The organism is Cyclobacterium sp. SOCE241 (assembly GCF_056867545.1).
This window is the reverse complement of the sequence record NZ_CP149779.1, coordinates 3,402,610-3,460,280: the sequence shown is the minus strand read 5'-3', so window position 1 is coordinate 3,460,280 and position 57,671 is coordinate 3,402,610. Positions and strand designations below refer to the sequence as shown.

Annotated in this window: 47 protein-coding genes and 6 pseudogenes (2 of these 53 only partly in view); 23 read left to right on the top strand and 30 right to left on the bottom strand. The window is 38.0% G+C overall.

Going from position 1 to position 57,671, the window contains the following annotated elements; all coding sequences use genetic code 11:
• The 22 genes and pseudogenes from WG932_RS17210 to WG932_RS17105 all read right to left on the bottom strand — a co-directional run.
• Positions 1 to 747, bottom strand: partial view of a sensor histidine kinase gene (locus WG932_RS17210; protein ID WP_483084793.1) — the 5' portion only. 726 nt of this gene lie to the left of the window's left edge; the window shows 747 of its 1,473 coding nt (coding positions 1-747); it begins with the start codon at positions 745 to 747; the stop codon falls past the left edge of the window.
• Positions 734 to 1,429: a response regulator transcription factor gene (locus tag WG932_RS17205; RefSeq protein ID WP_483084792.1), complete on the bottom strand. Its 696-nt coding sequence runs from the start codon at positions 1,427 to 1,429 to the stop codon at positions 734 to 736. The genes WG932_RS17210 and WG932_RS17205 overlap by 14 nt, the downstream gene beginning before the upstream one ends.
• 181 nt (positions 1,430 to 1,610) lie before the next feature.
• Positions 1,611 to 3,188 carry an SGNH/GDSL hydrolase family protein gene (locus tag WG932_RS17200; protein WP_483084791.1) on the bottom strand — a complete coding sequence of 526 codons (1,578 nt, stop codon included), beginning with the start codon at positions 3,186 to 3,188 and terminating at the stop codon, positions 1,611 to 1,613.
• A gap of 274 nt (positions 3,189 to 3,462) precedes the next feature.
• The gene (locus WG932_RS17195) at positions 3,463 to 4,218 is read right to left on the bottom strand and encodes a carbohydrate-binding family 9-like protein (RefSeq protein ID WP_483084790.1); all 756 of its coding nucleotides are present in this window, start codon (positions 4,216 to 4,218) and stop codon (positions 3,463 to 3,465) included.
• Between the two features lie 156 nt (positions 4,219 to 4,374).
• Positions 4,375 to 5,004: a helix-turn-helix domain-containing protein gene (locus tag WG932_RS17190; protein ID WP_483084789.1), complete on the bottom strand. Its 630-nt coding sequence runs from the start codon at positions 5,002 to 5,004 to the stop codon at positions 4,375 to 4,377.
• 224 nt (positions 5,005 to 5,228) lie between these two features.
• Positions 5,229 to 5,486, bottom strand: a complete 258-nt coding sequence (locus tag WG932_RS17185) for a hypothetical protein (protein ID WP_483084788.1) — start codon at positions 5,484 to 5,486, stop codon at positions 5,229 to 5,231.
• A gap of 442 nt (positions 5,487 to 5,928) precedes the next feature.
• Entirely contained in the window at positions 5,929 to 6,927 is a 999-nt protein-coding gene (locus tag WG932_RS17180) for a bestrophin family protein (RefSeq protein WP_483084787.1), read from the bottom strand.
• 586 nt (positions 6,928 to 7,513) lie between these two features.
• Positions 7,514 to 8,037, bottom strand: a pseudogene (locus tag WG932_RS17175) (DJ-1/PfpI family protein).
• Between the two features lie 353 nt (positions 8,038 to 8,390).
• Positions 8,391 to 10,756, bottom strand: a pseudogene (gene ligD, locus WG932_RS17170) (DNA ligase D).
• Positions 10,684 to 11,530, bottom strand: a pseudogene (gene ku, locus WG932_RS17165) (non-homologous end joining protein Ku). The pseudogenes ligD and ku overlap by 73 nt, the downstream one beginning before the upstream one ends.
• A gap of 519 nt (positions 11,531 to 12,049) precedes the next feature.
• Positions 12,050 to 13,066, bottom strand: a complete 1,017-nt coding sequence (locus WG932_RS17160; RefSeq protein ID WP_483084786.1) for a sulfatase-like hydrolase/transferase — start codon at positions 13,064 to 13,066, stop codon at positions 12,050 to 12,052.
• Positions 13,067 to 13,122: 56 nt separating this feature from the next.
• Positions 13,123 to 13,590: a sulfatase-like hydrolase/transferase gene (locus WG932_RS17155; protein ID WP_483084785.1), complete on the bottom strand. Its 468-nt coding sequence runs from the start codon at positions 13,588 to 13,590 to the stop codon at positions 13,123 to 13,125.
• Positions 13,591 to 13,794: 204 nt separating this feature from the next.
• Complete coding sequence (locus WG932_RS17150) at positions 13,795 to 14,304, bottom strand: cupin domain-containing protein (RefSeq protein ID WP_483084784.1); 510 nt, start codon at positions 14,302 to 14,304, stop codon at positions 13,795 to 13,797.
• A 256-nt stretch (positions 14,305 to 14,560) separates the two neighbouring features.
• Entirely contained in the window at positions 14,561 to 16,138 is a 1,578-nt protein-coding gene (locus WG932_RS17145) for a calcineurin-like phosphoesterase C-terminal domain-containing protein (RefSeq protein WP_483084783.1), read from the bottom strand.
• A 170-nt stretch (positions 16,139 to 16,308) separates the two neighbouring features.
• Positions 16,309 to 17,439: an FG-GAP repeat domain-containing protein gene (locus tag WG932_RS17140; RefSeq protein WP_149392093.1), complete on the bottom strand. Its 1,131-nt coding sequence runs from the start codon at positions 17,437 to 17,439 to the stop codon at positions 16,309 to 16,311.
• 130 nt (positions 17,440 to 17,569) lie between these two features.
• Positions 17,570 to 17,962: a hypothetical protein gene (locus tag WG932_RS17135; RefSeq protein WP_483084782.1), complete on the bottom strand. Its 393-nt coding sequence runs from the start codon at positions 17,960 to 17,962 to the stop codon at positions 17,570 to 17,572.
• 630 nt (positions 17,963 to 18,592) lie between these two features.
• A complete protein-coding gene (locus WG932_RS17130) occupies positions 18,593 to 19,396 on the bottom strand; it encodes an alpha/beta fold hydrolase (protein WP_483084781.1) in 804 nt (267 codons plus the stop codon).
• Positions 19,397 to 19,399: 3 nt separating this feature from the next.
• Positions 19,400 to 20,224, bottom strand: a complete 825-nt coding sequence (locus tag WG932_RS17125; RefSeq protein WP_483084780.1) for a sugar phosphate isomerase/epimerase family protein — start codon at positions 20,222 to 20,224, stop codon at positions 19,400 to 19,402.
• 59 nt (positions 20,225 to 20,283) lie between these two features.
• Complete coding sequence (locus WG932_RS17120) at positions 20,284 to 21,135, bottom strand: sugar phosphate isomerase/epimerase family protein (protein ID WP_483084779.1); 852 nt, start codon at positions 21,133 to 21,135, stop codon at positions 20,284 to 20,286.
• A gap of 28 nt (positions 21,136 to 21,163) precedes the next feature.
• A complete protein-coding gene (locus WG932_RS17115; RefSeq protein ID WP_014019242.1) occupies positions 21,164 to 22,204 on the bottom strand; it encodes a ThuA domain-containing protein in 1,041 nt (346 codons plus the stop codon).
• A gap of 331 nt (positions 22,205 to 22,535) precedes the next feature.
• A complete protein-coding gene (locus WG932_RS17110) occupies positions 22,536 to 24,041 on the bottom strand; it encodes a RagB/SusD family nutrient uptake outer membrane protein (protein ID WP_149392088.1) in 1,506 nt (501 codons plus the stop codon).
• 27 nt (positions 24,042 to 24,068) lie between these two features.
• Positions 24,069 to 27,166: pseudogene (locus WG932_RS17105) on the bottom strand (SusC/RagA family TonB-linked outer membrane protein).
• 608 nt (positions 27,167 to 27,774) lie between these two features.
• On the opposite strand from WG932_RS17105, the gene WG932_RS17100 reads away from it, so the two are divergent.
• A complete protein-coding gene (locus WG932_RS17100) occupies positions 27,775 to 28,599 on the top strand; it encodes a glycoside hydrolase family 43 protein (protein ID WP_483084778.1) in 825 nt (274 codons plus the stop codon).
• A gap of 136 nt (positions 28,600 to 28,735) precedes the next feature.
• On the opposite strand, the gene WG932_RS17095 is transcribed toward WG932_RS17100, so the two are convergent.
• Both WG932_RS17095 and WG932_RS17090 read right to left on the bottom strand, forming a co-directional pair.
• Positions 28,736 to 29,413: a substrate-binding domain-containing protein gene (locus WG932_RS17095; protein WP_483088670.1), complete on the bottom strand. Its 678-nt coding sequence runs from the start codon at positions 29,411 to 29,413 to the stop codon at positions 28,736 to 28,738.
• Entirely contained in the window at positions 29,341 to 29,781 is a 441-nt protein-coding gene (locus tag WG932_RS17090; RefSeq protein ID WP_483084777.1) for a LacI family DNA-binding transcriptional regulator, read from the bottom strand. Before WG932_RS17090 ends, WG932_RS17095 begins: the two co-directional genes overlap by 73 nt.
• 284 nt (positions 29,782 to 30,065) lie before the next feature.
• Here WG932_RS17090 and WG932_RS17085 point away from each other — a divergent pair, with 284 nt between their 5' ends.
• The 8 genes from WG932_RS17085 (at position 30,066) to WG932_RS17050 (ending at position 35,923) form a co-directional block, all read left to right on the top strand.
• The gene (locus tag WG932_RS17085) at positions 30,066 to 32,717 is read left to right on the top strand and encodes a TonB-dependent receptor domain-containing protein (RefSeq protein WP_483088669.1); all 2,652 of its coding nucleotides are present in this window, start codon (positions 30,066 to 30,068) and stop codon (positions 32,715 to 32,717) included.
• A gap of 58 nt (positions 32,718 to 32,775) precedes the next feature.
• The gene (locus tag WG932_RS17080) at positions 32,776 to 33,150 is read left to right on the top strand and encodes an alpha-amylase family glycosyl hydrolase (RefSeq protein WP_483084776.1); all 375 of its coding nucleotides are present in this window, start codon (positions 32,776 to 32,778) and stop codon (positions 33,148 to 33,150) included.
• Positions 33,151 to 33,257: 107 nt separating this feature from the next.
• Positions 33,258 to 33,566 carry a hypothetical protein gene (locus tag WG932_RS17075; protein WP_483084775.1) on the top strand — a complete coding sequence of 103 codons (309 nt, stop codon included), beginning with the start codon at positions 33,258 to 33,260 and terminating at the stop codon, positions 33,564 to 33,566.
• Positions 33,567 to 33,622: 56 nt separating this feature from the next.
• Positions 33,623 to 34,123: a hypothetical protein gene (locus WG932_RS17070; protein ID WP_483084774.1), complete on the top strand. Its 501-nt coding sequence runs from the start codon at positions 33,623 to 33,625 to the stop codon at positions 34,121 to 34,123.
• A gap of 118 nt (positions 34,124 to 34,241) precedes the next feature.
• Positions 34,242 to 34,496, top strand: coding sequence for a hypothetical protein (locus tag WG932_RS17065; protein WP_483084773.1), 255 nt, complete (start codon positions 34,242 to 34,244; stop codon positions 34,494 to 34,496).
• Positions 34,493 to 34,969 carry a hypothetical protein gene (locus WG932_RS17060; protein ID WP_483084772.1) on the top strand — a complete coding sequence of 159 codons (477 nt, stop codon included), beginning with the start codon at positions 34,493 to 34,495 and terminating at the stop codon, positions 34,967 to 34,969. Before WG932_RS17065 ends, WG932_RS17060 begins: the two co-directional genes overlap by 4 nt.
• 23 nt (positions 34,970 to 34,992) lie before the next feature.
• Positions 34,993 to 35,676: an MFS transporter gene (locus WG932_RS17055; RefSeq protein ID WP_483084771.1), complete on the top strand. Its 684-nt coding sequence runs from the start codon at positions 34,993 to 34,995 to the stop codon at positions 35,674 to 35,676.
• Complete coding sequence (locus WG932_RS17050; protein WP_483088668.1) at positions 35,654 to 35,923, top strand: glutaredoxin family protein; 270 nt, start codon at positions 35,654 to 35,656, stop codon at positions 35,921 to 35,923. The genes WG932_RS17055 and WG932_RS17050 overlap by 23 nt, the downstream gene beginning before the upstream one ends.
• A 609-nt stretch (positions 35,924 to 36,532) precedes the next feature.
• Here WG932_RS17050 and WG932_RS17045 read toward each other — a convergent pair.
• Positions 36,533 to 37,551: pseudogene (locus WG932_RS17045) on the bottom strand (AI-2E family transporter).
• A gap of 350 nt (positions 37,552 to 37,901) precedes the next feature.
• On the opposite strand from WG932_RS17045, the pseudogene WG932_RS17040 reads away from it, so the two are divergent.
• The 8 genes and pseudogenes from WG932_RS17040 to WG932_RS17005 form a co-directional block, all read left to right on the top strand.
• A pseudogene (locus WG932_RS17040) lies at positions 37,902 to 38,085 on the top strand (Rho termination factor N-terminal domain-containing protein); the annotation flags it as partial.
• Complete coding sequence (rho, locus tag WG932_RS17035; RefSeq protein WP_483088667.1) at positions 38,080 to 39,711, top strand: transcription termination factor Rho; 1,632 nt, start codon at positions 38,080 to 38,082, stop codon at positions 39,709 to 39,711. The pseudogene WG932_RS17040 and the gene rho, both read left to right, overlap by 6 nt.
• Before the next feature lie 315 nt (positions 39,712 to 40,026).
• Complete coding sequence (locus tag WG932_RS17030; RefSeq protein ID WP_483084770.1) at positions 40,027 to 41,679, top strand: hypothetical protein; 1,653 nt, start codon at positions 40,027 to 40,029, stop codon at positions 41,677 to 41,679.
• 321 nt (positions 41,680 to 42,000) lie between these two features.
• Positions 42,001 to 43,209 (top strand): RecQ family ATP-dependent DNA helicase, encoded by a 1,209-nt coding sequence (locus tag WG932_RS17025; protein WP_483084769.1) that lies wholly within the window; start codon positions 42,001 to 42,003, stop codon positions 43,207 to 43,209.
• Complete coding sequence (locus WG932_RS17020; protein WP_483084768.1) at positions 43,206 to 44,126, top strand: RQC domain-containing protein; 921 nt, start codon at positions 43,206 to 43,208, stop codon at positions 44,124 to 44,126. Before WG932_RS17025 ends, WG932_RS17020 begins: the two co-directional genes overlap by 4 nt.
• Positions 44,127 to 44,607: 481 nt before the next feature.
• The gene (locus WG932_RS17015; RefSeq protein ID WP_483084767.1) at positions 44,608 to 45,351 is read left to right on the top strand and encodes a hypothetical protein; all 744 of its coding nucleotides are present in this window, start codon (positions 44,608 to 44,610) and stop codon (positions 45,349 to 45,351) included.
• A 136-nt stretch (positions 45,352 to 45,487) separates the two neighbouring features.
• Positions 45,488 to 46,054, top strand: a complete 567-nt coding sequence (locus tag WG932_RS17010; protein ID WP_483084766.1) for a hypothetical protein — start codon at positions 45,488 to 45,490, stop codon at positions 46,052 to 46,054.
• Positions 46,023 to 47,078, top strand: coding sequence for a hypothetical protein (locus WG932_RS17005; protein WP_483084765.1), 1,056 nt, complete (start codon positions 46,023 to 46,025; stop codon positions 47,076 to 47,078). The genes WG932_RS17010 and WG932_RS17005 overlap by 32 nt, the downstream gene beginning before the upstream one ends.
• Before the next feature lie 225 nt (positions 47,079 to 47,303).
• On the opposite strand, the gene WG932_RS17000 is transcribed toward WG932_RS17005, so the two are convergent.
• The 3 genes from WG932_RS17000 to WG932_RS16990 all read right to left on the bottom strand — a co-directional run bounded on the left by WG932_RS17000 (position 47,304) and on the right by WG932_RS16990 (position 49,396).
• Positions 47,304 to 48,308 carry an acyl-ACP desaturase gene (locus WG932_RS17000; RefSeq protein WP_014019229.1) on the bottom strand — a complete coding sequence of 335 codons (1,005 nt, stop codon included), beginning with the start codon at positions 48,306 to 48,308 and terminating at the stop codon, positions 47,304 to 47,306.
• A 193-nt stretch (positions 48,309 to 48,501) separates the two neighbouring features.
• On the bottom strand, positions 48,502 to 48,693 hold the full coding sequence (locus WG932_RS16995) for a hypothetical protein (RefSeq protein ID WP_483084764.1): 192 nt from the start codon (positions 48,691 to 48,693) through the stop codon (positions 48,502 to 48,504).
• Complete coding sequence (locus WG932_RS16990; RefSeq protein WP_483084763.1) at positions 48,659 to 49,396, bottom strand: YncE family protein; 738 nt, start codon at positions 49,394 to 49,396, stop codon at positions 48,659 to 48,661. The genes WG932_RS16995 and WG932_RS16990 overlap by 35 nt, the downstream gene beginning before the upstream one ends.
• Before the next feature lie 162 nt (positions 49,397 to 49,558).
• On the opposite strand from WG932_RS16990, the gene WG932_RS16985 reads away from it, so the two are divergent.
• The 3 genes from WG932_RS16985 (at position 49,559) to WG932_RS16975 (ending at position 52,408) form a co-directional block, all read left to right on the top strand.
• Positions 49,559 to 49,939 carry a membrane dipeptidase gene (locus WG932_RS16985; RefSeq protein WP_483084762.1) on the top strand — a complete coding sequence of 127 codons (381 nt, stop codon included), beginning with the start codon at positions 49,559 to 49,561 and terminating at the stop codon, positions 49,937 to 49,939.
• Between the two features lie 26 nt (positions 49,940 to 49,965).
• Entirely contained in the window at positions 49,966 to 50,811 is an 846-nt protein-coding gene (locus WG932_RS16980) for a dipeptidase (RefSeq protein ID WP_483084761.1), read from the top strand.
• A 256-nt stretch (positions 50,812 to 51,067) separates the two neighbouring features.
• A complete protein-coding gene (locus WG932_RS16975) occupies positions 51,068 to 52,408 on the top strand; it encodes an aldehyde dehydrogenase (NADP(+)) (RefSeq protein ID WP_483088666.1) in 1,341 nt (446 codons plus the stop codon).
• 231 nt (positions 52,409 to 52,639) lie between these two features.
• Here the strand turns inward: WG932_RS16975 and WG932_RS16970 are convergent, their stop codons facing one another.
• The gene (locus WG932_RS16970; RefSeq protein ID WP_483084760.1) at positions 52,640 to 52,873 is read right to left on the bottom strand and encodes a DciA family protein; all 234 of its coding nucleotides are present in this window, start codon (positions 52,871 to 52,873) and stop codon (positions 52,640 to 52,642) included.
• 23 nt (positions 52,874 to 52,896) lie between these two features.
• Positions 52,897 to 54,021, bottom strand: a complete 1,125-nt coding sequence (gene hemW, locus WG932_RS16965) for a radical SAM family heme chaperone HemW (RefSeq protein ID WP_483084759.1) — start codon at positions 54,019 to 54,021, stop codon at positions 52,897 to 52,899.
• Positions 54,022 to 54,428: 407 nt separating this feature from the next.
• On the opposite strand from hemW, the gene WG932_RS16960 reads away from it, so the two are divergent.
• The 3 genes in view from WG932_RS16960 to WG932_RS16950 are tightly spaced (each overlapping or abutting the next) and all read left to right on the top strand, a layout consistent with a single transcriptional unit that may run on beyond the window.
• Entirely contained in the window at positions 54,429 to 55,229 is an 801-nt protein-coding gene (locus tag WG932_RS16960) for an SMP-30/gluconolactonase/LRE family protein (protein ID WP_483084758.1), read from the top strand.
• Positions 55,223 to 56,959 (top strand): POTRA domain-containing protein, encoded by a 1,737-nt coding sequence (locus WG932_RS16955; RefSeq protein ID WP_483084757.1) that lies wholly within the window; start codon positions 55,223 to 55,225, stop codon positions 56,957 to 56,959. The genes WG932_RS16960 and WG932_RS16955 overlap by 7 nt, the downstream gene beginning before the upstream one ends.
• Positions 56,959 to 57,671, top strand: partial view of a DUF4271 domain-containing protein gene (locus tag WG932_RS16950; protein ID WP_483084756.1) — the 5' portion only. 181 nt of this gene lie beyond the right edge of the window; 713 of the gene's 894 nt are visible here — the first part of the coding sequence; the start codon lies at positions 56,959 to 56,961; the stop codon falls past the right edge of the window. Before WG932_RS16955 ends, WG932_RS16950 begins: the two co-directional genes overlap by 1 nt.

Here is a 57,671-nt window from a genome sequence, read left to right as displayed (position 1 = left end):
TGCGTCTATGTTATTTGCCAAAACAGATAACTCACCTTTTGATTGTAAACGAATGCGGGCTTTGAGGTCACCTTGTTTGAATCGATTTACTGCAACACTTATTTTATTCACATTTTTGGTAAGGAACCATATCACGATCAAACCGATGATTATTGCAGTTAAGAATGTGATGATTACTGCCTTGGTTGCCAATTTGATCTGATAATTATGGGCAAGCATATCTGTTACACTAGTGTACTCTTCACTTGCTAAAATGATATAAATATATCCAACAATTTGTTCATTGTTTTCAATACTAGCAGCTGAAAATATTTTTTGAATTCCGGGATTCCTTGGGTCTTCCCCTTTAATAAATGCCTCTTTATCATTAATAAATCGATGAATAGGGCTAAGGTCAATCCGGTCAAGTTTTACTTGACCAAAAGGGGCATAATAGCTAAGTATTTCCCCTGCCTTATCAAGCAAATAAACTTCAACAGAAGGATTTAAAACCATCACATTGTGGAACAAGTCTTCTACCTCCTTTTCATTGATTGATCCATTGATAAATGGTTGGGTGAACTTGGCTACCCTTTCAGCAAGCGGTCTGTTTAGTTTTTGTGAAGTTTCTTGGGAATAAATCAATGATGAATTATGGGTCGTGTAAATATATACTCCAGAAATAATGAGTAGGATAATTAGAAAAAATAGGGACAAGCGCCAAAATAGGCTGTTGGAAATTTTTTCATAGAACTTATAATTCATCATTGAACTTATAACCTACACCCCAAGAGGTTAAAATGAATTTGGGTTTATTTGGAGTTTGCTCGATTTTCGCACGCAAGCGGTTAATATGGGAATTTACAGTATGGTCATAGCCACTGTACTCATAACCCCAAATGATGTTTAGCAGCTTTTCCCTCGAATAGGTAACGCCTTTGTTTTTGGCTAAAAAATAAAGCAATTCAAATTCTTTTTTTGTTAATTCTATAGGGTTGTCATGAATAGTTACCTTGCGCTTAAAGATGTTAATTACCAATTCATCAAACTGAAAAATATCCTCCTCATTTTCAATAATGGATATAGCACTACGGCGAATTATTGCTTTTATTCTAGCAATAAACTCTCTGATGCTAAATGGTTTGCTAATGTAATCGTCTGCGCCTGATTCCAGGCCCAAGACCTTATCGATTTCTTCAGTCTTGGCAGTGAGCATTACTATTGGTGTTTGTATTTTCTCTCTTCTTAATTTGTGGCAAATATCTAATCCGTCTCCATCAGGGAGCATCAAGTCCAATAAAATGAGCAGGTAGTGGTTTTCAAGAGAACGTTTCATTCCTTCAGTAAAGTTATTGACACACTCCACCTCATACCCTAAGTTGCTAAGATGCAAGGCTACCAATTCAGCAATGTCCTTATCGTCCTCAATTAGCAGTATCTTTTTTCGCACATACTACAATATTGAAAAAAATTATCACAAAACTTTCACAAAATAGATTTATTGAAAGGTAACTGTGTTAAAATCAGGCTTAAAAAGCAACCTGGTGTTTAGATTTGGAACGATTTTCTCTATTAAAAGAAGGAAATTAAGGGTTTCAATAATAAGTAAAAGTAGTGTTTCAGTTAATTTTTTAATTGGTATAATTGAAGATGATTTTGGAGAGTATTACTTGCCCTTCTTCCTCAGGATGAATACCATCTTTAGCTAAAGAGGCCCACTGAGGTGCCAATGGTGTATGAATATCTATAAAAGTGCAGTCATTTTTCTCTGCCACCATTTTGAATTGAGGGATAAGCCACTTGACCCTTTCAGAAGAACCATGGTATTTTTCTTTCATTATATCGTCTTCTCCGCAAGGAGGGGGAGAAACAACATAAATCTGAGGTTTGTATTGATGGTATACAGTATGTGACTTTATGGCTTTTAACAAGCGATCCATGTTTTCGGGAATTTCATGTTTCCTAGGTTCAAAAACTGCCTTGCAATCGTTTGTACCTAGCATAATGACCACCTTGTCCAGTCCACGTAAAGCTTTTTCTGCCCCTTCCATATACCTGTCTAAATTGGTTAGGGTGTTTAACTTTTCTTGACCATTGTTATCAAAACCGATGGTGTTTCCGGAGATGCTGGCATTGAAGATAAAATCCTCAAATTGTGCTTTTCTCAATTGATCTACCCAGCCATTTTCTTTAGCCCCATTTGAATCTCCGATGGCCAATATTTTGCCTGTTTCTATGTGGTCCAAAGCCACGCTTGTAAGGCATTCATGGGAGCCTTCAAATATGGTTATTTTCAATAAATCTTTGTAAGTCTTCCGGTAATGAATTAACCGGTCCGCAATGCTATCTTTATTGGTTGCCACAAAGTTTCTGGATGCCAGCAGTTCTTTAATGTCTGCTTGAGGAATCAAGGCATCCTTTTCTAAAGTGTCATAGTCTGCAACTACCTTGTTGTAAAAATCCAATGATTGTGAAATGGGCACAGAACCCGTGTACCCATCATGGATTCCTGCATAGATATAAAGTTTGCTGTTTTTACGTTTCTCTATAGGCGTTGGCATATGGATTGGAGACCTCTTAATGGCTTCATCTTCATCGAGATGGTAATTATCTTTATCAAATGCAGCATCTTTTACAGTGGATAAGGCAATATCCCTTGAATATTTATTTCCCCTTCCTTCCGATTCATAATACCATTTTTCTATATCTGAAATTGGAACCCAGGCTGAAAATGTTTTTACGGGAAAATCCGTATTCATATAGGTTAATAGTGTAGCATGGCCACCACCACTCGTGCCAATTACATGAATATCATTCATGGATGCATTACCTTTTTCGATCGCAAAAGCTATCGCATCCTCAATGTCCTGAATAACAAACTCACTTCCGCAAGCCTCATAAGTTTTGTTTGGCCCCCTGAAATCAGGGTGTATATAATTGAAATCCCTCTTAATAATCTCTTGTATTAGTAAATCCTCTTGCTCATAATTGCCACTCCAAGTGTGGAGGCTGACAATCAATGGGCGATTGGGTTCTTTTGCAGCATAAAAAATGGCTGGCTGTTTTTTCCCATCCATACTGGAGGTGATCGTTGTTTTGGTGCATTCTTCCGGCCAATTCTCAATTTGGGTATTGTCCCAGACAGGATCATTTTGAGCAAATCCGTTAGAAATAAAAAGGACAAGAATTGATAGAATTGCTAATTTCATAGGGCTTTTAATTTTTTTAGATTCATAAGTGGTTTGTACAAACTTATTTCGCGTTGCATGATTATAGTTAATTGTATAATATTTCTTCTAATCAATAGTTTTATAGCCGGCAATTAATTTATAGCATTAAAATTTTAAACTAAAAATTCTTCCTGTTTTGTGCACTTTTGTTTTGATTAATTATGGAGGTGATTTTCTTAAGTTAAATCAACGCCAAATAGTAAAAACTTATTCTTAGAGAAAGGGGTTGACCAAATATGTTCTCCGAGAACATTTATTTAAATACTATTTTTCCGAATACTGAAGGTTTATGAAAACTTTTGCCAGTAGGAGACCAGGCATAAGCGGCAAATTCCTTGCCTTTGTTTTTATCCAATCGATAGAAATTAAGTTTAATTTCTGTATCAGGGCCTACTTTGGCAGTTTTTGAATTGGCTAGATCTTCAAAAGGGATGGCCATTTCTACGGTCCAACTGCTGTCTTCATCATCACGCTTGTTAAGTGTTCCCTGTACAGTTACACCTGTTCGAATACCTGGCAAGTTGAATTTAGCTGTGGCCGGAACATCAATATTTTCAGGATCCACAATATAACTGTCGAATAAGGTATTGGCAGGAGAGACTTCTATTTCAACATAGGTTTTAGGCTCATCATCTACATCAATGAAAACCTCAACGACTTCTTCTTTCCATAAGTATTCGTCTCGCTGGGTAAATTCTGCCCAAATATCCGGGTCTTTACATTCAAACAAGAAATACAAGCTTTTGTCATCGTAGGATGCCTTGACATGTGTCTGTAGTGCTGATTCTTGAACTTCCTTTCCCGTACGATTATTTTTCAGGCGTATTGGTTTGGCTTGTTGCCAAATTGGCTCATTGACTTTGCCGTCAATTATTGGAGCTGTAGAGGCATAGCTTGCCTCAAGTGTAAATTCAGATGCAGATTTTTCAGCACAGTGTGTGAATAGGCCAAATGTGGCAAGTATTAGTAAATATTTTAGTTGCATTTGTTGATTAATGATGTTTGACAATTTTTACTATTTTTTTATAAGTAACCCTGATGGAGGAGCAACGCTAATATCCAAGTAATCAGAAACGTTCTATCAAGGACCCCCTGAAAATTTGGTGATCTTAAACATGAGCCATAAGTTTATTCTTAAATCTACATACTGGATTGGAGATTTGTCTTATTTAATAAATGGTATTTTTGGGGAAAAATTGATCTTTCTCTTTTCATCAAGGAACCAGGTATTTCTAATAATTACATATACATTAAATATATACAATATAGCCCACACAAAATAATGGCTGTCACCGCTATTCCTAAAGTAAAGAAGGGGGTTGTCACTTATAATGGTATAGATCACCGTCAAAATCACGTTTAACAGATAATAAATGATGGGGATTATAAAAAATGGAGTAAGGGAAAAAACAATAACCCAGGTTATTTGGAAATTAATCAGTGATTTTATTGAGTTCTCAAATTCTCTCAATTTATCTTTTTCCCAAACCCAAATAATTGATGGGACAATAGCACCTAATAAAGGGAAAATCAAAAACGATAATGCAGACAAAAACAATATTTTTATTTGTTGTTTATTGTCTTCCAAATCTTTTTCAACTAACCCGGTAATGTCTTGTTTAAGGGCCAAAGACAATTTTGAAATACTATCGGCTGTTGGGGAACCTTCATTTTTCTCAATTCTTTGTAAGGTTCTCAAGCTTATTCCTGAGAGTTCGGATAGCTTTTCTTGGGTTAGGTTCTTCTGAGTTCTTAATTCTTTGATTTTTGAGAAAGCATAGGAATGATCATTCATGTTTATTTTTGCTCGTAATCTAACTGAATTTCGCCAATTTAATTGCGTCAGCTCTGTGCCTACTTTAGGTCAACTTTAGCCAAGGCTTAAAAAATAATAGTATTTAGCATAAACCCATTAATTTCCTATTTCAGTTCTGCCCGTATTAAATTATTGGCAATTATTAAACTTAATTGAATTGATGTTTTTAATCGAGAGATAATTAGGTTTACCTTGTCTTTCTGTCAATGGTTACCATTATTTAATCCCCTATGCTTTTTGGAAAGTTTTTTAAGGTGATAGGTAATACTTACTGTTATTAAGATGGCGAATGGAACTGAAATAATAAAGGAATACCAAATCAATTGGGATTTGCTAAGTCCAAAGGCAAATTCCCTGACAAAGTATTCGGTAGCTCCTGCCGCCCATAATCCCAATGCCGCTCCATTCATTCCAATAATATGACTGCGGAGGCGATTTTTGCTTTTGAGTTTAACAAGCATAGGGTACATTCCATACATTAAAAAAGCAGAGAAACCGGGATTAAGTAATGAAAGACACTGAAGAATCCATCATTAAAATCATAGATAAATAAGGCAGAAATATTGACCAATAGCAAAGCTATTGCGAATACATAGCCAACCCTCTTGTGTAGTAAAGAGCCTTTTTTGTAAGTAATATGTAAGCGCCTGTTAACAAGCCTATAATGGAGGTTAAAAAATGAATGCCTCCAATAGGAGAATGTACCCAATTGCCTATTTCTATCACCTCATTAAATGTAATTTACACTATTCAATTTAAATATTATTTTTAACATTTTTACTGTGTTGGTGAATTTTAATGGCTTACAATCAATAGGATAGGAGGGTTAAGAAAGGTGAATAGTAAAAATAGCACACCTTCATTTTGTTTCAAATTTTGAGATGAATGCCTGTTGCCTAAGGGTTACATGAGTACCCCATTTTTTGATTGAATGGCTGGAGGAAGCTCAGTCTCTCCCAGCATTTCTCTTAAATCTATTTCTATCGTTCGGCATAGGGACAACATTGGGATATCATTGGACATGCCTTGAAAAGGGTTTTCTGAATAATCCCCGGTGATCTCCATCATTACGTATACCCAGCCAATCAAAGCACTGATCGGAATGGAAAGCCAAACACCCCAATTGCTTAAATTAAGTAGCTCCGGTATCATACTAAAAGGGAGTAGCATAATAAAAATCCCAACAAAATACCTACTTATATTGGCGTATTGTCTTGGTAAAGGAAATTTTTTGATGCGCTCATTTTTGCCCTGTAAGGTGTAAAAACTTCTCAGGATACCTTCCAATTGCATGTGCTGAAAATCATTAATAATTCCTTTCTCTCTTAGGGAAGTTAATTCTCGGGATTGTTCATTGATTATTTGGGTGGCTGTATTTGCTTTGTTTATTAATCGTTCGTATTCCTCGGAGGGTAAAAATTGTTTCAGTTCTGTACGGGTTATTTCATCGTCTACCAAACCTATTCCGAATTGTTTCCTCAAATAAATGGCTTGTCTTCCTACAGAGCCCGATTGGCTGATATGCTCCCATTCAGTAGGGATCAGCAATTGACTTCTATGGGCATACATCCAGGCAATATGGCGGTAAATGAGTCTCTTTTTGATTGTCTTAATGTCTTCCTCAAAAGGTTGTTTTGAAATGAAATTGGTAATTAGTCCATCTACCATCATTCCCCATGATCTACTTTCATTGACAATCCCTCCCCAGATTTTACGGGCTTCCCACATCCGGTCATAGGCTTGGTTGTTTTTAAACCCTACATAAAATGCAACTGCAGTGCCTATAACAGAAACCGGAAGCCAAGGAATATAAATTTTAATGAGATCAAAATGATAAAGAGATGCCACCAGGCCCATCAACATTGATAACCACAATATATGATGCCAAGATAATTTTAACATTCTACTAAAACTTATGCTCTTTGTTACCAACATATTGGGTTTCTATTAAAAGGAAGAGGTAATTGTTTTTGCTAAATTATTCACCATTATGTTTCAATTCCAAAAATAAATTGAACAATTATTAATTCAGTAACTGCCATATCTGTTGTTTAAATACTTTACTATATACAGTGAAAGTAAATATTTAAATTCAAATTATAATTTCGCGAAGTTGGAAGATGCACTGCTATTTAAAATTAATTTCCTTAAAATAGGTAATTAATGTCGGTGAATCATTCAATATACAGAGACTTGTTGAAGTGTGCAAATCGGTTTTTCAGATAGGGTTTACTGACATTCGTTTATTGAGTATGTTAAAAAAGTGAAGCTGGTTAAATGGCATCCTTAACTTAGGTCTCTCTTGAGGCAATGTCTCCCAATTGAAGAGGAGATTGACAAAAACACCGAGGGGAAATATGAAAAATTTTCTGATCCTGAAAATGAAAAAGTCCCAATCAAACCAATTATTGATGAAAAAGCGAGTAAGATAAAAAAACAAAAAAGGTAAGGGCCTAACCACAGCCTTTACCTTTTTTGGTAGAAGGGATTAAATTTCAATCTTAGTACCCATTATTTTTAAAAATTCCCTGATAAAACTTGGGTGACCCGGCCATGCTGGTGAGGTGACTAAATTGCCATCAACATAAGCTTGGTCGGCAGGAATATCCTGGAATTCTCCGCCTGCTAAAGTCACCTCAGGTCCTACAGCAGGATATGCCGTTAATTTTTTACCTTTTATTACACCTGCTGTAGTCAAAATTTGAATACCGTGACAGATGGCAGCTACAGGCTTATCTGATTCAAAAAATGTTTGACCATTTCGATCAATTTACCATTCAGTCTCAAATATTCCGGTGCCCTTCCACCTGCAATTACCAAACCATCGTAGTCACTTACATTTACCTCATCGAAGCTGTAATTTAGGACAAAATTATGCCCCGGCTTTTCCGTGTAAGTCTGATCTCCTTCAAAATCATGAATGGCCGTTTTAACAATATCTCCCTTTTTCTTGTCAGGGCACACCGTATGGACAGTGTAACCTACCATCTCAAGCATTTGGAAAGGGACCATGGTTTCATAATCCTCTGTAAAGTCTCCGGTTAAAAATAATACCTTCTTCATTTTTTTTAGCGTTTTGATTTGAAATTTTACCTATACTAATTGCTGCGAATAATTTTATTTTCTATTTAAAAACCAATTTAATCAATATTGACTGAATAGAAAATGGGAATGTTTTTCACTACAAGTTTAACAATTTTAAGTCATCAATTTGTCTATTTTAAGGTTTTGTTTATTGCTTTCTGAAACCCATAAAATCATGGGCATACGCTTCTTATTTAAGTGAAATTCTAAGTTGAATTTTGCCAATCCTCGAGAAGCAAAGCTTTGCCATGATATGCATAAAAGGCGATAATTTATGAGTCTTATAAATTGTTGAGGTGTGCTATGGCACTGCTCATATCGATAGCTTTACCTAGAACTGGTTTAAAACTGTCTTTTCTATCTTCCATTAACTTTGGAACGGTTTTGATGGTGAAATCGGTGATCTTTAATCCGGGTTTGAGTTCGGACCACAGCAGTGGCATGGATACCGGGGCATGCAACCTGGGCCTCAAACTGTAAGGAGCAACGATGGTTTGTCCTTTGCGGTTTTGTAAATAATCCAGGTAAATTTTGGGTCCCCTCTTTTTAAGTGAGCGTTCCAGAGTAGTTAGCTTAGGAAGTTTTTCTTGTATGAAATAGCAGAGTAGCTTGGTGAAGTTTCTTGCTTCCTCATAGGTGTATTTTCCTCCCATTGGAAGATAAATGTGCAAACCGGATGAACCTGATGTTTTACAATATCCTTTGATATTTGCTTGTTTAAGTACTTCTTTAGTTGCCAAAGCAGTTTCCATGACCTCTTCAAAGGTATTTTCTTCGGAAGGATCCAAGTCAAGGATAGCATAGTCAGGATAGTCTAATTGATAGATAGTAGAATGCCAGGGATGTAACTCAATGCATCCCAAATTATTTAAATATAATAAAGTGGCTTTTTGCTGACATAATAAATAATTGATTTCTTTATCTGAAGATGATGAATGGATGCCGTGAGTATCAATCCATTCAGGTAAATGTTCATGGTCTTTTTGATAAAAAGATTCACCGTGAATGCCACTGGGATGCCTGTGTAAACTTTCCGGACGATCCTTCAGGTAAGGTAAAATCAAGTCGGACATTTGAATGTAATAATCCAACAAGTCGTATTTGGTATAACCCGATTCCGGCCAATAGCTCTTTTCCGGATGAGTGATAGATACCATGATATCATCCACTTCTAATGAAAAGGCATCCTCGCCTGTCTTTTTAGAAGCTGTTTTTTTTAAGGGAATTTGATTTGGTTCAAAATTCAAATTTTTATCCTCCCTTAACCTTAAAAAAACAGGATGTCGCATTACTTTAGAAGAAGTCCACTCTGAAAATTTTACTTCACAAATCAGTTTAGGGATCAACCACACTGCTTCACGTCCTTTAAGGTGCTTGCGTATATTGAATACCGGATTTTTAGTTTTAAGGACTTCAAATTTAAAATACATTTCTGTCAGCTGCTCTTCTGAAAAACCCGTACCACAAGTTCCAACATAAGTCAGTTGACCCTCTTCAACCATTCCTAGAATTAATGAGCCAAACTTTCGTGATTTTTTATTCGAAAGCGTGTAGCCACATATAATCGTTTCTGTGTTTTCAATCTTTTTAAACTTTAACCAGTTGGCAGAGCGGGAGTTTAGGTCATATGTAGAATTGGCTTTTTTGGCGATTACACCTTCCATACCCATATCAATGGCTCGGTCGTAAACCGTAATTCCCATGGTTTCGACATGATCGCAATAGCGTAAATGAGTGTTTTCCGGAATCAAATCTTTTAACAATTGCTTACGGTCGATGAGGGAAGTCCCAAGGTATCGTGATCGTTTAAATGGAGTAGATCGAATACATAATAAACCAATCTTCCTTTGGTTGATTGTTTGTCATAATTTTGAAGGGAATTAAACTGAGGAAGACCATTTTTGTCCAGCACCACTATTTCACCATCTAGGATTGCGGTATGCTCAATTTTTTTAAGCTCCTTATAAATAGGTTGAAATTTTTCATTGAGAGAAATTCCATTGCGGGAATAGAGCTCCACCTTGTCGTTCCGGATATTAGCTATTGCACGATAACCATCATATTTTAATTCGTATATCCAGTCTTTGTCATTAAAAATTTTAGTGCCTGGCGAGGCTAACATGGGTTTTATTAGCGATTTTAAATCCAGCTTTTTCGAATTCTCACCTGGCCCCGAAGAAAAGGCTTCCTCATTAAAATCTTCTGCGTCGTAATCCAGGTCGGTAGCAAAGGCATCGTCATGTTTAATGAGCAACCATTGGTCTTTTTTATTCATTGAGGAAGACCGAACCAAAGTAAAAATCCCTTTTAGTTTACTGCCGTGAAAAATGATTTTCAGTTTTCCTTTTTTATGGTCTTTACAGAGATCGTTTGGTTGCTGTAGGCTTTGGAAATTTCCTTCATCCCATATGGTCATTTTTCCCGCACCATAGTTGCCCTTTGGAATAAGACCTTCAAAACTCAAATATGCAACCGGATGATCTTCCGTTTGTACAGCCAGTCGTTTGTCTCGGGGATTCATGGAAGGCCCTTTAGGTACTGCCCAGCTCTTGAGGACTCCATCGATTTCCAGTCTCAGGTCATAATGCAACTTTCGGGCACGGTGCCTTTGCACAACAAACCTGAATTGATGGGTGTTTTCAACCACACCTTTAGGTTCAGATGTGTCATTAAAGCTTCGCTTATCACGGTATGCTTTGAGTCCCATTTAGGAGGCCATTTTTTTCTTTTCTCAAGACTTGCTTTAAGTTTTGCCATTAAATCTTTGGCAGCAGTTGGTTCACTTTCCACTTTTTCAACCTTGACTTTTTTTCCTGAAGACTTGGATTCAATGGTTTTCAATAGTTGCTCATTATAAACATCTTTGTATTTCTCGAATTCAAATTTTGCTGTATAGTTTTCAATAAGGGATTCTGCCATGGAAATTTCCTTTTCGGAGGTTTTAGATTTTGGTATTTTAATTTCCTTGGTGTCTCGGATTTCCTCAGCAAAACGAATGACGTGCAAAACAATGACATTCTTGTAAACACCTATAAGAGAAAGATTCTCTTTTTGTCGCATAACGAAGGTTGCCACGCCTAGTTTTCCGGTTTTCTTTAGTGCATCTCTTAATAAATTATAAGCTTTACCTCCCTCTTTTTGCGGTTCGAGGTAATATGGGTTCTTAAAAAGCATATCCGCCACCTCAGTTTCCTCTACAAATTCCTCTATGTCGATGGTTTTGCTTTTTTAGGTTGGCATTTTCAAAGTCTTCTTTTTCTAAAATCACATAGGCATCGTCTTTTTTATAGCCTTTTACTATGTCTTTATAGGCTACTTCCTTTCCTGTATTTTCATTAACCCGCTTGTACCTTATACGTGCATGATCATGTTTGTCAAGCATATCTAAATCAAGAGTACGCCCTTCTGATGCGGAATACATTTTTATTGGGATTGAGACAAGACCAAAGCTAACAGTGCCATTCCATATAGATTTCATAATTTGCTGGGTTTAAAAACCGAAATAGGTCACTTCGTTTCTTAAATCTGCTGTTTGGATGAAAACCTTTCAATGGTTGTGATTACTGCGAATGCAGCCTTTTCTAAATTGATAAGGTAGGCTTATATCATTCCTAGCTTAATTCAAAAAGCTTGTTTCTAGCTATAGAAGGCTATATATTCCTATTATCTAAATCCATTGTTCATCCCCAAAGCCGGGAATATTATTTAAGACTCGACGTTGACGTAATTATTACAATTACGCAACAATACTGCCAAAATTATTAGTCGCTCTGGCATCCTTGAATTATTTAGCAATGGCTTAGATTAATAATAAAATTTGTGAAAGGTGTTTGGAAATAACACTAAGGGCAGTATTGGTGCAAGCAAGTGAAAACTGCCCTTAGTGTTTATAGTAACGTTTCCTTAAAAAGCATGGCAAAGATTACTTAATAAAATTTGCTTAAAACGATTCAAAGTCATCTTTTTTTACATTACCTTCCTCATCTATGGAATAACCTTCAGGTGCTCCTTCTTTCCAGGTCAATTCCGGGAGCATTTCCAGCAAGACTTTTCTGTGATCGGCAATGATGTTTTTGTTTCCACTTTTGTAGGCGATATTGTCCCATTCATTAGGATCGGTTTCATGGTCATAGAGTTCTTCCAAATTAATTTCAGGGTAATAAATATACCTGTACCTCATGCTCCTTACTGCATGACCTTCAATAGACTTGAATTTATAGCTTGAAATAACAGGATCGGAAGTTATACTTGGGTCTTTCAGTTGTGGTACCAAACTATTTCCATCCAGATGAGCAGGTTTTTCAAAACCGGCTAGGTCTACAAGGGTAGGGTACAAGTCCATTAAACTTACAGGGTGGTCATACCTTTCGCCTGCAAGAGACATTCCGGGTACCGCTATTAAAAATGGTACTCTGGTTGACCTTTCAAACAAGGTGAATTTTTCAATATTGTCTTTCTCTCCCATATGCATGCCATGGTCAGACCACAAAACAACGATGGTATTGTCCGCATATTCAGAGTTTTCAAAGGCATCGAGTAGCCTTCCAACCATAGCATCAGAAAAAGTGATGGAAGCGGCATAAGACTGAATGATTTTCTCCCACTGTTTATTTTCCAATACCCATTTCATGATCCATCTTCTTCCATGATCGAAGGAATCTTCTAAATCATCTTTTTTTCGTTCCGGTAATACAATGTCCTCTAGTGGATACATGTCGAAATACTTTTGAGGTACCTCCCATGGATCATGGGGTTTCCACATTCCTACGGCCAGGAAGAAAGGCTTGGCATGTTTTAAACTTAGTTGATAACTTCCCCAATCTGCTACATGGTAATCTGCCATTTTTTCATCTGAGGCAGGAATAGCTCCCCAGGTCCACCAACTATTAGCTCCTCCTCCCGGGCGGTTTTCATTGTCTACACCCTCAGGGTAGATAACATCTTCAGGTGCTCTCATTTGGTAAGGGTGAGAAATGTATGGGCTGGGGTAATAATAATCCCAGTTTTCGGGTTCTACCTGGCTTGTTGGCGACCAGGGGGAGCCTGACTGTGATATATTTTACCTGCCCCTAGGGTTTTATAGCCATTGTTTTTAAAGAATTTTTCTAAGGTTGTCACTTCCTTAAGGGCTTCAAATTTTCGCCATAATGGACCGTCTCCCCAGTACACGTTCTGAGCTCCAGATCGTGCATGGTGAACTCCTGTCAGGATTGCTGCTCGCGTTGGTGCACAAGCCGGTGCAGGAGTATGTGCATTGGTGAAGATCATGGAGGAAGCTGCAAGACGGTCAATATTTGGGGTATGGATTTTCATACCGGTATGGCCGGACAAAAAGCCTGCCCAGTCATTCATATCATCTACCGCAATAAAAAGGATGTTGGGTTTCTCTTCAGGTTGTTGCAGTGGTGGGCTACAATTACTGAGAAGCAACAAGCCAATTGAAAAAAGAGTTAAATGAATTTTTCGATTTAAACTTTTCATAGGTGCATTAGTGGTTTTCTTTTGTTTGTATTAATCTATAAATGATGAAAACTTTCATTAATTCTGTAGGTGAATTTGATATGAAATGATTTCTCCGGGTCTGAATTTTAATAGTGTAAGGAACTTTTAATGCCCGGTTGGAGTATTTTGGGGAAATCGTAAAGAGGGAGATTTCGATTCAACCATTAATTTAAATGCAGATTTTTAATAATGCGTCAACCTTTCGATTATTTTTTTACAATGTGGAAATAATAAGCTAAGTTCTACACTGCTTTTTAGCTCAAAATCATTAAAACTAAATCCGGGTGAAACAGTGCAGCCTACTAAGCTATAAGTATCTTTCTCGATAACTTCCGCGCCAAACCAATGACCCCCGGGAACAATGAGTTGGGGCCGTTCACCATTTTTGATATTTCTACCAATAATATGAGTTTCATGAAGGCCGGATGCAGAGATTGAATGTAATCTTAGAGGAGATCCATCGTAAAAATGCCAAATCTCATCTTGTTTAATCCTGTGGAATGCGGAAAAATCGTCTGAAGTCAGTAAAAAATAGATACAGGTTGAATAATTTCTATTGCCTTTGTAATCATCCGGTAAACAGTCTTGTAGGATTTCATCGGTACTTCTATAAGTTTCTTTATAATATCCTCCCTCAGGGTGAGGGGCCAAACCTAATACCTCAATTATTTTATGGATTGAATTTTCATGCATTCATAAATATACTGAAATTTTTAATTGCTTATTTAGCCGTGTTTTCTTAGAAAGATTCGTTGATTATAAATTTTATATGCGTTACAACTTTTTGAATTTAAAGGGTTTCCGGTCAGCGTTTTCAACCCATGAATAAATTATTTACGCTCAATTGGTGATTTGGAGCTGGTGTAAAACATAAAAGGTGGCTAAAGTATCAGAAGTTAAACGCTCAATACTTTAGCCACCTATTCAAAAGTTTCACCTATTTGGTGGATCAATAAGCCACCGGTTCAGCAACGGTATATTCGCTGGTCTCAGTAAAAGTCCGGCCAAACATATCTGTGGCTCTAACGGTGATGGTATGTTTGCCTACCGGCAGTTTAGTGTCTATGCTTCCTTTCCAAAGGTGGGTAACATTCACAGGGTTGGAAGGTCTTCTTCCGGGCTCTAATTTATCCATCAGGTCCCATTCCATTACGGAGGCTACATAGGAAGGATCAGGTGCCTCTACCCAATTCATTTTTTTCCAAGGGCCATTGTCTATTCGATACTCTACCTTATCATTTTTGTCTCCCATATAGAAGTTGGCAAAAATGCCTGAGCCGGAACCACGGTTATTGGCGACAACTTTGGGGTTGAAAATCTTTATTTGGTGTTCTTTTGGTGCTCCAATTACCTGATAATCTATTTTATATTGATTTCCTTCAATATGAAGTAGGGCGTATCCTTTGGGAGTACCATCTCTCATGGTTGAAATGGGAACGCCATCATCGTTTATTTTCCCGGAGTACCAATCACCTGAAGTGGTGCCTGCATTGTATTCGTGAAAAGGAGTACTGCCTTCCCAGCCATCTTCTTCCGTATAAAAATTATGGCGTTGCAAATGGGTATGTGCTGATAGGGCCAATACATTTTGGTAATCCTTCAGTAGATCAAAAATCTTTTGTCGGTCACTGTTCCTGAATCCATTTTCATTGATATGGAGGAAGGGAATGTGAAAAGACAGTACAATTAATTTGTCTTTGTCTACGTGCTTCAGGTTGTTTTCTATAAAGTCCAACTGGGTTTGTGTAAATCCACCCCAATAACCTTTATCATCCCTAGGGTCTGGATATAAAATATCATCTAAAATAATGAAGTGCGCATTTCCTTGGTTAAAAGAATAAGTGGCAGGGCCAAAGACCCTTTCAAAGGATTCGTCAGAATGCTCATCTATCTTAGCGTCATAATTCATGTCATGGTTACCCATTACATTGTACCAGTGCCATCTAGTTTGTTTTAAAATTTCCACATAAGGAGGGTGTAAATCCAAGTCATCTCCTGCCAAATCACCAAGGCTAATACCAAAACTAATATTGCTTTCTTCCTTGGCTTTGTCTACTACACCTTTAGCAAATTGATCCAATTCCGTTTTATTATATGGCTGTGGATCACCAAAGATCATTGCAGTAAAATTATCCGGCTCTTCGGTTTTATGCAGTGCAAAGTTCACTGATTTTGGCAGCTTTCCGGTTGGCTCAGAACCCTTGTATTGAAGTTCGGGAGAGCCTTCTGGTTTGTGGATATAATAAAATTCAGGTAATTGATTTTCACCAACAGGCACTTTATAGCCACTTGGTTTGATAACAAAAATGATATTATCGATTCCTATAGGTAAAGTATACTTTCCTTTTTTATCAGTCAGTACTACCTCTTTTCCGTTGCTGACAGCCACTTCAGGAATGCCCTTTTCTCTGCGTTCCTTTTTACCATTTTGATTGCTGTCTTCATAGATGTAGCCCGTGACGGTGTTTTGTGCCAGAAGGCTAAAACTGAGACTTAGTGCCCAACAAAAGCAGATTAGTTTTTTCATGAATGAGGATTAGTTTTATATGCCAAGGAGAAAAATAATCTAGTCATTGTCTCTCCGAAATGAAAACCAAAGATAAAGAAAGCTTCAAGCAAGGATCAGTGCTGCTTATTATTTATAAGTTAATTTAGAATCCGAAGTATTAACAGCTTGGTTAAATTGAATGTATGTATTTAGCGACTTCCTTTATTGTGGAACACCACCAAGCCATCTTTTCCAGCTACAACAATGTCCATCATTCCATTGCCATTTAAGTCCGCGACAGAAAAATAAAGGCCGGCTCCTTTGCCTTCTCCAAAAGGGCCATAGCTTATCACGTTTTTAGTAAAAGATTCCCCGTTCCACTTAAAATAATACAACCCCATAAAATCATTTCCTCCGGGATCATTGCCATTGTGTGCGCGGTAGCGTTTACCAGTTACCAGTTCCATTTCTCCATCATTGTCTATGTCTATCCATTCCATCGTATGGTATTGAGACTGAAAAGGGTCAATGGGGTGTTTAATAAAGGAAATTGTATCTCCTTCTTTAACCTGTTCATACCAATGCAATCCATAGTCGTGTCCTTGCCCCACAATTAGGTCGTTTAAGCCATTGCTGTTTACGTCAGTTACTATGATGGGGACGCTGGCAGTGCCCAATTGAAAAGTCTCGTGTAACGTCCACCTGCCATTTTCTAAGTCTTGAGGAGCCTCTAGCCAACCTTCTGGTATTATAAAGTCTCCTCTACCATCTCCATTGATATCTCCAAAACCTAGGCCATGACCGTGTTTTTCAGTTACCGAATGTTTTTCAAATTCACCGGTACCTTTCCCATTTGCATCCCGATTTAAAGTATAATAAGCAAGCGGTTGATTGGGAGTATTCGGAACAATGTCCAAGTGGCCATCGTTGTCTACATCCCAGGCTCTTGTGGTCTCTACGTTACCGGGATTGGTGATTTCGTGCACGGCCCATTCTTTATTGCTTCCGGGGTTTTCTACCCAGTACAGCGTCTTTCCGAACCATCCGCCTGTAACGTAGTCAGTCTTTCCATCACCATTTACATCCATGGGAATGGTAGAAAAATCATCAAAGTATTCACTGACGCGCTTTACTTGTCCGATCAACTGTCGCTTGGAAAACTCAGGACCTTTGTACCAATAGCTGCCGGAGACAATATCCGGATGACCATCTGCATCTACATCAAAGACACCTGCTGACTCAGCAGTTTCCATAGCAATGATTTGCTTTTCAAAGGTTATAGGCTTGGGATCATTGGTCAATCCTGCCACTATTAATGCGATATTAAGGCTTAGATTCATGTTTTAAAGATAGTAGTTTATCTGTCAGAACTATCCTGTACTGTCCAGTATTATTTGATTATTGTAGTTCTCAATTTATCCGACAAGCTAATGGGGTTATTTTCATTGATAGGGTAGTGACCACGGATTTTTAAACGGTTAGCACTATAGATATTTTTTGCATTTTTATACCGATGTACCAATTCAGGACATTGATAAAAATGGCCAAGCCAAGCATTTCTAGGGTCTCTTCTATTGTATATATCAATCGGTAACCAAAGCTTAATCCATAGGTGTCGAAAACATTTTTTCCGATACTTTCAAAAACAATGGCACCTAATAAGAATATGCCCATTGACAAAAGCATTCCCGTAAGTAATCGTTTGTTGAGATGATTGAAAAAAGGAATGTAAATCAAGGCCATACCTACCAATACCAGTCCGAATACAAGTAGGCTGATATAATAAAATAACGTTGAATTGTGGTACTTTTCTTGAAGATATGTAAATAAAAACTCATGAATGGATGCCGCCTCATCCAACATTAATAAAAAACAACAGTGAAATACCTAACCATCCCCAGTGTTTTTTGCCGTTTGATTTTTTAAAAAGTGCAATGATCAACAAAAGTAGTGAAGCTACCAAAAATTGTAGGGTAGAGAACAATGAAGGAATGTTTGCTTCCTGATTAAAATCAAATAGCAGAATAAGGAACGAACCCAAGGAGTTATTCTGGTCATGGTTAATAGCTAGAAAGATGCTAAGGATATTTAAAATTAGCAACAATAAGATTGCCACTAAAAAAGCTTTTGAAGCTTTTTCGTAGGAATGAAGAATTTCATTGGGTGAGGGTTTGGTTATTAGTATGGGTTCTGTAGGGGTGATGTTAAGATAATGAAAGATTCATTACTTTCAAAAATACCTTGCATAAGCCATACCAAAAAAACCTTGACCATTTGAAAATATTGGTCAAGGTTTTTAAATCCGAAGTACGCAATAGACAATCTATTACGTGCTGAAATTGGTTCAAAATCAGCCAATTCGTTGCCGTTTTCAATTTCAATATAAGGGTACTATATTAAAATCGCAATACATCTGATTTTCTTGCGATTGCAACACTTTCCGTAAGACACGGGACAGACCATTATAAATCCTATTACATAACCTTTGTTAAATCAATGTGTCAATAGCCATTGTTTTACCCTAGGGTTAAAATCTTCGATATTTTCCCAGTGGAAAGCATGTCCACTTTCAGGGTAGGTGTGTAATTCTGAGTTTGGCAGTAATTCAGCGACCTCTTTGGTCATCCAAAGTGGAGTGAATTTGTCTGCTTCTCCTCCTATGACAAGTGCGGGTTGCTTTATTTCATTTAATTGTTTCAGCGTATGATGTTCTATGCAAGCAGCAGCTTGTCCTTCAAGTCCAATTAATGGTTGAGGGTTGGTGTCCTTATTGGCATTTTCCCTGTCTTCAAGCATTCCTTGGTAGGACACTTCATTGTCAAAGGAAGCCTTTGAGAAGATTAATAATTGGATGTAGCGACTAAATTCATCTGGTTTTAATCTGGCTTTAATGTCCACCATATGACGAAAAATATCTTTCGCCGTATTGTCACATCTCGCCCAAGGACACATGAGAACCATTGATTTTACTAGGTTTGGGTGGCGATAAGCAAGTTGCTGGGCAATGATGCTCCCCATGGAAACGCCTGCAACTCTTACCTTTTCCAATCCGAGCTGTTGTAGTAAACCTGCACAATCATCCGCCATCATTGATGAAGTGTAGGGGCCTGAAGGTTTATCAGACCTGCCAACTCCTCGATTGTCTACAATGATGCATCGGAAATATTGTTTCCAATACTCAAGATGTTTTTCCCACACCGACCCTGGGGCAGTAATACCCATAATCAATAGTAAAGGATCTCCTTTTCCTTGCTTCTCATAATAAAGGTTAATCCCATTGGATTTTATGAACGGCATAGGTTATTTTAATTTTGGTATTAAAGATTCCTGTACCCATTTTCCATCGTGGAGGGTTACAAAATCAGGATCCTCCAAAGCTTCTTTGCCCTCGTCTTCGCAAATGATCCATCCATCAAAGTTCTCATCTTTAAGCCATTGAGTAATCTCTGTTAGTGCTACTTTTCCATTTCCCATAAGGGTGAATTCCGGATTCCCGTCCCAATCTTTATAATGTACATGGTTGATAAGAGAACGGTATTCCTTCATTTTGGTCAAAGGATCCATGTCCCCGTTAATAATGTGCCCTACATCGGGGCACCAACCTGTTACTTTTGGGTCCAAAGATTCTAGGATGACTTTGTAGTCCTCTTCAGTCCTAGTAATGGATGTGTGAGGCGAGTTAGGATGAAAACTGCTGACAACTCCTTTGTCCGCAGCCCTAGCCGATACGGTGTTGACGATATCTACAAGATTTTTTCTTCGCCGTGTAAGTTCATGCCTTCCGGTGGGAATTTGTACCGTGCAAAGTACTGAATCTGGGAATCGTGACAACAATTTTATGGCTTCATCTGCAATCTTTTTCTCTTCATCCGTTTCTTTATTCCCGTTCCAATCTAAAGCCAAAGCCACTGCGGCTAGTGAAATGTTTTGTTCTTTCAATTTGGCTTCAAGTGCATCAGCATCGGCCAAAGGTCCCATCCAAGTGAATATTGGTTGGATCCCTGTAAAACCTGCTTTAGAGATAACTTCTATCATATGACCCAGCTGACCTTTATAAGTCTCTCCATTGTTACTCATAAACCAGGTGTATACTTCTGCGCCGAAACGAAAGGGTAGTTTAGACATTTGATTTGGGTATTTTAGTTATTGTTATATTAGGTTAATAATGATGATTGATACAGTGTTTAAAGCCCATGTTTTTCTCCCATGGCCTTAATGAATTTATAGCCGTTTTCAGCCATTTCCCAAGGTTCAGAAAAATCTCTCCATACGCCAATAGAATTGGCAAAGTCAGGGTCATTTCTGGTAAATCCTTCTATAGTAAGCCATCCTTTATAATTTATTTCAGCTAATGTAGCAAAGGTGTCATCCCAAGGAACATGACCAGAGCCGGGTGTCCCTCTGTCATTCTCACTTATATGTACATGACCTAATACCGGAGCGATTTTTCTTATGGCATCTCCCAAGGTTTTTTCTTCGATATTCGCATGATGGGTGTCAAACATTGCGCGAACATTTGGGTGATTTATTTTCGTGATCAAATGCAACAATTGATCCATAGTATTGCATAGGTAACATTCGAAGCGATTTAGTGCTTCGGGGGTGAGAACGATTCCTGCTTGCTTGGCGTGTTCTCCAGCTTGATACAAAACTTCAGCGCTTCTATTGTATTCATCCTCGTTGGGGGATCTTTGAGCAAATGTGGAGAAAGCCGAGTGAAAAGGTCCACAGATAATTTTTGCTCCCAAATCATGAGAACGGTCTATGGTCCATTTCATTTTGTCCAGGGCTTTTGCCCTTATTTTAGCATCAGGATCTATTGGGTTTTCATCAGGCCCCATTACAAATACTGTACTGCTTTCTAGGCCTAGTCCCTTGGTAAAGCTGCCAATTTCTTTATAGGCTTTTTCATCCGGTGCTCCTACAAAAAACTCTACCCCATCATAGCCTATGGTTTTTAGTCTTTCGATAATAGGCTTTAATTCATCAGAAACTGCTGCTGACCAGGCCAAGACATTAAATCCAATCTTATTCATTATCTATTATTATTTTAGGCTTTAAAAATTATTCGAAATCAGTAACTTTCATTCCGCGACGGAAATTGTCAAAACCAAACATCGTAGGCGAATAATCTCCAACAATATTCACATTGGCTTTTTCAGGTATTTTTGCCTCCATACCTAGTCCCCAATAGCTGGCATTCACAATTAATCGACGCAAGTCTTCACTTAACAAGTCTATGGATGCTCCAAGTGTGCTGGCAAATACTTTACCTTTTTTACCACCTTCTATTTGGTAAGATTTGGTCCACACCACAGGCATTAATGATTTTTTCCAGTTGATTGGCGCTTCAGCATTCATGCCGGAGGTAGAAGCACCATGGATCAAAACTTCTGCATCTTCACCTATACCATTTACTGTGTACACATCAGAAGCAGCCCAAATGTCGGTAACACCATTCAATATTGGGTTTTTGGCTGAAACTTGGATTCCATCTAAAAGTGCTCGGGTACCTTCTACGGCATGGTGGCCGTGATGTGCTACCCATGTTTCACCCAATATCTTTTTACCAAAACCTTTCTCCCAACCGGGAACATTGCTTTGCCAATGGTATTTCGCATAAGGGCTTTTGCTGTCTTTTCCATAATTAAAAGCATGGGTAGAAGTACGCAATGCAATCAAAGGCTTTCCTGACTTCAGGTAATCATCAAAATGCTTCATTTGTTCATCGGGAAGTTCTCTGAATCGCAATAAGATGATAACAAGGTCGGCCTCCTGAAGATGCTCCATGCCCGGTATGTTTGTCTTGTAGTTGGGCACTACATTGTTGTTTTCAGGATCGATGGCAAATAAAACAGTGGTGTTAAAACCATGGTGCTTGGAAAGAATTTTTGCCAACATAGGCAAGCCCTCTTCAGACCTGTATTCGTCATCACCACTGATGAGTACTACATTTTTTCCTTTTCCGGCACCGTTTTCTCCTTTGAATTGTAATAGCAACTTGTCCTCTTGAGCCAAGGCCAAACCTGCTGTGATCAAGAAAGTGAAAATAAAGAGGCTGGCTACTTTGAGACTACTGTTTTTAAACTGATGCATTGTGTTCATTGATAATATTTGTTATTTCAAGTTTTATTTCTGTTGATGAGAGGACCTCTATAATTCACAGAGAAACCTCAAGAAAGTCAGTTCATTTGTAGAGAAGGGTACTGTAAAATGAGTTCCGTTCAAAAATTGTATTGTATTGACTGAGTTTTTATAGTTCCTACGCAAAATAAATGCCTATGGTATAATTCGGGTTTAAAGTAATAAAATTGTTTGTAACAATCCTCCATTTATTCAAATAGATCTGAGCAAAAAAGGATAAAAGGGGTAAAAGAAGGATTGAAATCCTTTTTACCCCTTTTCCTTCATTGGCTGTTAGACCAGATTGAATACATCAATAACCTTGGTTTTGGCTTAGTTTATCATTGTTTCTTATTTCAGCCGTAGGAATTGGGAAAAGCAATTCCCTTTCAGTTATTGTCGGACCATAAGTAAATTGGTGCCCTACATAATTCTCAAATTCTCCGGAAACCACATTCCATGCTTTACGCAACCTTACCATGTCAAACCATGTCTTGTTTTCAAAACACATTTCTACCCATTTTTCTCTCCATACAGCTTCCCTAAATTCTTCTTGACTTAGGTTTTCTAGTAGGGGCAATTCCGCCCTCTCTCGGATTTTGTTAATGGCTTCGTAAGTTGCGTCCGTTGGTCCACTGACTTCATTCATTGCTTCAGCATAAATGAGTAATACCTCAGCAAAACGGAAAACAGGCCAATTCAAGCCACTACTTGTAGTGTTAAGTTGGGCCTCTTCATCAAAATGCTTCCAGATATAATAGTCTCCCAGCTCTTTGGTGGAGCTTCTGTCGGACTCTAAGCTGTATTCTGTATAGAAGAATGTTTTTTCTTCGGCTCTTTTGTCTCCATTTTCAAAAGCATTGACAAACTCTTGGTTTGAAAAGATTCCACCTGTCTCTGCGCTATAAGCAGAAATACCTCGATTGTAAGGGATTATGGAAACCTGCCAAGATGAAGGGATAGTGAATGCGGCATATTGTATCATAAAAATATGCTCTCCCTGGTTTTTATCTTCAACAGAATGAAGTTTATCATAATCGGTAAATAAATCGTAAGTGCCGGATTGGATAATGTCATTGGCTTTTTCTGCTGCAAGTTGGAAGTACTGGTCGCCTGCTTGCAGTGGATAGCCGGCCATGGTGAGATACACACTTGCCATTAAAGTTTTAACAGCACCCAGAGAAACTCTTCCGCTTGTATCTCTCCAAGGTAATCCGGCATTTTCGGCAACTTCAAGATCTGCTACAATTTGGTCATAAATTGCGGCTGTTGAAGCAGCTTCTGGATACAATTCAGGGCTGGTTAAGTCTATTGGCGACGTTATCAGTGGGATGTCGCCAAAAATCCTTACCAAATTAAAATAATAAAATGCGCGTAGAAAACGAGCCTCTCCTAATAGTTTATTTTGGGTTTCACTGTCCATCTCTATCTCAGGAATTTTTTCTATAGCAAGGTTCGCATTGGCAATACCCCTGTAGTAACTAGTCCAGTAAGTTTGTCCATAACCATTGTCCGAATTGTTGATCAAATTTCTAACAAAAAGGCTGTTTTGTGCCTGTCCTAGTTCTGTATTGGCAAGTCCTGTGGAGAATTCAAGCATCATCCAAGGACCACCGCCAAAACCTGATTGCATCACAGGCCTGAGGCTTTCATATATGGAATTGACCACACTGGTAGCATGTTCCGGTAGAGTAAAATAATTTTCTAAAGTGAAATTGGATTTGTCTGTCTCATCGAGAAATTCATTACATCCCCAAGTTGTGATCATTAGCATGCTGATAAGTATCACACGACTAATTTTATTTATATACTTTTTCATATCATTCAAATATTCAAGTGAAACTTTTTAAAGGGCGATATTTAATCCTAGCATAAAAACCCTTGGCTTTGGGTAGGCATAAAGATCCACTCCCTGATCAAAGGGAGATCCGGAAGTGGAAACTTCAGGATCATAGCCTTGAAATTTGGTACTTAAGAAGAAATTTTGCACGGAGACATAAGCCCTTAACCTACTTAATTTTAGCCTTTGAATTAAGGTAGGCTCAAAAGTGTAGGCTAGAAGTAAATTCCTGCCTCGAAGAAAAGAACCATCCTGGGTTCTGTCTGAATCATTGAAGGTATTGTATCCGGCAGTCAATGGTCTCAGTTGGGCAATATTTGTATCTTGATTTTCCGGTGTCCAGGCATTCAAGACGGTCCTAAAACTATTGGCAATTCCCTGACGGTCTTCGGCAGAATGCTTGCTTCGCCACAGTACCTTATTGCCGTAATTAAACTGCAGATCAACCATTAATTCTAGGTTTTTGTATTGGAAAGTATTCATAAAAGTCCCAAAACCTTTAGGAATTCCCTGGCCAATAATTACCCTGTCATTGTCATTAATGGCCCCATCACCATTTACGTCTTCATACTTTATATCACCCGGTAGCTTGAGGTACTGTGCGGCAAGGTCAGTCTCATCTGTGTTCCATGTTCCCAAATGAACAAAGCCAAAGAAAGAGCTTACCGGCTCCCCTTCCCTTATGATAGTAGAACCGGAAAATATGTCTGCTCCACCCGTTAGTTCCAACACTTTGTTTTTGTTGATAGAGATGTTAAAATGAGTGTCCCACTTAAAATCATTGTTAACAATGTTCACAGAATTGAGGGCAAATTCTACTCCTTTGTTTTCCATGCTTCCAATGTTTCTAGTTACCAAGCTGTATCCACTGCTGGATGAACGGGGGATTGAGCAGCGTGCATTGTTCAGATTTCTATACAGATCCAGTTCAAATGTCAGTCGGTTATTGAGTAGTCCAAGCTCGAGTCCTACATCAGTTTGAAAAGTTTTTTCCCATTTTAGGTCAGGGTTTGAAAGCCGGTTGACACCAAGCCCTATGCTCCTTGAGTCATTGAAAATTACCGTGTAATTGCCCATTCCTGCCAAGGCTTGATAAGCCGCTATTTCGGAGTTGCCGGTAACTCCATAACTGGCCCTTAATTTTAAGTTGGAGATGGTTTTATGGTCCTTCAAAAGTCTTCTTCAGAAATTCTCCATGCCAAAGCAGCTGATGGGAACACCGCATATCTGTTGGCTTCCCCAAATTTTGAAGATCCATCAATTCTTCCGGTAAAAGTTACCAAATATTTTTCTTTCAGATTATAGTTAAACCGGCCGAAATAGGAATTCAAGCCATAGGCAGAGGTCCCGGAAAGGGTTTGAAAAACATTGGCCCCTGCCCCTAGATTATTAAATTTGAAATAGTCATCCTGAAAATCTTGAGATCTTGCAGTGCTATTGAACCGGTCAACATGTTGCCAGGAAATACCCAATAAAGCATTGATAGATTGGTTTTCGTCGATGTCTTTATTGTAGGTAAGGTAATTCTCAAATTGCCAGGAGTTTAAGCGGTCATTCATCACGGAAGCATCTCCTCTTTGATTTCTTGCAATATAGTTTAAGGTTCTTCCTCCATAATAGTCAACCCTCTGATTGATAATGTTACTGGCTAAAACAGAGCGAAGTTCAAGTCCTTCAGCAAGGCTGAAATTTGCATAAATATTACCTAACATGGTTTGGGTATTTACTATGTAAACCCGGTCATTCACTACATGAAGAGGGTTGTTTCCACCTTCCATGCCGGGATAGTCTTCATTACCGGCCCAACTACCATCACTGTATCGAACGGGGATAATGGGAAGGGCTTCCAATACCTGGCGCATGGCAATTATTCCTCCGGCCCCTAACGGGTCCACCTGGCTTTCTTTTTGGTCTGTATAGCTTAGGCTTCCTCCTACTTTTAACCAGGGCTTTATCTGGCTGTCAAACACAAATCTGCCCGCATATCGTTTCAGGTAGGATTCTCGCATCAATCCTTCCTCATTTCTGTGGTTGATATAAATCCCATAACTGTCTTTTTCATTTCCACCTGTAAGTCCCAGTTGATGGTTTTGAGTAATGGCTTTACGAAAAGATTCATCCTGCCAGTCTGTGTCATGAAGCGGATTTCCATTGGCATCAAACAATAAAGGGTTGGTTCTTTTTAATTTTGGATCGGTATAAATGCCATTAGCCCATCCTGTGGGATCGTATTTCTGCGCATTTTGATAGGCGATATCTTCCACCATAAGAAATTCTTCGGCATTGAGTAAAGGGATTTTCTTGGGTAATACACCCACACTTACATCGGTGTCAAAGGTGATCATTCCTCCTTTATTACTACCTCTTTTTGTTGTTACCAAGATCACTCCATTTGCTCCTCTTGCCCCATATATGGCGGTAGCAGAGGCGTCTTTAAGTACTTCTACTGAAGCGATATCGTTGGGGTTGATATAATCAATTGGGGTACTGCCATTGGCCAGTCCGGCGGCATGTATAATCACACCATCAATTACATACAAAGGGTCATTGGCTATACTTACAGAAGTATTTCCTCTGATTCTGATATTGGCCCTTCCTCCGGGTCTTCCTGAATTGACAGATACATTTACACCCTGAATTCTCCCTGATAGGGCTTGGGTCAAAGAGGCCGATGGCCGTTCCTGAAGAGCTTCGCTACTTACCGAGCCTACGGCACCTGTTAAGTCCGACTTCTTTTGGGTACCATATCCCACTACGACCACCTCTGATAGGTCTGCAAAAGAGTAATTGAGTAAAATCTCAATATTATTCATCCCTGCTTCAATGGTTACTTCCTTGTTTTCATAACCAATAAAACTTGCCACAAGGGTTTCGCCATTACTAACCTCTAGGCTAAACTTACCATCAATGTCAGTGACGGTGCCCCTGTTTGTTCCTTGAACCAAGATGGATACTCCAGGAATCAATTCCTGATCTTCTTGGGATTTTACCAGACCACTAATCGTCCTACTCTCTTGAGCCAATATTGGTCCGGATAATAAGAAAAGAGAGAGCACAAAAGCCAGCACCTGGAATTTGTTTGATTTAATAAAAATTCTTTTCATAATTTTTGGGTTTAATTGATAATGATAATAAACCAATAAATAATATTTGTTTATCCATAAAAATATCTATAAAAATAAAAAAATCTATCCTGTTCTGTCCTGTTATGTTATTTAATTAAAAATTATGATTAAATATTTAAAAAATATTGAAAAAATAGTAATTTAGTTTTGTGGAAAGCTGAGATGTAATATTCTATTTGGGTTTTCGTTTTTAGCAAAACTAAATTCTAAATTAGTTTAGGGTCAATTTTTGTTTAGGATTGTCGTTTGGTAATCAGTAGATTGCGTGAAAGTGAAGTTTCTGAATTATTAAAAGCGGCTTAATTGTATTATGGGTTAATAAAAGAATAGCTAGTGAAAAATTGTTTATTGGTTGCTTGGGATTCAATAAATCCAAGCAATCGGATAGGTTAATAAATTTTTTATCCGGTAAAGAAGTTATTATCTTAGATTAAATTTTATTCTACAGTTATGCTTAATAGAATTCTTCCAATTTGGCTGTTGATGCCACTTTTCTTTTTATTTTATTCTTGTCAATCAGTTGCTCAAATAACAAAAAAGGATGAGGTGTTTCTTTTTCTTATTTCACTGGAAACGGTGAAGACGGGTTGCATCTGTCCTATTCCACCGATGGTTTTACTTATTTTGCATTAAATGAAGGAAAATCTTTACTTACCCCTTCGGCCGGTGGAGATAAACTTATGCGTGATCCATGTATTATAAAAGGAGGGGATGGCTTGTTTCATATGGTTTGGACGGTTAGTTGGAAGGAGAAAGGTATAGGTTATGCCTATTCTAAAGACTTAATCAACTGGTCAGAGCAACAGTTTATACCTGTAATGGCCCATGAGCCGGATGCTCGCAATACCTGGGCGCCAGAGGTGTTTTATGATGATGTCGAAGAATTATACATTATCTATTGGTCCACCACAATAACTGGTCGTTATCCTGAGACACAATCTCAGCTAGACAATGCTCATAATCACAGACAATACTATGTAACCACAAAAGATTTCAAGACCTTTTCAGAAACAAAATTGTTTTATGAACCGGGTTTTAATGTGATTGATGGCACTATTAAAAAACATAAAGGTAAATATTATCTTTTTGTGAAGGATGAAACCCGTGAGCCAGCGAAGAAGAATATTCGAATAGCGGTAAGTGATTCTCTTACCGGGGGCTATAGTGAAGCAGGCCCACCAATCACAGGTGAATATTGGGCTGAAGGTCCTACGGTTACGCAAGTAGATGGTCAATGGATTGTTTATTTCGATAAATATACGGAACACAGTATGGGAGCAGTTGTGTCTTCGGATTTAGAGAACTGGACAGATGTTTCGGATCAAGTTAGTTTTCCGGAAGGTACCAGACATGGCACTGTGTTTACAGTAGATCGGGCTTTTTTCGATGACTTGTTGTTGAAGATGAAGTAATATTATGAATTTTAGATTAGTAAATTTTTAGAAATAAACTTAAAATAAAGCTTTACTTCAAAGATTTTATTGTGAGGTTCAATTGCATATGAATTAGTAATTACTGATGAGCAAAGAGGAATAGATGATACCATTTCTAACAAAATGTTTTCAAGATCCTGTTGCTTGACTCCCTTATCTTCAATGAGGACTTTAGAATGATTTGTTCTGCTTTTTGTTCTCCATCGTTTTCGATATGTTGGATTTCTTGTATTAACTTTAGTGTTGATTTTTCACCAATTTCAAATCCAGGTTGGTAGACTGAACTTAATTGAGGTCTTGTAATTTCACACATTTCAGAATCACTAAAACCAATAATGCAAACTTTTTCAGGGACTTTAATCCCATTATCTTGGCAGGCACCCAGTGCACCGATAGATAAAATGTCACTAACACCAAAGATTGCGTCAAAAAGCTGGCCTTCTTTAATCACTTTTTCTACTAGATGGTAGGCTTCAGGTCTTGTTATGTGAGGACAGCTCTTAATATTAGAAGAGTCTAGAGGAATGTTGTATTTTTCTAAGGCATCTTTATAACCATTAAAGCGCTCTATTGTATTAAGAGGATCCTTCGGTCCTTTGAGAAAAAGGATGTTTGAGCAGCCCTGATGAATCAGATGTTCGGTGGCTTGAAAAGCACCTTCCCTATCGTTAATAATGACATGGCTTATCGTATCTGTGTCGAGTACTTTGTCAAACAATACTAATGGTATATTGAACTCTTCAAAGATTTTAAAATGATCAAAAGATTTGGTTTCATCCGAAAGGCAAACCAATAACCCATCAACATGGGATGAAAATAGCAATTTTGCGTGTTTTTTTCGAGTTTTAGTTGTTCTTGGGATTGAGTGAGTAGTACTGAATATCCATGGTTTTCGGCAGTTTGCATTATTCCCTTAATAACACTGGAGAAGAAAAAGTGCACAACTTCAGGAATGATTACTCCTATAATATTTGATTTGTTTTTGCGCAGGTTGAGTGCCAGGTTGTTGGGGATATAATGAAGTTCATCTACAAGCTTTAGTACTGCCGTTTTTGTCTCCTTACTGATATCAGGATAATCTTTTAATGCTCGGGAAACAGTAGGTACAGAAACGCCTAATTTGGAGGCTATTGTCTTTAAAGTTACACGTATTTTAGGCATAATTTTGGAGTTATTTGTTGAAAGGATTTATGTCAGATTAGGTGTTTTTAATTTAGAATTATTATAAATTAAAAATAATTTTTAAACGAAATCGGTTACGTAATCGATTACGTAATATTACATATTTTATTGCTATTGACTATTAACCGAATGTTTTTCATGTTTGAGGCATAAATAATATTTGGCCAGAGTATTATTCACTTATCAGTTTGATAATTAATTCAAGTCAATTACTTAAATAATGACCCAATCATGACAATTATTCAAAATAATATTAAAAGAACATTTATCATCGCCATAGGAGCATTAATTTTTTTATAAATGATTTTAATGCCTTTGCTCAGATATCAACCAAGCTATCTGGAACCATTACAGATCAGCAAACCGGGGAAGCTATTATTGGCGCCCTTGTAAGTTTGGAAGGCACTTCTCTTGGAGCAATTTCAGACTTTGATGGGAAATATAATTTGGAAACAAATTTAGAAGGGGAGCATATCTTGAAGGTTTCTTTTTTAGGGTTTTCAACTATTGAGGAACCTGTAGTTTTAGGACAAGGTGATATTTCCAGAGATTTCCAGATGAGTGCGGACCTTGTTGGTTTGGATGTAGTCATAGTAACAGGAAATACAGATCCTAAAACCGCCATTGAATCAAGTATTTCTGTGAGTTCTATAAGGACAGACCAATTTAATCAGGCAGCACCAAGATCCACTGCAGAAATTTTCAGAAATCTACCTGGAGTGAAAACAGAGGCAACAGGTGGAGAAGGCAATGCAAATATTACTGTCCGAGGAATACCTATCGCCACAGGAGGTGCTAAATTCTTACAATTACATGAAGATGGACTTCCAGTGATGCAGTTTGGTGATATTTCATTTGGTAACGCCGATATATTCTTAAGAGCCGATAATACGATTGACAGAATAGAGGCGCTAAGGGGAGGATCGGCATCAGTACTTGCAAGTAATTCTCCTGCGGGTGTTATCAATTTTATAAGCAAATCAGGTAAAGTTGAAGGTGGTTCAGTTGCAACCACAGCTGGGCTGGATTACAATACATTCAGGACTGACTTCGAATATGGTGCTCCTATTGGAGAAGATATGAACTTTCACATAGGCGGGTTTTGGAGACAAGGAGAAGGCCCTAGGGATGCAGGCTACAATGCAAATTCTGGTGGGCAAATCAAAGCTAATTTTACTAAGAAATTTGATAAAGGTTTTGTTAGACTGTATTTTAAGCATCTCAACGACAGGTCTATTGGTTACCTTCCTATGCCAGTGCAAGTGACAGGGTCAAATAGTTCTCCTGTATTAGGGAATGTTAATAATTTCAACGCGCTTACCGGAACTCCTCATTCACCTTATTTAATGACTAATTTGAGTATGGGAGCAGATGGGGACTTGAGAAGGAGTAGTCTTCAGGAAGGGATGAATCCTATATCTACTGCAATTGGAGGTGAGTTTAACTTTTTCCTAGGCAATGATTGGTCTATCGTCAATAAATTCAGACAGCAATTTAATACAGGACGTTTTGTGTCCCCTTTTCCTTCAGAAGTGACTGATGCCCAGTCGATGGCTAACTCAATTGGAGGTGATAATTCGGTCTTAAGTTATGCTAATGGTCCAAATGCAGGAAATATAATAAGTAATCCATCCGCATTAAATGGCAATGGACTGGCTATGAGAATACACCTTTTTGATGTGGACTTCAATAATTTCAATAACTTTTCCAATGACTTACAACTGTCAAAGGAAATGGACAATGTCAATTTTACTTTTGGTTTTTATAAAGGTATCCAACATATCAATATGTCTTGGTTGTGGAATTCTTACCTGATGGAAGTTAACTCCACCAATGCAGCTTTACTAAACGTTTCGAGTGCAGATGGTAATACTACTTATACTGAAAATGGACTTACCGCTTATGGGGTTCCTTTCTGGGATAATTGCTGTACTAGAAATTATGATGCAGTTTATGACGTGAATGCACCTTACATAAATACCAGTTTTGAATTCGGGGAGCTATCTCTTGATGCGGGTTTGAGGTATGATTATGGTAGCGCTTTTGGTACTTATGCAGGCGCTGTACAATCTGCTATAGATATGAATCGAGATGGGATGATTTCAGTGCCTGAGCAAAGTGTATCCTCCGTGGATAATGCAAATGCAAACCCAATTAATTACGATTGGAGTTACCTTTCTTACTCTTTGGGTTTGAATTACAAAATCTCAGATAGTCAGGCAACTTTTGCAAGATATAGCCGTGGTGGTAGGGCTAATGCTGATAGGTTATTATTTGGCCCGGGAATAGCTGCTGACGGATCTGCTGTAGGTGGATTAAATTCTGATATGGTTACGCAAATGGAAGCTGGTTTTAAATATAAATCACCTAAAATAGGTGTTTTCGGAACAGCCTTTTATTCAAATCTCGAGGAACAAAATTTTGAAGCAACTACTCAACAGTTCTTTGACAGAGAGTATACAGCCTTAGGACTAGAACTTGAAACAGCAGCAAGATTTGGGAAATTTGATGTGAGAGGAAGTGTTACTTGGACAAAGGCTGAAATCTCAAAAGATAAATTAAATCCTGAAATAGAGGGGAATACTCCAAGGAGGCAGGCAGATTTTATTTATTACCTAACGCCATCTTACAATTTTAAAAAGGGTACTGTAGGGTTTAACCTAATAGGTACTACCGATATGTTTGCTCAGGATAATAACGATTTGGTAATGCCGGGATATACTCAAGTGAATGCTTTTGCTTACTATGATATAGTAGAGGGGCTTTCGATTGGTGTTAACTCCAATAACTTGTTTAATGCATTTGGATTGACAGAGTCAGAGGAAGGTTCCATTACAAACGGAGCTACAAATGTGATAAGGGCTAGATCTATCAATGGTCGTACAACCTCTATTACACTTAAGTTTAAATTTTAGGCATATGATTGGGGGGTGGTCAGAAATGACTGCCCTTTTCAATTTAATGAATTAGATCGTGAAAAACCAGATACAACTAATAACCTATGCCAATAGGCTTGGAGACAATGGATTAAAAGGAATCCATAAATTAATTAAGAACGAATTTAAAGATGCATTTGGAGGGATTCATTTATTGCCTTTTTATTTTCCTATTGACGGTGTAGATGCCGGGTATGACCCAATTGATCATACAAGGGTAGACGAGAGGATTGGTTCATGGACGGATGTTTCCAAAATGAGTACAGATTTTGGTATATTGGCAGACATTATAGTAAACCACGTTTCTGCTCAATCAAAGGAGTTTAAGGATGTGGAAGAAAAAGGTGTTGATTCCCCATTTTTTGATTTATTCCTGACCAAAGAAAAAGTATTCTCTGAGGGGCTTCGGTAGAGGATATTGAGGCTATTTACAGGCCCAGACCCAGTATACCATTTACGAAAAAAACAATTGCAAATGGGGAATCAATAAATTTATGGACTACTTTTACAAGTAACCAGTTGGATATAGATGTTTTGCATCCATTGGGTGAGGCCTACCTGAATTCCATACTTGAAAAATTTAGTCAGGCAGGCATTAAGATGATTAGATTGGATGCAGCTGGATATGCAATTAAGAAGGCAGGTACTTCTTGTTTCATGCTTCCAGAAACCTATAAGTTTCTCGATAAATTTGCAGGGAAGGCAAAGCGTTTAGGAATGGAAGTATTGGTTGAAATTCATTCTTATTATCGAGAACAGATTAAGATTGCACAGAAAGTTGACTTTGTCTATGATTTTGCCTTGCCCCTTTGGTGCTTCATAGTATAAGAAGTAGAAGATTTACGGAGTTAAAGAACTGGCTGGAAATAAGTCCGAGGAATTGTGTGACAGTATTGGATACACATGATGGTATAGGAGTGATAGATGTTACAGGGAGTAATGGTAACCCAGGTTTACTAACTGATGAAGATGTGGACCTTTTAGTTCAGAGTATTCATAAAAATGCCAATGGGCAGAGCCTTGAAGCAACTGGAGAAGCAGCATCTAACCTTGATCTTTATCAGGTCAATTGTTCCTTTTATGATGCCCTTGGAAAAAATGATCAGGATTATCTGATAGCTAGGGCTATTCAATTTTTCTGCCCAGGTATCCCTCAGGTGTATTATGTGGGATTTCTTGCCGGAGAAAATGACATGGAGCTGCTCAGAAAAACTAAGGTAGGGCGTGATATTAATAGGCACTATTATGAAAATGAGGAAATAAGGATGGCTTTGGAAAGGGATGTAGTTAAATCCCTGATAAAGCTAATGAAGTTCAGGAACAATCATCCTTCATTTGAAGGCGATTTTATTATTGAAAAAGTGATTCCGATGCACTTATTCTAACATGGGTCAAGGATGAGTTTAAATCAACACTTAATGTTGATTTTGAGGAGAATATTTTAAGAATAAGTTATTCAGATAGTACGGGAAATTCCATGCTTCAACTATTCTAGAAAAACCAATGACCAATAAATTCAAACTATCGTTTTGGCAGATTTGGAACATGAATCTGGGTTTTTTCGGAATCCAGTTTAGCTTCGGACTTCAACAAACTGCAGTTAACCCTATTTTTTCATTTTTAGGAGCAGACCATGCTCAACTTCCATTATTGAATTTGGCAGGTCCTGTAACGGGACTGATCATCCAACCTATAATAGGGGCCATTTCTGACAAAACCTGGGTGCCAGGTTGGGGGAGAAGAAAGCCTTTTTTATGATAGGTGCGATTATAGCAAGCCTTAGTTTGTTTGCTTTCCCCTACAGTTCAGAACTTTGGTTTGCCGTAGGCTTACTTTGGATACTTGATGTGGGAAACAATACTGCTATGGAACCTTACAGGGCGCTAGTGGCGGATAAGTTACCTGAGGAGCAACTGACTTATGGTTTTCAGATGCAAAGCCTTTTCGTAGGGGCGGGAATTACTATCGCCAACTTTTCCATATTTCTGTTTCAGGACTGGTTTTCTCACCATGATATAGCTTCAGAAATTTGTGACCCTACCTCCGCTATGGTTTCAGGAATTCCAACTTGGGTTTATTATTCTTTCTTTCTAGGGGCAGTTGCTTCAATGGGTACCATTATTTGGTCAGTAATCAAGACCCCTGAAATCCCGCCCTCTGAAAAAGAGCTGAATATATTGAAACGCAACAATGACATACCTTTTATAAAAAAGCAACTGCTCCTATTTTAGAGATTATTGGGGCAATAGCCGATATGCCCAAATTGTTAAAAACCTTATCTGTAGTCTATTTATTTCAATGGTATGCCTTATTTATTTACTGGCAATTCATTACACCGATGTTGAGAACCTCTATATATGGAATTAGCAATAATGATATGTTAAAATTTGAGACGATCAAAGCGCTGTGCATGAGTGGCTCGGTGGTAAGTCCGGCTGATTTAGAATTTGCTGAAGGCATACAACGTTTGTCTGAACAGGCATTATCCCAAACAGGCTTAATGAACGGGACTTATAATTTGGTTACCATGATTGTTGCATTGGCTCTAGTACCACTTGCTGCCAAGTTCGGTAATAAGTTGGTATATGTGTCTAGTCTTTTTTTAACAGGTATTGCAATGTTAGTACTTCCTTTTATTCAGGATGAAATTCTATTGCTTCTTCCCATGATTTTATTGGGGATCGGATGGGCAACCATAATGGGCGTCCCTTATTCCATTGTCTCCAAAGTTATTCCAAATGAAAGGCGAGGAGTATACATGGGGATTGTTAACATGATGATAGTGGTGCCTATGTTTATTCAAACCATAACCTTTGGTCCTATTATTCATAATTTGCTAAATGACAACCCTGTTAATGCGATCCTTTTTGCTGGAGGTTCATTTATGGTGGCAGGTGTATTGGCTATACGTTTAAATACTTCAGAAAGTAATATATGAAAAATCTTTTTTAATTATAGTAATTGTAATTAGCCTTGGATGCAAGCATCAGGCGGGGAATAAAATAATCATTTACGGAAGTGAAAAATGCAATCATTGTATTCAACTCAAGAATGACTTAGACAGTGCTGGAATGCAATATACTTTCTATGATCTAGATGTAAACCGGGAAAAAGAATTGGAGATGATTAATAAATTAAAAAACATAAAATTCGAGGCAATGTTTCCATCCCTGTCCTTGACCTAAATGGTAAACAATTAATTATAGGGGCAGATTTTAAGAAGTTGCAAGGGTTTTAAAATCAATAAAATAAGCCTGTCTCATGTTTACGGGAAGTGTGGTAATCGGAAGAAAATCAGAAATAAAAAGTAGAAATCCACTCAAAGATTAGAATAACCTATTCTTTATTAATAGGTTGGTGATAAGACTGAGTTGGGAGAAAATCTTCTGGCGTCTATTTTTAACTTCTAAATCATTAACATATGAGTGCAGTTTCATCTCGTCAACGGAGGCAATTTAGTATGCCGAAAAGTTATTTGAGGCGTAGAAGGTTTTTTGCATCAATGGTTGTTAGTTTGCCAGGTATGGTAAGGCCAAGGCTTAAAGGCTTGTTTTATTTATTGAAGTATGGGTTGATTTCTAAGCGGGATAAGGCAATTTAAATCCTCTCTAAAAAACTTCTATATTCTTCTTGTAAACTTATTCAAAAAATAGGCTTTATTTTGAGGTGTTGCTGGCAGCTATACCTTTGAAGGTTTTGCTGCAGTATCCCCCTTAATTTGGAGAAATGGTTTGGATGCGTATTTCTGCCTAGGCATTCTGACTTTAAAGGTTAAATCTGAATCTGTTGCCTAATTATTTTTTAGCCCATTTGTGTTTTAGGTATTGAAAGATAGATGGGCCTTTATCAACTTGCGGAAAATCATCCCCTAATAAGTAACCATAGGGTTGAAGGGAAGGAATACTATCAAAAGTTATTTTTAACACTCCCACCATAGGGATAAATAAAACCATTCCTGAGATACCCCAAACAGCCCCACCAATGAGAACGGCTAACAAAACAGCCAAAACGTTTACTTTCACTTTAGCCCCTACTACAAGTGGGGTAATTAAGTTGTTTTCAATAAGTTGTATGCCCCAAAGCACTGCCAATGTTAAGACAGGTGCAAATATGGTGTCAGAAGTCAGGAAAACATAGAAAATCACTAAAATGGAGCTGATGGCTACCCCAATATAAGGGATTAGGTTAAGTATGGCTATAAATAGAGCGAAGAGTAGGTAGTATTTTATTCCAAAAAATAAAAGTAAATGCCGGAAAGTAAGGCAACAAAAAAGGTTACTTTAACCATTCCGATTAAATAGGCATGAATCACTTTTCCTGCATCGGCAACCCATTTGAGAATGGCTTCATTTCTTTTGGAGGATACCTTTAACAGAAAGGCTACGAAAAAATCTCTATAGTACAATAAAAGAAATATGTATAAGGGAATGATGCCAATTAGGGTGATGGATTTGCCTGTATTAAAGAGGGTTTCATTCAAATTACCATCAGCAAACCATTCTATAGATTGTAATTTTTCTCTAATAAGGTTGTTGTCAATTCCGAAGGTAGTTTGCAACTCTGCCCAATAAATATCCATCTTCTCCTGCAATAAGGTATTCATTTCAGGTATGTCTGATAATAATAGAACCATTTGATTAACAAGGATGTAAACAATGGCGGCTCCGAAGGCTGTCACGCAAACAATGCTTATAGCGATTGCTATGGATCTTGGGAAAAGTTGCGATTCAAGCCATTTGCTAACAGGGTATAAGGCAAAAGCAAAAAACACACCCCAGACCAAAGGGACCAATATAAATGCACCAATATTCATTAAATATAAAAAGAGCGCGATAGAAATTAGAGCGTAAGCAAAAATTGTAAAGGATGAAGTTTACTTTCTGACATAGCCATGGAAATGGTTGGAACAATAAAAATAGGAATTAGTAAAACAGAATGCCAGTAAAATTTTTCTTAATGCAGAGGTGCTTGGTTTTCACTAATTTAATAACAATTACATAAAAATTTGCGTATTACTGGTGATTGATGTAATATTGTAGGATCGAAAAGCAGAAGATTGCCACCCTGGCAGTTTCAGAAATGTCTGTATTCCTTTTTATACTTATCAAGATACATACCATTTTATCATTTACACAGTCTTAGAATTACATTCACGCGTTTTTTATGTATAACATAGAAGAATTAAGAATCAGGCTACTGTCTGAATTAAAGGAGATCGCCGAGGAGTTGGGGGTAAAAAACTTTAAATCTTTGAAAAAGAAGATTTGATTTATGCCATTTTAGATCAACAAGCTATCACTCCGGAAAAATCCCTACCAAGAAAAAGCCTTCCAAAGTAGAAGTGGAAGTAAAAAATGATCCTACTGAAGCAGAAACCAATACAAAGGCTAGCGTACCGGTAAGTGAGGAGAAGCCTAAATTTAAAAGGCAAAATGTAACCAAGATTCAGAAAGAAAACACTGAAGATTCGGAAAAAAGCGCCAAACCTACCAAAGCTCCAAAACCTAAGGAAAGGCCAGCAAAATCGGAAGAGAGGTCTCCTAAAGTTGAAGAACGGGCTGCTAGGCCTGAAGCAAAAAAACAGGATAACAACGAAAAACCGGCAAAGGATAAATCCAATAACAAAAAATCCAACGAGCCGGTTAAGGGAGAAGACAATAAAGGAAGAAGTTTTAGGCCTAGGAGACGGGCTGTGGTGGATATAGAAGAAACCAAAACCAGTCAAGAGACTTCAACTCCTGCTTCCAACGATCAAGAGTTTACTAAAAGGAAGCCATCTAAAGAGGTTTCTGAAGACCAATCGCCGACAGAAAAACCTTACAACCCTAAGAGAAAGCCTTCTGTAACCATTAAAGATTTTGATGGAATTATAGAAAATTCAGGAGTACTTGAAATCATGTCTGATGGATATGGCTTTTTACGATCTTTGGATTACAATTACCTCGCCTCTCCGGATGATATTTATGTATCTCCTTCTCAAATAAAACTTTTTGGTCTTAAAACAGGGGATAATATTCAAGGTCAAATCAGACCTCCAAAAGAAGGAGAGAAATACTTTGCTTTATTGAAGGTTGGAACTGTCAATGGAAAAACTACTGATGAAATACGAGATAGGATTCCATTTGAATACCTCACTCCATTATTTCCAGAAGAACGTTTGAGTCTAACCACTACACACGATAATTTATCTACTAGGATCGTCGATCTTTTTGCACCAATTGGAAAAGGTCAAAGGGGAATGATTGTGGCTCAGCCTAAAACCGGTAAAACAGTACTCTTGCAAAGAATTGCTAATGCCATTGCTGAAAACCATCCGGAAGTTCACTTGATGATCCTTTTGATTGACGAAAGACCTGAAGAGGTGACCGATATGGCACGTTCTGTTAAAGCAGAAGTGATTTCCTCTACTTTCGATGAACAAGCAGAAAGGCATGTGAAAGTGGCCGCTCTTGTCTTAGAGAAAGCCAAAAGAATGGTAGAGTGTGGGCATGATGTGGTCATACTCCTGGATTCTATCACTAGGCTCGCTAGGGCACACAATACTGTTGTGCCTTCCTCCGGGAAGATTTTGTCCGGTGGGGTGGATGCCAATGCCTTGCATAAACCAAAACGTTTCTTTGGCGCTGCAAGAAATGTGGAAAATGGTGGATCCCTTACCATTATCGCTACAGCACTCGTTGAGACAGGGTCTAAAATGGACGAGGTGATTTTCGAGGAATTTAAAGGAACCGGTAATATGGAGTTATCTTTGGATAGAAAACTTTCCAACAGAAGAATTTATCCTGCCATTGATGTGCCTGGTTCAGGTACCAGAAGAGAAGATTTATTGATGGATAAAGAGGAAATGCAGCGCGTATGGATTTTACGTAAAATCATGTCTGATATGACTTCTCAGGAGGCCATGGAATTCTTACTTCAAAGAATGAAAGGTACCAGAGATAACGCTGAATTTTTAATTAGCATGAATAGTTAAGTAAGGCATTAAACCTATTATTCAATAAAAAAGAGGCTTATCAGTCTTAAATAAAAAACCCGTTTTATACGGGTTTTTGCTTTTCATGATCAATTATTTGTCTTTCAAACACACTATTTTAAATTTTCTATTTTTTTATCTTTGATTTAGCTTGATTTAACCCCTAAAATATAGCGTTTATCGACTAAGTCACTAAATGGTCATAGTCATAGGTACTTTTATACTGTTATAAAAACAAACAGCTATGAAAGTTCTTTTAATTCTACGCAGCTTTTTAGAATAGTTTCTTTATTAATCCTTATCACCGTCTTTGCTTTGGTGACAGGAAACACCTATTCACAGGATTTTGTTAGTGTGAAAGATGGGGCATGGAAAACAGACGGAACCTGGGAAAGTTCATCAAGCTGCTCAAATTGGAATAATATAAGTAATGGGCAACCACCTGTATCCAAGAACTGGGGTTGTGAAGTAACGGTTGTAATCAACCATGAAGTAACATATAGCGGAAATGCTTCAGGTTTTGGGAGTGGTGTTTTTACCAGCCTCGAAATTGGTCCAAACGGAAAATTAATTTTTGAAGATAATATTACCATCAATGGTGGTGGATCTGTTCCTACAATTACTTTGGCTGAAGGTGCAGAATTAGTCGTTAATGGAAAATTTGATATTGATAGAGGTGTTGAAATTGTGGTTCCTAAGAATGCAAAATTGACCATTAATAATTTTGAGATTGGAGACAATAAACCGGTAGTCACAATTGAAGAAGGCGCCATATTGGTAGTCAATGAAGAAACCCATGTAAGGAGTCAGAGCACTTTAAATGTATTTGGGCAACTTCTGACGGTTGAACTTAACTATTCATCAGGTGGAGAAATCAATATTGGGTCGAATGATTTTTCAGGAGAAGTTTCTGTTTCAGGAAATATGTTGATTGGAAATGGAGCTTTAAAAATGCTCAATAATAGTACCCTATTTGTGGGAGGTACCTCCTCAACAGGAAATAGTGGATCGATTTATTTGGAAGACAATGCTAATTTGAGGTTAGTTGGAGATGTGGAAATGAGTAAAGGGGGATCTATGACTTTGATGGATAATGCATCATTTTCTTTTGAGTCGGATTATTCGACAAGTGGAGGAGCTAAGATTGTATTGAATACCAATGCAAGAGGAATAGTTCATGGTAAAGTGGTTATGACCAATGGTACCATTACCTTAAAAAATGATAGTGAAATAATGGTAGGGAGTTCCCTCACAGCCACCAAAGGAGCTAAGATTACTGGGGAAGATAATGGTGCAATGTTTATTTGTGATTACCCTAACTCCACTAAGGAGAACACAAGTCATGTAAGCTTGAGCGGGAATTCTTTTTACGGAAATGGATGTTTTGCCCTACCTGTGGTTTGGAAGTCTTTTGATATTGTGGTAACCCATAACAATATTTCCAAATTGGTTTGGGAAACTGCTTCAGAAGATGGGAATAGCCATTTTGAGGTAGAGCGTTCAATCAATGGTATCGGGGGTTTTGAGAAAATAGCTGTTTTGAATGGGTCCGGATGGACGAACGCTATTAGCAAATATACTTTTGAAGACCCTGAATTGAATGAGCTAGTTGGTTTGGTTTACTATAGGATCAGGCAAGTTGATTTTGATGGAAATCAAATGGTTAGCGATGTTGTTTCAATCAAAGCCTCAGGAATAGAATCCGGAGATGAACCAATTTTATTAACCGCTTACCCTAATCCTACAGATGGATCGTCCCTGAATTTAAAATTGGCTTCCGGTAATATAACAGGGCCTGTAAATGTAAGGTTTTTACAAACCTCGTCAGTAGCTAGTTTTGAGGGTGAAGTAGGTATGGAGCTTGATCAATGGTTATTGACTGTAGTAAACAATGCCAGTAAAGGAATGGCTGTATTAGAAGTAATTTATGAAGGAGAAGCTTATCGAATGAAGATAATGAAGATATAGTTTGTCACCCGATTTTTACAAGGTTGTATTTATATTTTTTATCAGTCGAGAGGAACTTTCTAGGTCAGGAGGCTCCTCTCTATTTTTATGGACCTTTTTGTATTTGGAAATGAATTAAAAACCGGTAAAATGTTTGAGGTAATGAATGTTCATTAATACTTAGTTAATGAGGTCTATATGCCTGAGCCTTCAGCCATTATTTTTTCTACTTTGGATAATGCCCCTAGGCAGTTCATTTAATGCTTAAGCCGGAAGTTGAAAAGGATGCCTAATTGTATTAAATTTATCTTTCTCAATACAATTCGCGCAAATATCTCCATCATGCAACCAATAGACGTACTAAAAAATTTTATGGATATGATTCTTTCAGGGGCAGCAGGAGTCTGTTATTCGCCAAGTCATAGAAAAAAAGATTGTATTGCATTGATGCCTACCGGAGCGGGAAAATCGGTTTGCTATCAAGTTCCTGCCATGGTTTTGCCCGGGCTCACTTTGGTAATTTCCCCACTTATTGCCTTGATGAAAGACCAAGTAGATGCGCTGAATGAAATAGGTATTCCGGCTGCTTTTTTAAATTCTACTATGGATATCAGTGAGCAGAGGTATGTTTCTGACCAAGCCATGAAGGGAGGTATAAAATTACTTTATGTAGCTCCGGAACGGTTGTTTTCCGGTACCCACCCCTTGGTGAATGCACTAAAAGAGATGAACCTTTCTTTGGTAGCTGTAGATGAAGCTCACTGTGTATCCCAATGGGGACATGATTTTAGGCCTGAATATTTAAAATTAGGTGCCTTGAGAAAAGCATTTCCCGATACTCCTTTTTTGGCGCTGACAGCTACGGCAGATAAACAAACACGTAAAGATATTTCGGCTAGGTTACACCTTAACAAACCGGAGTGGTTTATCTCTTCTTTTGATAGACCCAATATAACATATAGGGTTACTTTAAGATCTGATGGTTTTGGTAAATTGGTAGATTTTCTTCAGCATAGGCCCAATGATGCGGGTATCGTCTATTGTCTGTCGAGAAAATCTGTAGAGAACACCGCTGCCAAGCTTAATGCCAACGGGTTTTCTGCATTGCCCTACCATGCCGGTCTTAGCAAAGAAAATAGACAAGAAAATCAAGAGAAATTTATTAAGGATGAGGTGAAAATTATTGTTGCTACAATCGCCTTTGGAATGGGGATCGACAAGTCCAATGTCCGTTTTGTGGTGCACACCAACATGCCTCAAAATATTGAAAGCTATTATCAAGAAACCGGGCGAGCGGGTAGAGATGGGTTACCTGGCGAGGCTTTGCTTTTTTATAGTTTGGGGGATAGTATCACCCTGAAGAGAATGATAGAAAGTGCCGATAATGAGGAGTATGTCCGGCACATGAAAGCAAAAATGGACACCATGGTTGCGTTTTGCCAAACGAAATCCTGCAGGAGAAAGTATTTGCTTGGATATTTTGGTGAAAAATATTCTCAGGATTGTGGCAATTGTGATGTTTGTTTTCAAAAAATAATAAGTCAGATATGACTATTTTTTCTCAGATGCTACTTTCTGCAGTGGTCCGTTTGGGGCAACAGTTTGGGTTGGGTCATGTTATTTTGGTATTAAGAGGGTCTCAATCTGCTAAAGTCACCAACGCTCAAAAAGAATTATCCGTTTATGGAATCGGTAAAGATAGAAGCGATGATTTCTGGAAAAGATTAGGTTTTCAGCTAATTGCAGAGGGATACCTTTTGCAAGAAGATCCCCAAAGGCCTATTTTAAAGCTCAGTGACTTGGCTTGGGAAAAATTGAAGCGCAAGGAAAAATTTCTCTTGGCCATGGAAGAGGAAGTATTTAACCTCCGAGAGCCAAGCAATAAAAAAGATGAAGCTTTGTTTGAAAGACTAAAAAACGTACGCAAAGTTTTGGCAGATCAACAGAATGTGCCTCCCTACATTGTTTTTTCTGACGCAACTCTAGTTGAGATGTCTCAGCGTTACCCAAGAAGTGAAAAAGAATTAATTAGAATTGGAGGAATAGGACAGTTAAAATTAGAGAAATATGGGAAGACCTTTCTCAAAGAGATCAATGCCCACATTGATGAGCATGATATAAAACCCGGCCAAAGTGTCGGGGCACCCAAGCGAAAGTTAAAAAGAGCCCCATCAGGATCTGTGCAAGAGACATTCGAGTTGTACCAGCAAGGAAAGACAATTTTTCAAATTGCACAATTTAGATCCCTTGCCAAAACCACCATTGAAGGCCATATCGTTCAGTTAATTGAAGAAGATAAAATTAAAAAAGCCACTTTTTTGGATGAAAAAAGTTGTGAAGATATACGGGGAGCTGCCAAAAAACTAGACGGTCAAGGCTTAAAAAAGCTGAAGGATCATTTTGGGGAAAAGTATTCCTATTTTGAATTGAAAGTAGCCTTGGCAGGGAATGATCAAGAAGCGAATTGATGTAGGGGAATTGTCTAACAGGAAAGTTTAAACGCTTAAGGGAATAATGTTGATTCCTTCTTTTTTATAGAATTTTGAAAACCGAGTTAATTTGAGTAGATTTTTAACATTATAACTTATAGTGTACCAGTTATGCTTTATACTAGGGAATCGATAACTCAAAAACAGGTAAAGTTTTGGCCACAACCTCATTTTTTAATTCGTTAAATAGGTCTTTAGGCTTTTCCGGAAGCCCCATTAGCCTGTTTATTAATAAGCATATAGGATTAATTTTATTCGTTTTTTTCTCTCACTCCACTGTGCTGTTTATTCTCAGGAGGAACAGCCTCCTAAAGTACCTAATCCTGAAAAAATATATTTACAGCTTTCGTCAAAAGTATTTGCTTCCGGCCAACCCATTTGGTTCAAAGCCATCGTTTTAGATGCTAAAAGCAATGTTCCATCAGGCCTTAGTGGTTTGCTGTATGTTGATTTAATAGGGATGAATGGAGAAATACTTTTGCATAAGTTGGTGAAATTGAAACAGGGTATTGGCGAAGGTGCCCTAGAGCTGGGAGACAGTTACCCTGCTGGTCGTTATTTGATTCGTGCTTATACGAAATGGAATGCAAATTTTTCTGAAAATTTCATGTTTAGTTCCTACGTTAACATGGTTTCGGTGAATGGGAATCCTAATAAGCATCCTGAAGATAATCTCACAATTGCGGAAGACAATGGGTTTTTAAAATTAAAGGGACTATTAAAGTTTAAAGAGACTGAAGAAAACCCTGACAGGAGGATCAAGGTTTATCTGGATTGGGGCAAAGGTCAAGATACCATTTCTGTGAAGAAGAACAAAGACGGGGATTATCCTTTAAACTATGATCTTACAAAAAAACAATCTCGGGTTTCTGTCTCAATGGATATTGGCGAAAATCTACAGTACAGCACTAAGGTTTACTTAAATGATCAGTTGCCAGACCTGCAGTTCTTTCCTGAAAGTGGGCAATTGGTTCATGGGCTCAGTAGTAGGGTGGCCGTGAAGGCAATTGGGCCGGACGGGAAAGGAATTAAAGTAGAAGGAGTAGTAGTGGATAGGCAAGGTAAAAAAGTCACTAGCTTTAAAAGCAATGCACTCGGAATGGGTGTTTTTTTCTTCAAGCGGATAGTCTCAGCATGTACCAAGCTAAGGTGTTTCTACCTAATGCTAAAGAACCATTTGCGGTATATTCTTTACCAAGGGTGATGGCTCAGGGTGCAGTTTTGAACGTCTTTAAAAATAATAAAAAAATTCGTTTAGCACTTACCTCCAATTCCTTAACAGATAGTGTGTACATAAAGGCTAGTTGTAGGGGGTAGATTACTTCTTGATTGCCGGGAAATTGAAAAATAAACAGCTTGTAGTAAGCTTACCCGATCATCAGTTGCCGGAGGGTATTATTGCTTTTAAGGTAGAAAACCACGATCGGCAACCAATAGTTGAACGCTTGTTTTATAATGTCAACCATGAACAGAAACTCATTGTCAGTTCGAATTTTGATCAAGAAAGTTACAAACAGCGGGAACCAACCAATGTAAATATTAAAATATCGGGAAATAAATCCGCTGCTGAGGCTAGCAATATTTCCATTATGGTTTTTAATGGTGAGGCTGGGAAGTTAAAGTCGGAGAATATTCTGTCCTATTTTTTGCTGAGTTCGGAATTAAAAGGGGAAATTGAAAACCCAGGTTATTATTTTAATGAAGAAAATTCAGATAGGCTTGAGGACCTTGATGCGCTTATGTTGACCCAGGGATGGCGCAGTTATAAATACCCTGTTCAACGGAAAAAAAATGTGGCCCTTATTCCGGAGCAAGGGCTAAGTCTAAAGGGAGTAGTAATGCCACCGCTATTAGGTAAAAAACGGAGCTTCCAATGTGGACTTGACATTGGCCACTTTTGGAAATGAAACAACCATATATTCCCAAACCACGGATAGTCTTGGAAATTTCTTTTTTCAAATGGATGATGCTTATGGGAAGCGAATTAGAATATTGCTTAAAGCCATGGGGAAGCATGGTAGGAATAGAAATTTCTCCTTCTCTTTAGATTCAGCTAAAACGCCAAAAATTTTTTTAAAGAATTATTCTTTATCTAAAGAAGAGGGACATACGATTAATCAGGCTGTTCGGTTAGGGAAAAAGAGGGTTCAAGCTGAGCAAAGATTTGATATGCTTAATGGTTTCAACGATTTAGAGGAGGTAGTTGTGGAAGATTATCTCTTGTCTCCGGAAATGGAAGCAGCTCATAAAAGTTTTGGGCTTCCGGATGTAATTATTCCCGGAGCCATCCTTCGAGAAAAAGAAGAAAAATGGTCTTATGGTCTATATAGTATTTTAATGTTCAATTATTCAGATCAAGTATGGGTTGAACAGTTTCCTGACGGGTTTATGTTGGCACATATAATCGGAGGAAAAGACGAACCCACCTTATTGGCAATAGATGGGGAATTGCTTGAAAAAGATCAATATGAATTGGTACCATATATGCCTCCGGGGATTGTTGAGCAGGTTGAATTAATAAAGCACGCTAAATTTTTTAAAAAGCAATACTTAAGGGTTTTCCCTGAAACCAATCCTTTAGATGCGCCTTATATGGGGCATATTATCTCCGTATATACCAAGGATGGAGTTGGGATATTGGGATCAGAAAAACCGGCGCCGGGAACACTTGATACTTCAATGCAGGTGATTTCTCCAGTAAAAGAATTTTACTCCCCAAAATACAGCAGTACTGATTCCTTAACGAACCGAAGGCCTGATTTCCGGTCGCTCGTGCATTGGGACGCTAACCTTACTGTTGATGATGAGGGTAGTACATCAGTCGAATTTTTTAATGGAGATGTGATTGGAGAACATGTACTGGTTATTGAGGCTATTGCTAATGATGGCCGTATTGGCTATGAAGAAAAAACCTACAGAGTAATTCCATAAAGCCCTATTCAGTGAGGCCCATTAAGTTTAATTATTGTTTAGCATTAATTTATAAGGTAATTGAAAATGGTTTTTTAGGTGAAAATGCAAAAAAATACCCCATTTGGGGTATTTTTTGACATTTGCCTATTGAGTATCTTTGTCATGGGTGATTAAGCAACTTTTTAAACTTCCGTTTTACTTAATTCTTTAAAAGGGCATTTTTTAAATATTTTTTTAGCCCTTTTATTTACTTATCCACGCCAGACTGATTTCGTCAGGTGTTTTCATCCGATCTGCCAGTCTCATGTACCTGGAAGATAATCCGGATAAATATTCTTGCGCTTTGGCCGCCACATCATTAAGTCCGGTTGCTGTTTCAATATTCCATAGTTTTACCAAATGGTCAATTATTCGAGCATAATCCCAGCCAGTATATATCCCTACTTTCTGAGTTATTGCAGAAAATTGATCAAACAAAGAAGGATTGTTACCTCCTTTTGCCATTAGTACTGCAGGCATAACGATTTGTTTCCGCATCATTTTTTCAAAAGCAAGAATGGCTCCATTGGGATCAATTTTCATTATCTCGGACATGAAGCTTTTATAAGCTTTCTCATGTCGAGCTTCGTCACCTGCGATCTGTTTGCAAATTTTACCTAAGACATGATCTCCAGCTTTGTCAGCAAGTTTACCTGTATTAACATGGGAGATCTTGGTAGCCCTTTCTTGGAAGGATGTGTAGACAATTGCTTGGTAAGGATCTTTTTCAGACCTCGGGTCAAAGCCATTGTATATCAACCGGTGAATGGTTTGTTCTACCTGCCTCATGTCAGCTCTACCTGATAAGTATAAGTATTTATTCAACAGGTCTCCATGCCTGTTTTCTTCAGCTGTCCAAGCTTTGGTCCATTGTACCCAACCTTTGTCACTGGTAAGGGATCCTTCTTCATTCACCCCTTCTAACATATTGAAATACGTTTGGTAACTCGGAAGGGCTTCTTCTGTAATCATATTGCCAATCAAAGAAGTGATGATCGTGTCAGGAATAACAGCTGCTCGCTCCCTTAGTATTTTTACCTGATCTAAGGCGTCAGGTTGCGTCATATCCGGAAGAAAATCAGTTGGTTGCCAACAATCATCTGGGTCCATAAGAGTGGTCCCAACAGTCTCCGTCACAAAGTCATTCAGCTGGCTGATGACTTCTGCATTTTTTTCTAGTTCGTAATTAATATTATCTGACTTCTTCATAAATTAGGCTTTCGCATTATGATGCCAATTTATTGGTATTTTCCCAAATATTAACACCTATCTATAATTTAACTAACAATACCGGCAAACCATAACCTTTTTATGGGTTTAAATCTGAAATATCATTCTATCTATAATATAACGAATGCACCGGGATATTCATTCACTTTCATCAAAAACAATTGTTCAATCATCAGTAAGAAAGCTTATAAGCAACAACTTTGTCCTTGAAAAAGGTTGGGACAATGACTAAATTGTCTTCAGGAATATAGCCAATATCGGCTGTATTTGATTCCTCTGCAGTGGTATCCAGAAGTTTTACCGCCTCACCATCTTGGATTAGGTAAATCTCACCCCCATTTACTTGCAATAAATGTGTTTTCATCCAAAATAATTAAACCATCACCACCGGTAACTGTACTGTTGAGGATTTCAAAACTTCCATCGCTATTGTACTTTTTTAACCCGTCAGCATCAAGGCCATATAGCGTGTTGCCATTCCCTATACGTAACCCATTAATATTAGGCTGGTTTTCTGCAAATGTTTTTATCTCACCATCTTCCAAATACAAGATCTTGTTGGCTTTCATATCGGTAAAATAAACTTTCTCCCCATCAGTGTCCGCGTCGTTTAAGAATACTGCGTTGTCTACCTCGTAGGACTTATTGATTTTACCTGTAGCCAACTCTATTTCTAATAGCCTGTCTACATCAGTAACATAAAGGAAATTACCCATAACAGTCATTCCTTTTGGTGCATTTAAGCCACTGACCCAATTTCTTTCAACAATTTCTCCTTTGGTGTTCAACTTAGATATTGAACCTACACCATCTTTTTCAGCAGGCCCTCCTTCTATATTGGCTACGTATATCATACCATCACTTTCTTCATAGTGAGCAGATTCATTGGTGGTAAGATCCGCAGAGGTTTCCCACACCTTTTCCAAAGAGGCTGCAACTTCTGGTTCCTTCACTTCTTCCTGACTTGTCTCAGTACCTTCCGTGCTTGTGTTTTTAGAGCCACAGCTCGAGAAGATGAGTATACTTAAAACTAAACTATAGATTAAAGATTTGTTAACTGATTCCATTGTCGTGGTTTTTGGTTGAACTTCAAATTTCGATAATTTTTTGGTGAAAACTTAATGTTCATTAAAAAATGAACGTTTTTGTATTTAGTAAAAACATCTTTGATCCTTACCTTTAGCTAATCTTGAACAAAAATTGTGCTATTAACTTTTATTCATCATTCTATGAAAACTTCGATCACTTGTTTGTTTTACATGTTGTTGGTGTTGTTTGTTTCTTGTACATCATCCAACTCCTCGTCTATAGATTTCCAACAACTTTCTGATAAGGAAAGGGAGCAAATGGCTAAAGAGATAGCCCGAAATACAATCATTGTTGATGGACATGTAGATTTGCCTTATCGAATGCATCATCAAGGGTTTAATATTGAGAAAGGCATCTTGAATGTATCCCAAAGTACCAAAACCGGGGATTTTGATTACCCTAGAGCCAAAGCAGGTGGACTAGATGCCCCATTTATGTCGATTTATATATCCACCAAATATCAAGGCAGTGGGGGAGCAAAACTTTTGGCCGATTCGCTTATTTTGATGACAAAAAAATAGCGGAAAATTGGCCGGATAAATTTGCAATGGCCTATAGTCCAGCAGACATTATCAGTAATTTTGAGGCCGGAAAAATATCCCTTCCTTTAGGAATGGAAAATGGTGCTCCCTTGGAAGGAAATCTTCAAAATCTCGATCACTTTTATGAACAAGGGATTCGGTACATTACCTTGACCCATGGGAAGGATAATTTGATAGGAGACTCTTCTTATGATACCACATATACTCATGGTGGCTTAAGCACTTTTGGTGTGGAGGTGGTCAAGAAAATGAATCAATTAGGGATAATGGTTGATATTTCTCATGTTTCGGATGATACATTCTTAGATGTGATTGAAATTTCAGAGGTACCTGTAATTGCTTCCCATTCATCAGCACGTCATTTTACACCGGGGTTTGAAAGGAATATGGATGATCAAATGATTGCCAAATTGGGTCAAAATGGCGGAGTGATAATGATAAATTTTGGGGGAGACTTTATCGATGGCGATTTCGGTGAAAGCAATAGAAAAGTAGAAGAGTATTTAGCGAAATGGTTGGAAGAAAATAATTATGAAAAGGATGAACCTGAGGCAATGGCTTATATTGAGGCTTATAAAAGTGAAAATGATCCCTTTCCGTCCGTTAGCCAAGTAGCAGATCACATTGATCATGTTCTAAGTATTGCGGGGATTGATCATATAGGCCTGGGCTCAGATTTTGATGGGGTAGGAGATACCCTACCTACAGGGCTTAAGGATGTTTCTATGTATCCCAATTTAATTGCAGAGCTTTTAAAAAGAGGTTACTCCAAAGAAGATATCGAAAAGATTTGCTTCAAAAATATCTTCAGAGTTTGGGGTGAAGTAATCGATTATTCAAAGAAAAATTGAAACATTTTAAAATTACGTGGTTATTTCACCAGTTTAGCCTAGTATTTGAATAAGTTGTTTGGATAACGAATAACTGTTAACTTCACTAACTGTAAGATTTTATAGCCCCTTTTCAATGGGCTTTGAGGGAAAAAAATAATAAATTGAATATGATTAATATAGCCAATAGTTTTCAAGAGGCTCAACAAGTTTTTTACTATTAAAACAAAAAAGTAGTCAAGAGAGAGTTGCTTTTTTAGAGGAAGTAGCCAAGCAAATTGAGCTTTTAAAAGAGACGCTTATTCCTATTGCGGCCAAAGAATCCAATCTTACTGAAGGGCGAATAACAGGAGAGCTTGGAAGGACATTAGGACAAATTAGGTTGTTTTCCGGCCTGGTTGGAGAAGGGAGTTGGGTTGAGGCGGTGATTGATCATGAAGATGCTGAACGCAAACCGGTTCCAAAACCTGATATTCGTAGAATGCTAAGACCATTGGGCCCTGTAGTGGTATTTGGAGCGAGCAATTTTCCTTTGGCTTTTTCTACAGCCGGAGGGGATACCATCTCAGCCCTAGCTTCAGGATGTCCGGTGTTGTACAAAGCACATCCTGCTCACCCGGAAACTTCAAGAATAGTCGCCAAAGCCCTTCAAACTGCTGTTGAAATTTGCCAAATGCCAAAAGGTACTTTTCAGCATATTGAAGGAGGTATTGATACAGGGCAAGAATTAGCGGCTCATCCCTTGGCCAAAGCTATAGCTTTTACCGGGTCATTCAAAGGGGGAAAAGCACTTTTCGATACCTGTAACAAAAGAGATATTCCCATTCCGGTGTATGCTGAAATGGGAAGTGTGAATCCTATATTTACATTTGAAGCCTTTTTGGATGAAAACCTTGAGTCAGCAGCGACTGCGTACGCCAACTCCTTGGTATTAAGAGTCGGTCAATTTTGCACCAACCCCGGATTGGTATTTGTTCCGAAATCACATGAAGAAGCCTTTTCAAATCAAGTAATAAATCAGTTGAAGACTGTGTCCGGAGCTCCTATGTTACATGAGGGGATCTGTAAAACTTATCACGAGGCTTTAAAAAACCTTGCTATTGAAGAAAAACTTGAATGGCTATTAACCACAGAAGCCAATCAATTGCTTATAGGAAATCCTTCCCTTGCTAAAGTTAAAGCGAGTGATTGGCTAAATGAAGATGCCTTTCAGGAAGAAGTTTTTGGTCCATTTGCAATTATGGTGGTTTACGATTCAATAGAGGAATTAGAGGATGTGGCAATTAAATTAAAAGGCCAACTTACATGTACTGTATGGGCATCATCTAAGGAATTGGCAGAGAATGCACCTTTCCTTAATTTATTGGAAGAACGTTGCGGTCGCTTGCTATTCAAAGGTGTGCCCACCGGAGTAGAGGTAGGTCATGCCATGCAACATGGTGGACCATTTCCTTCAACAACCGATAGTAGGAGTACTTCAGTTGGAAGCTTTGCTATCAAACGTTTTGCAAGACCGATTGCTTATCAGGACATGCCGGAAGGATTGTTGCCGGAGGAACTAAAAGAGGATAATCCCCTGCAAATTCTAAGAATGGTGGATGGTGAATTCATTAGATAATTTTGAGCGATTCAGTCTTGGGGATTGGATAAGCCCAGAACGCTACTAAATTTATGCTTAGCTGATTTACAATTTTTGAATGAATTGTAAATCAGCTTTTTGATTTTAATTTGAAAATTAAATCTAGATTTTGTTATTGAAGGCTCATTGCCTATAATATGACTAAGTCATTGATGACACCTTTACCATATTTGTCCTCAATTAAGGTCAGAACTTTTGATTTATTCATCATTATTTCTTTTTCAAAGGCCCGGAAACAATTTTCACATAGAGGATTTTCTGCCGTACTGATAAGCTCTCTGTTCGAGATGCCACAGTTTTCCCCATCAATTGGTCCCATTCTTTAATCACTGTTTTTTCTGAAAATTTATCCTTAAGGCGGTAAGTATCCAACAGTTCCTCAAACACTTCTTTCAATGGAGTAGTGTTTCTTCTTCTGGTTGAATCAGGTGAATATCTTTTCATAAAATAAAGATAGTGGGAATAGCTTAAATAAATAATTTTGAAGCAATGTAATCTGCTAGAAGTTTTCCTTTATCTGAAAGGGTAATGTTTTTACCATTTATTTGAAGCATTTTCTGTTCTTGAAATAATTTGATTTCTTCAGCCTTTTCGGTCAATAGCTCATAATTAAAGTGATTTTTTAAATAAAGGGAATTGATTCCCCACATGGTACGCAGAGAAGTAAGGAGGTATTCATTGATTCTGTTTTCAGGGGATAGATAGTCTGCTTTAAAAGGTAGTTTGCCATTTTCGATAAGCTTGATGTATTTTCCATTATGATTTATGTTATGGCCCCTATGCTCACCATCGAAAGAATGGGCTCCCGGACCAACTCCCAGATAAGGGATTCCCTTCCAGTAATTGCTATTGTGTAGAGAAAAAGCATTCTCTTTGGCAAAATTTGAGATTTCATATTGAATGTAACCCGCCTGATTCAGGGTTTTTTGTAAAATTTCAAATTGCTCCGCCTGAAAGTCTTCGGAAGCCTCTTTAAACCTTCCTTTCTTTTCCCAAACTCCTAGGGCGGTTTTAGGTTCCACGGTGAGACAGTAACTACTGATGTGGTCAGGCCCTTGTTCTAAAGTAGCTGCCAAATCTTTCTCCCATAAACTATGATCCTGGTAAGGAAAACCGTAAATGAGATCCATAGAAAGGGTTTTGAAACCGGCCTTTCTGGCTTTTCTTATTATTTCTAGGGATTCTTTGGCATTATGGGACCTGTTATAAAATTGTAAGACCGAATCATGAAAGCTTTGTATGCCTAAACTTAACCTATCAATTCCCAGCGCCAGCATTTCAGCTAAAGTGTGCTCATCCAAATCGTCCGGATTTGCTTCGAGGGTAGCTTCCTGAATTTCACAATCAAAATTGTTTGTGATCGTGTCCCATATTTTTTTCAATTGAGGGATAGACAAAATGGATGGGGTGCCACCTCCAAAGTAAATGGTTTCTACAGGCCCTTTGTTATTCAGATAGTTTTTTCTTAGGGTCAACTCCGAGCAAATCATGTCTACCATTTCATTTTGATTCGACCGATTGGTGCTAAAATGAAAATCACAATAGGTGCATGCTTGTAAACAAAAGGGGATATGAATGTATATACCCGACATAAAACTGGGTTAGGTTAATAAGTAATAGTTGACTTGGTGGGCCAATAGGCATTGTGGTGCAATGATCGGTCTTGAGTTTCGGGTTCAACAATTTGCTTTAAAGCAGGAGGAAGTCCGTTATAATAATTTATGTTTTGTGATACGGATTCAAAAACGTATCGTTTTGACGCTATTTTATCTAGAACTCTTTTGCAAAGGTAAAGATAATTGGGCTCAGGTTTTAGTTTTTGGTGATAATTGCCTTAATTTTGTAACTCTCAGAAAAAAGAACCCTAACCGTTACCTTGAATGAATATGAATCGAGTATTTCCGTTGATTTGTTTAATAACTTTTATTTTGTCCAGCCAGGTTTTAGCACAAATGGATGTTAAAAAAGTCTGGTAGGGAAAAATGTTGAACTGGTTAAAGTGGCTGATGGATTTGGGTTTACTGAAGGGCCGGCTGTTGATCGGGAAGGTAATGTGTTTTTTACCGACCAACCCAACAATAAGATATACCAATGGAAATTTGGTACCGGAGAAATTCTTGAATTTACTGATGAATCCGGGAGAGCCAATGGTTTGTATTTCAATAGACAAGGAGATTTGTTGGCATGCGCTGATATGGATAACCAACTATGGTCTTTTGACAAGGAAGGAAACACTAAAGTGTTGATAGAAAATTTTAAAGGGAAGAGATTGAATGGTCCAAACGATTTGTGGATAAACCCCAACCCTAAAGGTGGAATTTATATTACAGATCCACTGTACGAAAGGAAGTACTGGGACAGAGATCCGGCTACCCAGCAAGGAGGCAATCACCTCTATTACCTAGGGAAAGATGGCCTTCAGTTTTTTAGGGTTGACGAAAACCTTGTCAAACCAAATGGAATTGTAGGTACCTATGACGGTAAAAAGTTATATGTTGCAGACATAGGGGCAAAAAAGACCTATGTGTATGACATAGAGGAAGACGGTTATTTGACCAATAGACAGGTCTTTGTTGAAATGGGTTCAGATGGTATGACCATTGACAATAGAGGTAATGTATACCTTACTGGAGATGGGGTCACTATTTTTAATAGCAAGGGAGTTCAAATTGGGCATATACCGGTTGATGAAAAATGGACAGCAAATGTTTGTTTTGGGGCGGGTGATAGGAAAACCCTATTTATCACTGCTTCTGAGTCGGTCTATACCCTTCAGATGAAGGTGAGGGGTGTTTGGTAAGAAAAACAATTTATATTTTTTTAGCTGTATGGTCATTTACCACATCTCAGGGAATGGCTCAGGATACAGCTTACATGCTTACTATTAATCTCCTTTGTGAGGGTGAGGAGGTCAAGCAAATGAGTCGATCTTTTACTGATAGTTTGCAAATGCTTCGCTTTAAAGAGGGGATTGTGGATTCTTTGCAGCAGGAAGGATACTTCTATCCTGAATTTGAAATTGATTTGGAAGAAAGAGGAGAGATTCAGTTGTCCTTAGAGCTGGGAGATCAGACCAGATGGTTGGCATTGGGGAAAGGTAATTTGGAACCTTGGCTCTTAACCAAACTCAATTTTCCATTTCATTTGGCTGAAGGCAGGCCTTTTCGCTTCAAGGAGTGGCAAAAGCTAATGCTTGATGTGCTAGAGATAGGCCAAAATAATGGATACCCTTTTATTGCTGTCAAGCTCGACAGTATAGAGCAAGGTGAAAATGGAATTTCGGCAATAATTGATATGGACAAAGGCCCATTTATTAGCTTTGATACCCTAAAGATTACCGGGAACTCTAAAACTAAGCCGATTTATTTAGCTAAGAAATTGGGAATAATACCCGGGGAGCCTTTTTCCCAGAAAAAAGTAGAGGATGTAACCAAAGCACTTAATAACATTCCCTATATCAGTGTGGTCGGAAATTCAGAGTTGTCTTTCCAAAATGAGCAAGCCACCGTATACTTACCGGTTAATGATAGGAAGGTCAATACCCTAGATGGTATAATTGGTTTGTTGCCCAATGAAATTGAAGCCAATAAATGGTTGGTAACCGGGCAATTTGATTTGCAGTTGTATAATGTAGGAGGAAGGGGAAGGGATTATTTACTCAATTGGCAACGATTAAGCCAATATTCGCAGAATTTAAAGGTGGAGGCAAAAGAACCTTTTGTATTGGGTACAAATTTGGATTTAAGCGCTTCGTTTAATTTGCTTAAAGAAGATACCACTTTCTTAAATCGGGATTTCACCTTAAATATTGGTTATCAAATAAGTACCACTGCTTATTTAAGTTTTTTCGGGAAAAGACAGGCGGGGGATTTGTTGGCCGTGAGTGCCTATGAAAATGCATCTAAACTACCTGAAATTGCTGATTTTAGGTACAACAGTTATGGGGCTACATTTGCTATCCATCGGGTAGATGATATAATTATGCCCAAGCAAGGCTGGCAGGCCACCAGCACTTTTGGGATAGGAAATAAGCGAATATTGGAGAATACCGGTATACCTCCTGAATTGTACCAAGAGATTGAGAAAACTTCTCTTCAATATTATTTTCAAACCAATGCAGCTTTCTATTATAGGTGGAGGCAAAATTTAGGCTTGAAGCTTGGGGTAAATGCTGGAGATATGGATAATTCAAATTTGCTTTTAAATGACCTCTTTCGACTTGGAGGCTTACAGAGCATTAGAGGCTTTAATGAGAATTATTTTTATACCAACCGATACATTTATATCAATTTAGAACCTAGGTTTTATTTTGGTACGTATTCATACTTTTTGTTGTTCACAGACTTGGGAAGTGTTGAAAACAAAGTAGGAACAGCTTTACAGGATTGGCCCATCTCTTTTGGTGGAGGATTAAACTTGGAAACTAGCGGTGGTATCTTTAAATTCGTGTACGCAATGGGCCAGGCCGGTAGTCAGCCTTTAGGTTTCAATTATTCAAGAATTCATTTTGGTTTTACAGGTCGTTTTTAATGAGGTGGTTTGGTCATTTATTCGTGTTTCAAGGATTGGTTTTAGTGGTATTAATTGGCTTTCCTATAAGTTCGTTTGCTCAGGTTTTGGTGAATTATGATTCAGCCCTCCATGAAAATTTATCAGAGGGCTGGTTAAAGCGCAATGAATCAATTTCAGTTCAAGTGAATGCCAATCAATTCCAAGATGCCTCTTGGCAAATTCAATTACCGGAAGGCAGCAGCCTGTTTTTCAATGAAGCTTTATGGGATCATTATTTACAAGACACACTACTGGTAATCAATAATAAATCTGTACTTCCCTACTTAGATGATGAGGGTCATCTGGAGATTATTGCCTTTAAGCCTGGTATTTCTTCAGAAGATTTTTCATTGCAAAAAGGGTATTTCAATAGTTCAGGGGAAAGGGTTGAAACAGCAAAAGTTTTAGAAAAGCGGAAGAAAGATGAAATTAGAGATTTTTTCTTCATTGCGTTAATTGCTGTGTTATTTTTAATTGCCATTTTCAGGGCTTTTTTCCCTTCCATTTTTGGGATTTTCTGGAACCCAAAAAGTGTATTTTCTATTGAAGACATTTGGGACTCGGGGAGTTTTTCAAAAATTTATTCTGCCGAGTTGTTATTTTACTTGGTTTTGATCAATATGAGTACAGGCCTATTGGTTATTTTGGTAGTACACGGTTTAGGGATCGATTTCTTTGGGTTGGGTCTGGA

What these genes read in the sequence shown, in the direction of transcription:
- WG932_RS17200 (WP_483084791.1), bottom strand. Translation starts at nt 3,188, where the DNA reads ATGAAATTAGCAATTCTATCAATTCTTGTCCTTTTTATTTCTAACGGA.
- WG932_RS17190 (WP_483084789.1), bottom strand. Translation starts at nt 5,004, where the DNA reads ATGAATGATCATTCCTATGCTTTCTCAAAAATCAAAGAATTAAGAACT.
- WG932_RS17185 (WP_483084788.1), bottom strand. Translation starts at nt 5,486, where the DNA reads ATGCTTGTTAAACTCAAAAGCAAAAATCGCCTCCGCAGTCATATTATT.
- WG932_RS17180 (WP_483084787.1), bottom strand. Translation starts at nt 6,927, where the DNA reads ATGTTAAAATTATCTTGGCATCATATATTGTGGTTATCAATGTTGATG.
- WG932_RS17160 (WP_483084786.1), bottom strand. Translation starts at nt 13,066, where the DNA reads ATGAGAGCACCTGAAGATGTTATCTACCCTGAGGGTGTAGACAATGAA.
- WG932_RS17155 (WP_483084785.1), bottom strand. Translation starts at nt 13,590, where the DNA reads ATGAAAAGTTTAAATCGAAAAATTCATTTAACTCTTTTTTCAATTGGC.
- WG932_RS17150 (WP_483084784.1), bottom strand. Translation starts at nt 14,304, where the DNA reads ATGCATGAAAATTCAATCCATAAAATAATTGAGGTATTAGGTTTGGCC.
- WG932_RS17145 (WP_483084783.1), bottom strand. Translation starts at nt 16,138, where the DNA reads ATGAAAAAACTAATCTGCTTTTGTTGGGCACTAAGTCTCAGTTTTAGC.
- WG932_RS17140 (WP_149392093.1), bottom strand. Translation starts at nt 17,439, where the DNA reads ATGAATCTAAGCCTTAATATCGCATTAATAGTGGCAGGATTGACCAAT.
- WG932_RS17135 (WP_483084782.1), bottom strand. Translation starts at nt 17,962, where the DNA reads ATGTTGGATGAGGCGGCATCCATTCATGAGTTTTTATTTACATATCTT.
- WG932_RS17130 (WP_483084781.1), bottom strand. Translation starts at nt 19,396, where the DNA reads ATGCCGTTCATAAAATCCAATGGGATTAACCTTTATTATGAGAAGCAA.
- WG932_RS17125 (WP_483084780.1), bottom strand. Translation starts at nt 20,224, where the DNA reads ATGTCTAAACTACCCTTTCGTTTCGGCGCAGAAGTATACACCTGGTTT.
- WG932_RS17120 (WP_483084779.1), bottom strand. Translation starts at nt 21,135, where the DNA reads ATGAATAAGATTGGATTTAATGTCTTGGCCTGGTCAGCAGCAGTTTCT.
- WG932_RS17115 (WP_014019242.1), bottom strand. Translation starts at nt 22,204, where the DNA reads ATGAACACAATGCATCAGTTTAAAAACAGTAGTCTCAAAGTAGCCAGC.
- WG932_RS17110 (WP_149392088.1), bottom strand. Translation starts at nt 24,041, where the DNA reads ATGAAAAAGTATATAAATAAAATTAGTCGTGTGATACTTATCAGCATG.
- WG932_RS17090 (WP_483084777.1), bottom strand. Translation starts at nt 29,781, where the DNA reads ATGCCTAAAATACGTGTAACTTTAAAGACAATAGCCTCCAAATTAGGC.
- WG932_RS17065 (WP_483084773.1), top strand. Translation starts at nt 34,242, where the DNA reads ATGACCAATAAATTCAAACTATCGTTTTGGCAGATTTGGAACATGAAT.
- WG932_RS17060 (WP_483084772.1), top strand. Translation starts at nt 34,493, where the DNA reads ATGATAGGTGCGATTATAGCAAGCCTTAGTTTGTTTGCTTTCCCCTAC.
- WG932_RS17055 (WP_483084771.1), top strand. Translation starts at nt 34,993, where the DNA reads ATGCCCAAATTGTTAAAAACCTTATCTGTAGTCTATTTATTTCAATGG.
- WG932_RS17025 (WP_483084769.1), top strand. Translation starts at nt 42,001, where the DNA reads ATGCAACCAATAGACGTACTAAAAAATTTTATGGATATGATTCTTTCA.
- WG932_RS17020 (WP_483084768.1), top strand. Translation starts at nt 43,206, where the DNA reads ATGACTATTTTTTCTCAGATGCTACTTTCTGCAGTGGTCCGTTTGGGG.
- WG932_RS17015 (WP_483084767.1), top strand. Translation starts at nt 44,608, where the DNA reads ATGAATGGAGAAATACTTTTGCATAAGTTGGTGAAATTGAAACAGGGT.
- WG932_RS17000 (WP_014019229.1), bottom strand. Translation starts at nt 48,308, where the DNA reads ATGAAGAAGTCAGATAATATTAATTACGAACTAGAAAAAAATGCAGAA.
- WG932_RS16995 (WP_483084764.1), bottom strand. Translation starts at nt 48,693, where the DNA reads ATGAAAACACATTTATTGCAAGTAAATGGGGGTGAGATTTACCTAATC.
- WG932_RS16990 (WP_483084763.1), bottom strand. Translation starts at nt 49,396, where the DNA reads ATGGAATCAGTTAACAAATCTTTAATCTATAGTTTAGTTTTAAGTATA.
- WG932_RS16985 (WP_483084762.1), top strand. Translation starts at nt 49,559, where the DNA reads ATGAAAACTTCGATCACTTGTTTGTTTTACATGTTGTTGGTGTTGTTT.
- WG932_RS16980 (WP_483084761.1), top strand. Translation starts at nt 49,966, where the DNA reads ATGGCCTATAGTCCAGCAGACATTATCAGTAATTTTGAGGCCGGAAAA.
- WG932_RS16970 (WP_483084760.1), bottom strand. Translation starts at nt 52,873, where the DNA reads ATGAAAAGATATTCACCTGATTCAACCAGAAGAAGAAACACTACTCCA.
- hemW (WP_483084759.1), bottom strand. Translation starts at nt 54,021, where the DNA reads ATGTCGGGTATATACATTCATATCCCCTTTTGTTTACAAGCATGCACC.